The sequence below is a fragment of the Paenibacillus sp. LT-B23 genome (assembly GCF_059417685.1).
The window spans coordinates 57,672-115,342 of record NZ_JBSQBM010000004.1 but is presented as its reverse complement, the minus strand read 5'-3'; the positions used below and the strand labels follow the sequence as shown (position 1 = coordinate 115,342).

The following is a 57,671-nucleotide window of genomic DNA, read 5'->3' as shown; positions in this document are numbered from 1 at the left end:
CAACATTACATAGTATACAGGGAACGCACGCTCGACACAACCCTAAAAATATTGTAAATTAGAAAGCTTCCTTTATTTGTTCAAATAAAACGGGTGTACCCTCTTTTGTAACGTATCATCTGCCACAAAATAAGTAGAACGACCCACGTATAACGGAATATCAAGCTTACTAAAATCAGGTATGCCTTCATCCAGAAACAGTTCATCATCCCGGTAAGTTTGCTGTATCTCACCGACGATCCAATCATGATCTCCATAGGTATGAATATCCACCACTTTACACTCATAAGCAAGATAAGCATCCAGCAATACAGGGACATCCACAGAAGTTCCATCCTCATATGCAATGCCGAAATGCTGAAACTTATCTATATCTTTACCGCTAAAGGTACCTACAGCCTGAATCCATTCCGATCTGTTGGCAGGCAAGAATTGAACGCCGAAGCCTCCACTTTTTTCAATCAGACCATGCGAATATGTTTCCTTCCGCAACGAGATGCCATACATGCCCGGTGATGATCCGATATATGTATGCCAGCCAGAGGACATTATATTCTGTACACCGTCATGGCGGGAAGTAACAACAGCCACCATCCCTGGATAGGCATGGATCGCAGGATCAGCAATTAAAGTTCGCATACAACCTCTCCTCTATGAACTAAAAGTTATAAAACACTTTCATCTTCTCATAGAAGTTAAGCTTTTACAAAAATTGAAAAGGCTCGGTATTCACCTCAGATACATGTACTTCCGTAGAGTATCGGCCTTCTTCCAGCCGTTTGCGCATCCATTCTGCGGTTTTAGGCTTCATAATTTTCTCTGCGTTATGACCAGGGTCAATGATGGCAATGCCAGCCATAAGGGCATCCTGAGCCGTGTGATAGTCGATATCACCCGTTACTAATACGTCAGCCCCTTTAAAAATCGACTTGTTCACATAGCGGCTGCCAGAGCCTCCGAGTACGGCTGCTTTTTTGATTGTACGGTCCAGGTCGCCCACAACACGTACATGCTCAACGTTGAAGCCTTCTTTCACATCATTAACAAACTCGCGTAACGTGCGGGCTTCCTTGAGCTTCCCCACCCGTCCTAAGCCAAATGTGCGGCCCTGCAAATCCATATGGTACAGGTCATAGGCCACCTCTTCATAAGGATGAGCTTTGAGCATCGCCTGGACAACTTTATTGCGCACACCCTGTGGTACAACGGTCTCTATGCGTACCTCTTCGCTGCGTTCCATTTTGCCTGGCTCACCCAAAAACGGCTGTGTGCCTTCACCCGGCACGAAAGTTCCATAGCCATCAATGTTAAAGCTGCAATGGCTGTAATTGCCGATATGTCCAGCTCCCGCACCCAACACAGCGTCCAACACCCATTGATGATGTGTTTTCGGTACGAAAACGACGAGCTTGAACAATTGCTCCGTGTGGACATCCTCCAGCGTACCTTCACTTTGAATGCCCAAGGCTTCCGCCATCCAGTCATTCATACCGTCCTCTGCCGTATCCAGATTCGTGTGGCTGATGTAGACGGCAATATCGTTCTTGATCAGCTTTTCATACAATCTGCCTGCGGGCTGATCCGTATTCAATGCTTTGAGTGGACGGAATATGATAGCATGGTGGGCAATAATCAGGTCGGCCTTTACACGGATCGCCTCTTCCACAACCTCATCATTGACATCAAGAGCTACCAGTATGTTTTTGATCTCTTTTTGCAGACTGCCAAGCTGAAGCCCGATTCTGTCGTCCGGAACTGCCAAATATTTTGGAGCCAACTGTTCTATATAGCTAATTACCGTTTGTCCTTTGGCAAACATGCAAGTACCTCCTTTAGCTGTTCAATTTGCTTACGTAATTGCTCCTGCTTTTGCTGCGCCGATTCTTGCTCTGACCGCGCCAACTGTGCAAGCACGTTCTTGAGCTTATGAATTTCCAGCTTCCATTTACGGAAAAATACTTCATTAGGTTCTCTTACCAGTAACGGTCCAAGCTGTTCCAGCCACTCCTGCGTCAATACTAGCGAGCTGCCGGAAAGAGCTAACGGTCGGTATAGCTCGTCCTGCTTCACAGGGCTATCCGACAGGGGTACAGCCGTCAAAACTTCATATATTTTTCCGTCTTCTTCCATAATATGCTCGCCTGTCAATACCCATTGATACTCGATCAGCCATCGGCGCAAAATATCCTCGCCTACGTTTGGTTGTAAAACAAGCCGCTTCACTGAATCCAATTTGTCTTTCCCCTGCTCCAAAATGGAAGCAATTAAGGCACCGCCCATACCTGCTATCGTAATAACATCAACCTCATCGGCTGTAATTACGGCCAAGCCGTCGCCTTTTCTAACGGTTATGCGATCAGTAAGGCCTGCTTCAGCGACCTGCTTTTGAGCCGCACGCAACGGCCCATCATTGACTTCGCCTGCCACAGCTTGGGTTACCAGACCGCTACGTACCGCGGCCACAGGGAGCAGCCCGTGGTCAGAGCCAATATCCGCTAATCTACTCCCGGCAGGAATTTGTTCCATAATATATTGTAATCGTTGAGAAAGCTTCATGACGTCACCCACGTAATCCATTTTTTTCGAGTCCAAAATAAAATCCCTACAACAATAGCCAACTTCAATAAGCCGTGCAATACAACATCACCCGATGCTTGATGACGCAGCACGATCATGTCTGCTTCAGGCATGAAAACCAATGTCATTCCGATAGCAAAATAGACCGAAGCCAGACGTGAAAAGCGGCGATGTACCCACCAGCTTAACCATACCAGCAATGCTGCATGCAAAACCCAAAATCCCTCCAGCATCACGTGAGAAGCCGCAGGCCAGTAACGCCCTATAAGAACTGCATATACCAAAAGCAGTGCAATAAAGCCACAGTAGTGAAGCAAGGTGATACGCAAGGTTAAGCCCACAAGGCACCATACCAGCCCGCACAGACCGACAAGAACCAAAAACCAAAACTTGGGTTCACCCTGGTGAAGCTGAATAATCCATACCCCTGAACCCAGCATAATCACACTGCCCAAGATACTCAGCATAGCACTCATGCTCTTTTCTGAAGAACGCCAAACTGCAGCTACTCCATAGCAGATCCCGGTTACTGCACATGCCGAGAATATTTGCATTGCCAACGGAAAAGCGGTAAAATAAAAACCGATCAAACAAATGCAGGAAATAATGACAAAACCAAGAAGCCAGGCGATTCCATGCCCGTTTCTAAGATATGTAAGCAGCCCGGTGCTACTGTGGCTTTGGCTCTTTGACGGATTTTCGTCCTCTCGATAGAGATTAGACAAAAAATCGCAATATTGCTCAGGGAGCAGCCGACTTCGCCGCCAATGCTCAATTTCATGTAACAGTATTGCCCGTTTTTTCTCTTGGTCCAAGCTTTTCCCCTCCACCAAGGCTGCCATGGGATAAAAAAAGACCCTCTGCGCGCTCCAAGCCGCAGAAGGTCCGCAATGTTACGCTTCTATTCGAGGAAATCCTTCAGTCGCTTACTGCGGCTTGGATGGCGCAGCTTGCGCAGCGCTTTAGCCTCAATCTGACGAATACGTTCGCGTGTAACACCGAACACTTTACCCACTTCCTCAAGGGTTCTGGTTCTACCGTCGTCCAAACCAAAACGGAGACGCAAGACGTTCTCTTCCCGTTCGGTCAACGTATCCAGTACATCCTCAAGCTGTTCCTTCAGAAGTTCATATGCAGCCGCATCCGCAGGCGCCAGCGCTTCCTGATCCTCAATGAAATCCCCCAAATGTGAATCATCTTCTTCACCAATTGGCGTTTCCAATGAAACCGGTTCTTGGGCAATTTTCATAATTTCCCGAACTTTCTCCACACTCAGCTCCATCTCTGCAGCCACTTCTTCCGGCGTAGGTTCACGCCCCAGCTCTTGCAACAGTTGACGCGATACGCGAATCAACTTGTTGATCGTTTCCACCATATGCACGGGAATACGAATCGTTCTAGCCTGATCGGCTATGGCACGCGTAATGGCCTGACGAATCCACCAGGTCGCATACGTACTGAATTTAAACCCTTTTTCGTAATCAAATTTTTCTACTGCCTTAATCAGACCCATGTTACCTTCCTGAATCAGATCCAGGAAAAGCATTCCACGGCCAACATAACGCTTGGCAATACTTACAACCAGACGCAAATTCGCCTCTGCGAGTCGACGTTTGGCTTCTTCATCACCGTTGTTGATCCGTTTCGCCAGTTCCACCTCATCATCAGCGGAAAGAAGCGGTACACGGCCGATTTCCTTCAGGTACATCCGGACCGGATCATTGATTTTAATACCGGGAGGCAGGCTCAGATCGTCATCGTAGTTAAAGTCATCCCCGTCGTTATTTTCCGGGTCGTCGTTTTGACGCAATCTGGTAACTTCTTCGTCGTTGTCATTTACTACCTCAATCCCCAAGTCACCCAGTTGCTCATAAAACTCATCCATTTGCTCGGGGTCCTGATCAAACGACGATAGTTTTTCCATGATATCTTTGTAGTTCAGAGAGGAACTTTTTTTACCCAACTCAATCAATTGATCTTTAACCTGATCCAGTGTCAGTTCCGTCTCCAGTTCAGTATGCTGATCATTCGCCATCTTTCGACTCCCTCCTCCCTAGAAACATCCGACCTCTGTGTGTTCATTGTCTCTCTAGGGCTATAATCTCACTTGCAATTTGTGCTGCACGCAAAAAGTCACCTAAGCGCTCAGCGGCTCTCATTTCTTCCCTCTTCAAATCCAGTTGCTCCTGCAATGGAAATTTGCGCACTTGATGAATATAATCGTCCAAAATGTGCGGTGCCCATACGCCTGGAGCATCCATCATCATGATCGAGCTAACGTTTTTCTCCAGCCGATCATCTTGCAAAGATGAAATAAAGCGGCTTGTATCCGGTAACTTTCCTTGTGCGTAATAGGCGTATAGATAAGCAGCAATTGCTGCATGATCCTCAATATTAAAGGCGTCCCCCAGATGCTGTTCTACATACTGTGCAGCTTCTAGATCCTGCATCATCCAGTGAAGCAATCTGCGTTCCGCCACATGATAAGCCGGCAGCAGATTTGGTGTAACGACCTGCCCTTTTTTATGCCTACCATTATTCCACCGATTTTCGTTATTATCCCCAAAGTCCTGTTTTTTTTGCAGGGATTGACGGAGTAAATTGCATTCTTGCTTTAAGGTTTCAAAATCCACCTTGACTTCGGCTGATACTTCGCGCAAATACACTTCCCGCTCGGTCGGGGATGACAGAGGTGCAATGACATTTAATGCTTCGCGGGAATATGCGATTCTTCCTTCTTCCTCTTGCAGTATATGGTTTTTTTTCAGATATATAAGCTTAAATTTCACCGTTGAAACGGCACTTTCGATAATTTGGCGCTGAAACCTTTCCCCGCCGTATTGCCGGATAAAATCATCCGGGTCCATACCGTCGCTGACCAGCGCTACCTTAACGTGAAGTCCCGCATTTTCCAGCAACGGAAAATTTTTGAGCGCAGCAGCTTGTCCTGCCCGGTCACCATCATAGCAAATAATGACCTCGTCGCACAGTCCCTTTAACATCGTGGCATGATGCTCCGTCAAAGCTGTGCCCATAGCAGCCACCCCGTTCTGTACACCTGCTTCCCAAGCCGAGATCACATCACCGTATCCTTCAAAAAGAACACTCTGGCGAAGCTTGCGAATCGAATTCTTGGCATGGTGGAGATTGTACAGGGTCCGGCTCTTGTTGAACAGCTTGGTTTCCGGTGAATTCAAATACTTGGGCTGTCCTTCACCCAGAATACGGCCCGCAAAGGCAATTACTTTGCCATTTCGATTCCAAATGGGAAACATAATGCGATCCCTGAACCGATCCACATACCCATCCCCCTCATGTCGGGGAGAAATAAGCCCGCCCTTTTCCATCTCAACAGGATCGAAAGAACGCTTCTCCAGAAACTGGACAATGGTATCCCATCGGTTAGGTGCATAGCCTATTTGAAATTGATCAATGATCTTGTCAGTAAATCCCCGTGACCGTAAATACTCCATAGCCGGTTTGCCATGCTCCGTATTTTTAAGGAGAAAATGGTACATCTTAGATGTTAGCTCGTACGCTTGCAGCAACCTGTCCAACTCAGGATGCTGATGCGTTGACTCACGTCCCTGCCATTCGCCGAGAGGGATATGACTTTCTTCCGCCATTGTTCTGACAGCTTCGGGAAAGGATAGTCCTTCGATTTCCATCATAAATTTGATGGCATTGCCTCCCGCGCCGCAGCCGTAGCAGTAAAAAATCTGACGATCCGGTGTCACGGTGAATGAAGGGGTTTTTTCGGAATGAAAAGGACAGAGACCTTTCATATACTTCCCCTGCTTGGTCAAATGCACGTACTTGCTTACCGTATCTACGATATCATGATGCTGTAAAACCGACTCAATGATATCGTCCGGTATGTTGCCTTGTCCAGCACTCATGTTAACCACCTTCATCTCTTTAGCACGTAAATATAATTCGATACCGTTATTCATTCTCCTGCAAGCAGAGTAAAAGTTTTGTCAGTTTATGTTGAAAAACTTCACGATCCTCTGATGTAAACGGTTTAGGACCTTTTCCATAACGTCCTTTTTTCCTTTCCTTGGCAGAAGTGTGACGGCGGTCGAGCATAAAATCAATCGAATCGTTTCGATACATCGCTCCGCGAAATGACATAACCTCACAGCCTTTAGCCAGAGCAAGTGCTGCAAGACCGTAATCGTTGGTGGTTACAATGTCTCCCCGACGGATATGATTAGCAATATAGAGATCAGCGCTTTGGTCGCTACGGTCCACTTTTACGATGGTCACGCCTCCGCTGCCCTGAATAAGATGATCATACGAAGATACCATAATAACCTGAACTTGAAAACGGGAAGCTGTATCCGCAATTTCGCTTTTGACAGGACAAGCGTCTCCGTCGACAACGATCCGCACATCCGATAAACCCCCGGATATTCCCACAAGCATCCCCCATCTCCATCAGGATTCGAGTAAAATACGGAACGGCTGCAAGATAGCTCTTACACCGTTCCGTATATTTATACCCATTTTTTCAAGTTGTTCATACTATTAAAGCTACGATTAGCCCACGAGTTTGGAAAAATCAGCAAAACGCTTCAGCTCTGTATCAATGGCGGCCAGCAATGCCAGACGATTATTACGAATCGCATCATCCTCAGCCATAACCATTACGGAATCAAAGAACGCCGTGATCGCAGGAGTAATGGACGAGGCAAGTTCTAAAGCTCGCGTGGCATCGCCTTCCTGCAATGCTGTAAGATAAGATTCATAAACGCCGTACCATGCTTCATAAAGCGCTTTTTCACCCTGTTCCGTAAATTCACCCGTATTAACTGACGCATGAACAGCTTTTGCAGCCAAATTGCCTACACGGTTAAACGACTCTACCGTTGCTTTAAAGGCATCTCCCGTTTGTACCGCACTCATCAGAGCAGCTCCGCGATTAACGACAGAAGCAACATCATCAAATCCGGCGGCAAGCACAGCGTCTACGACGTCATAACGAAGCGTCTCGGACAACAGCTTTTTCACCCGCAAACCGAAGAATTCATGTAACTCTTTACGAATTTCATCGGCAGAACGTTTCATATTTCCAAGGTTGTCGTGTACGTCAAGCGCAATATTGAACACATCAGACAAAGTTGCTGAAAGATTACGGTCCAATAAAATTTGCACAATACCTGCGGCCTGGCGACGAAGCGCATAAGGGTCCTGTGAACCTGTCGGAATAATACCGATGGAGAAGCAGCCGGTAATCGTGTCAATTTTATCAGCGATGCTGACTATAGCTCCTGCGTTCGTGAAAGGAACCGTTTCTCCGGCAAAACGCGGTTGATAATGCTCAAACACCGCTCTCGCCACTTCTTCCTTTTCTCCAGCCTTACGGGCATAGTCTTCACCCATAACCCCTTGCAGCTCCGGAAACTCATACACCATTTGCGTTACCAGGTCGAATTTACAAATATCCGCCGCGCGGCTAACCGACTCCTGTGTATCCGGGGAAACCCGCAGCTTCTCAGCTAAAGCATCGGCAATGCGGCGGATCCGCCGTACCTTGTCTCCAACCGTACCCAATTCCTCGTGGAAAACGATACTTTCCAGCTTGGAGAGCGCATCCTTGATTTCCAGTCTTTGATCTTCCTCATAAAAGAATTTGGCATCAGATAGCCGTGCGCGCAATACTTTTTCGTTCCCTTTGGCGATCACATCCAGTGATTGACTTCCTCCGTTACGTACCGTAACAAAGTATGGCAACAGCTCTCCCGCACGATCCAGAACCGGGAAATAGCGTTGATGCTCACGCATGGAAGTAATCAGCACATCCTTGGGAATGTTCAGGAACGAAGGATCAAAACCTCCGAACAGCACCGTCGGCGTTTCAACCAGATACAGCACTTCCTCCAGCAGATCATCCTTAACCGCGATCGTCCAGTCTTTTTCGGCAGCCAACGCTTCAATCTGCTTCACAATGATGGACTGACGTTCCGCAATATCTACGATAACATGCTGTTTGCGAAGTAACTCAACATAGTCAGCCGGGCTTTCTACAACAGTATCCTGTCCGAGAAAACGATGTCCTCTTGTGACATTTCCAGATTGAACCCCGGCAATTTCCAGGTTAACAATATCGTTGCCAAACAAGGCGATCAACCAACGGATTGGACGAACAAACTTAAAGTCATAGCTGGCCCAACGCATGAATTTAGGAAAGGTCATAGCATGTAAAATATGCAACAGGCCTTCGGACAGCACTTCCGCTGTCGGTACGCCTATACTGCTCTTGGTTGCGTAAATATACTCTACGCCTCCAAGCTCCTTGAATGTAAATTGCTCGGGATCAACACCTTGGCTACGGGCAAAGCCGAGAGCAGCCTTGCTCCAGTTGCCGGCTTCGTCAAGTGCGATTTTGCGGGAAGGACCCTTCACTTCTTCGTTAATATCCTCCTGCTTTTCGGCTACTTCCTTAACCAGCACTGCCAGACGACGAGGAGTAGCATAAGCTTCTACATCACCATGAGCAATACGTGAGCTGTCCAGCCATGCCGTCATACGCTCCTTTAACTGCTGAATCGCAGCAGGAATAAAACGGGCGGGCACTTCTTCCAAACCGATTTCAAACAGCAAATCCTTAGACATGTGCCGCACCTCCTTTCTTCAACAACGGGAAGCCCAGCTTCTCGCGTTCCTCCAGATAAGTTGCAGCCACCTGACGGGCCAAATTCCGTACACGCATAATAAATCCGGTTCGTTCCGTTACACTGATTGCACCACGGGCATCCAACAAGTTGAACGCATGAGAGCATTTCAATACATAATCGTAGGCTGGAAATACAAGATGCTGCGCCATGGCTTTATTCGCTTCTTCTTCATACATATTAAACAGGGTGAAAAGCATTTTAACATCAGATACTTCAAACGTATATTTAGAATGCTCAAATTCAGGCTGGTGGAAAACATCACCATACGTGATGCCATTAACCCACTCGAGATCGAATACGTTCTCCTTGTCCTGAATGTAGGACGCAAGACGCTCCATACCATACGTAATTTCAACCGCAACCGGACTGGCATCGATACCGCCCACTTGCTGAAAATACGTGAATTGGGTAATTTCCATACCGTCCAGCCATACTTCCCAACCTAATCCCCATGCTCCCAGCGTTGGCGCTTCCCAGTTGTCTTCAACGAAGCGAATATCATGTTCCAGAGGATTAATACCAAGGCGGCTCAAGCTCTCCAGATACAATTCCTGAATGTTATCAGGCGATGGCTTCAAAACAACCTGAAACTGGTGATGCTGATACAGACGATTCGGATTCTCCCCATAACGACCATCTGCGGGACGACGGGATGGCTCAACATAAGCTACGTTCCACGGCTCAGGTCCAATCGAACGTAAATACGTCATTGGGTTCATTGTGCCTGCCCCTTTTTCCGTGTCATACGGCTGTACAATAATACAGTTGTGCTCGGCCCAAAATTGTTGCAGTGTCAAAATCATCTGCTGAAAATTCATGGTACACCCTTCCCTTCCAAATTACCTTAAATGGTGGTGATCCTTCCTCATAAAGCTTCTATGTACAGGGCTGCCAACTTCCAACAAGCCTCGCCAGAGACAGCAAAAAGCCCCCGCCTCTACGCCTGTACAGACGTAGGGACGAGAGCTGACTCCCGCGGTTCCACCCTACTTGATTGCAGTCCTCCATCACCAGCCAGACCGTAATCCTCTTTTCCGTGTCCAATCAGATGCTCCCGAGTGCCTTATTCACGAAGATTTCCCGCCAGGCTCACACCGTCCCCGACTCGCTTACTCTAGAGAATAAACTCCGCTACTTTCTCGTTCAATGCCTCTGCTCCCGAAGGAGATATATAGTAGGATATTACACGTTTTCAGCAACACAGTCAAGGGAGCAAGTGGTTTCACATATCATACTTGTCGAGCTGATCCAGAAAATTACGGGATTTCAGCTTGACCTCCAGCTGCATGTCCATGAACTGGCGCATGACATGTTTGATTTCCAGCTTGGTTGAGTCCTTCACGTCAATGTTGCCGAGTCGGTTTAGATCCATTCTTGCGAACAAACGTAACAGCTTCAACGTACGCGGTGTGACACTCAATGCAGCAGGATCAAAATGCTTGTAACTTCGACACAAGACCCCGCCCAGCCTCGGACTGATAAACATATCTTCATCAGCACACTGCTGTCCGCTGGAAATACAGGCATCAAGCTGGGGAGCATATCCGGCCGCCTGTAATATTTTAAATTCATAAATGCTCATGACGATCACCGGATCTTTTCCGCTCTCCAGTGCTTCCAGACATGCTTTAAGCTGCTTGAACCAAAAGGTGCCCGTTTCTTCATCATGTAGTACCCGGTCAAGCAACTCACAGGCATATGAGGCGTAAGCAGCCTTGGTAATATCCTCGCGCAGTGTATGGTGGGATTGGATTATTTCACCGGCATTCAACGTGCCTAAGCCGGTATTTCGAAAAAACACAAATTCACCATACGTAAACGGCTGCACTAAAGCGGCATGACGGCTTTTGGGCTTCTTGGCTCCTCTGACCAGCACGCCTGCCTTACCGCCGCTTTCGGTGCAAAGCGTAATAATTTTGTTCCCCTCACCGTAATCCATGCTGCGGATGACGATTCCTTCCATCCTGTAAAGCATGCCTCTTCCCCCAAACATTCGCGAAGAAGCCAGTGGCTTGCACTATTCACGGGCTTCTTCATGCTCGTCCGACTCTCCTTCATCCGTGTCTTGTTCCCATGTCACGGCGCTCTCCCTGTATAACAGATACGCACCGACATCCCCAGTCATCGCAAAATACTTCCACGAAAAATCTCGCAATCGTATTCATCCTTTCTTCGGAAATGACGTTTGCATCTCAAAATTAGGATGATGCGAAGAGAGGTGAAGTATGCGATGAAATAAATGGATTGCGTTAAAAAAGAGTGCTACTGTAGGCGGTGCTGAGACGCTCCGCGAATGATTTGATCTTTCGATCGCTGTTACCCCTGAATTTATTTATATCTGAAACATGAGAAGGTTTAAATTCAGGGGTAAAGGCGAACGCTGACGCTTCTTCAGATTCAAATCCTTCGCTCCGCTGGAGCGTGCATACAGTTACACAACCTTTTTTAAAGCATTCCTTTTTTCAGTGCTGGGAGGTAGGAAGTTGTAGTACCAAGAGTTAAGCGCTGCAAAGACGGCGCTTTGAATTACCAAAGACACTTTACTCCTGCCTGTGGTAGTGAATGGGTAGTCGGGACGGATTTTTTTATGGTGTTTAAAAGACCAAACATATTAGTTTCAACTTATTTTAAACTTCAACTTTAAGATCCCTTAGGGAACTAAAGTGTGAATATAACATGTTTTTTAAGCGTCGCGGTGGAAGCCGAGGTCACGCAGTACACGATCCTGGTTACGCCAGTCTTTTTTGACCTTTACCCACAGCTCCAGGAAAATTTTGGATCCCAGCAGGTTTTGGATATCTATGCGTGCCTGTTTGCCCACTTCCTTGAGCATGGCCCCCTGCTTACCGATAATGATACCCTTCTGAGAATCCCGTTCCACAAAAATGACTGCCATAATATGCACTACACCATTATCCTGCACTTTCATGTCTTCAATCATAACTGCAATAGAATGTGGTACTTCCTCACGCGTCATATGCAAAATCTTTTCCCGTACCAGCTCGGCAATAACGAACTGCTCCGGATGGTCGGTAATTTGGTCATCCGGGTAATATTGTGGACCTTCAGGCAAGTATTTCTGTACCTGCTCCAGCAGACGGTTCACATTGTTGCCCATTTTAGCCGAGATCGGCACGATTTCCGCAAAGTCGTACAGCTTGCGGTATTGCTCAATCAGGGGCAGCAGCGCTTCCGGCTCAATACGGTCAATTTTATTCAAAACCAGAATAACTGGCGTTTTTACCTGTTTTAGCTGTTCGGCAATAAAACGGTCGCCTCCACCTAATCCTTCAGAGGCATCAATAAGAAAAAGTACAGCCTCAACTTCGCCCAACGTATTAAAGGCTGTCTGATTCATGTAGTCGCCCAGTTTAGACTGGCGCTTATGAATGCCCGGTGTGTCCAAAAATACAATTTGCGTGTCCTCTGTAGTGAATACCCCATGTATTTTGTTACGTGTGGTTTGGGGCTTGTCTGACATGATGGCGATTTTCTGGCCGATGACATGGTTCATCAGAGTTGATTTTCCTACATTGGGTCTGCCGACAATCGCAACAAAGCCTGATTTAAAGTGTTTCTTAGCCATTTCGTTTCCTCCAGCACTATTAAGCGCCTATTTTTTTGGTTTTTGGGTTAGGTCTTTTTATATAGTATATGATTACAAAAATGTGTTTTTCCATTAAAAAAGCTGACTAATCAAGGTCAACAACGGCCTGTAAAACACAAATATACCAATAATTACAGCAAAAACCGCTGCCAGGAGCACGGCTCCGGCGGCGGTGTCTTTAGCCGCTTTGGCCAGCGGATGGATATCAGGCGAGATTAAATCTATCGCCGCTTCAACAGCAGTATTGATCAGCTCGGCTACAATCACCATGGCAATAGCCACAGAAACGAATAACCAATCGAGCCGGGAGATGCGCAGGCTTAAGCCTGCTGCGATGACGAGAAACGCCATGACCACATGTATCCGCATATTTATTTGCGTGCGCAGAGCATACATCACGCCTTCTGCGGCATAACGAAAGGTCATTCTCCAAGGCTGACGTCTCATTACCGTGTCAACCCCACTTGAGCCAGTACCGCCTCTTGCTTGCCCATCATTTCAGCTTCACTGGCTTCATCCTGATGATCATAGCCCAGCAAATGCAGAAAGCCGTGAACAAACAAAAATCCGATTTCACGCTCAATGGAATGACCGTACTCCTCACTTTGAGCCTGAGCTGTCTGCACGGAAATAATAATATCCCCCAGCACATCCGGCACATCGTCCAGCGGTCCTTCGTCATCCAGCTCATAGATGATTTCAAGCTCTTCATCCAGTGTTTCCTTCATGGCAAATGACAGCACATCGGTTGGACGATCGATTCCGCGATAATCCCTGTTCAGTTCATGGATTTGCTCGTCATTCACGAAAGTGAGGGCAACCTCACCGTCCGTCACCCCTTCCACCTTGCCTGCTTCCTCCAATAGAGTGTTCAGCAAACCAATCAACGATTCATGGATTACCATATCGTTTTGTTCATTATTCCAAGCTAATTGAAGGCTCATGCCAACCGCTCCTTTTAATTCTAATGCTCCAGCCGCACTTCATGCACAAGCCCATTATGCTTTCCCGTTCTCAGGCTTTGGTCTTTCTTCGGGATATTCAATCCGGGAATGGAAAGTCCCCATCACGGTTTCTTTAAGAGTTTGAGCCACAATATCAAGCTCCCGCATCGTTAGCTCACAATCGTTGAACTGGTGATCATCCAGACGACTTTTGATAATTTTTTCAATCATCGACTCCACCTGATCCACCGTCGGCTTCCGCAGGGAACGAACGGCTGCTTCCACACTATCGGCAATCCCGACTACAGCAGCCTCCTTGGACTGGGCTTTTGGCCCAGGATAGCGAAAATCATCCTCGGTAAAATCCGGCTCTACGCCCTGCTCTTCCGCCTCACGCAGCGCCTTGTGATAAAAATAGTGCAAAAATGTCGTTCCGTGATGCTGCTCGGCAATATCACGAATCGGCTTTGGCAGCTTGTAATCCAATTGCATTTCCACACCGTCACGGGCATGGGCAATAATGATGGACTTACTCAGCTTTGGCTCTATTGTATCATGCGGATTGTCCATGCCATTCTGATTTTCAATGAAGTACGAAGGGCGCTTTGTTTTACCAATGTCATGATAATACGAACCAACCCTGCACAACAAGCCGTTAGCGCCTATAGCTTCCGCCGCGGCCTCCGACAGATTACCTACCATTACGCTATGATGATACGTACCCGGTGTCTCCGTAAGTAGCTTGCGCAGTAGCGGATGATTCGGGTTAGACAGCTCAACCAGTTTCAGCGCTGACAAAATGCCAAAGGTAGACTCAAAAAATGGCATAAGCCCAATCACAAGTATCGCTGTAATTAAACCGCCTGCAAAAGCAAAAGCTACCGCATAGAGCGTCGTTGTTTGAGTCCAGTTGCTCTGGTCGATCAGCGCCAGAGTAAAGACGGACATAGAGCCGAACAGGCATACCATAATCGCTCCCTTGAACAGCGTGGAACGCTGACTGGCTCGATGCGTTGAGAAAATCGCCGCAAGACAAACTACAAGGGCAAAAAAACCAAAGTTAAAATCAAAAATTTGTCCTTGCCGGACATTCAAAATGACACTTGCCAATATACTGAATATAACGGCACAAACGAACGCCAGCGACATATCGAGCAACAGCGTTACGAGCATGGCTCCAAGCGCGATAGGCGCAAGATAGCCGAGATAAGACCGTTCACTGTCCTGCAATATAGCGGTTAACATCATTGCGCCCACCGTGATTACAAAAATCAGCACTAGCATGAGCAATTGTGCATTGTTATACTTGAAACGGCGCGTTCGTGATTGGAACTGGCGAATATACATAAACAGACCCAAGGCCAGCATCGCAGACAGCATCAACAGGCCAAATTGCGGCCAATAGTTGATCTTGTCCTTTAGCAGCTCGTTCTCATCCAGTAAGGTATAAATTTCCTGGGTAATAATCTCGCCTTTCTTGACGAGCACTTCACCCTGTTTGATATAGACTGTTGGTGTATCTTCACGAGCCTGTACCCTGGCATCCTTCGTAGCTGTATCATCATAAAACTTGTTGGCCGTAATCACAAGCCTTGCAAGCTCCTGAACAACTTCACGGGAGGTGCGCTTGGTAAGCGTACTCGTACTGACCCGCTCGGCCACCTTGGCCCGGGCTGTTTGTGCGTCCGTAATCTGATCGTTCATCAATCCGGTCACGATTTCACGCGCTACCGGTCGCATCTCGGCAATATCCTCGGACGTGAGACGCGGAATTTTAATAAAGGTTTCCTCCGGAATCCGATATGTTTGCTCTTTTGTTTTTTGCAGTACTTCATCCAACAGCTTCTCCGGGTAAGCATCCGCGTTACGGCTATTGTTCACAAAATTTTGCACAAATTCCCGCGCACGCTGAGGAATTTCATCCTTGTAAATGGAAATTTTATCGGATCTGGAAACCTGATCGTCCTGATTGAGCCGTTCAATTCGGTCCAGTATACCTGTAATCAGATTATCGTTGCGAATCGGTACAATCGTATACATGGGCTGTACCCGTTCAGCAGACTCTTCCTGAGCTTTTAACGTCGCTTTGCTGTTGGGAAGCTGCATGGGAGCCACAATTTCCTTTTCACTCGGCTGGTTTACCCGAATGTCATAGCGCTCGGGAAGCAGCTTGGACGCAAAACCTACGTAAAAAAGAACCACTAAAAATAAAAACAGAAGATAGCGTGTCGCCACGCTATACTTCCATCCACTCATTCTATGCTGGAACGTTTTGCCCTTAGACAATTCCTTCGAGGTCATCTAAAACAATCCCTCTCCATCATCTTTTTCAAGACAGCTACGCTGCTTATTTTCATACTTCTGATAGCTCCACATTCGTGATATGAAGGCTTATCCCTGATTTTCGGCAACCTGGTCGTAAGCCACGATGATTTTCTGAACCAGAGAATGACGGACAACATCCTCTTGTGCAAAATGTACGAAGCCTATTTCCTCAATTCCCTGTAAAATCGTATTCGCTTCAATCAGACCGGATTTTTTGCCACGAGGCAAATCAATTTGCGTAACATCACCGGTGATGACCATTTTGGAGCCAAAGCCCAGTCGGGTCAAAAACATTTTCATTTGCTCCGGCGTGGTGTTTTGCGCTTCATCCAAAATAATGAACGAATCGTCCAGCGTCCGTCCCCGCATGTAGGCCAGCGGCGCAATTTCAATCAACCCGCGCTCCAGTGCCTTTGCTGTCTGCTCCGGTCCCATAACATCGTACAACGCGTCATACAACGGGCGCAGATACGGATCAACCTTTTCCTGCAAATCCCCTGGCAAAAAGCCCAGATTCTCGCCTGCTTCCACCGCAGGGCGAGTCAATACAATTCGCTTGACCGAGCCTTCCTTCAGGGCAGCTACCGCCAGCACCACAGCCAAATACGTTTTACCTGTACCCGCCGGGCCAATTCCAAATACGATATCACGTTTTTTTATCGTGGTTACATAGTGCTTTTGTCCAATCGTTTTGACACGAATCGGCTTGCCACGGAAGGTAGTCGTGATTTCTCCCTTGAACAGATCGAGCAATTGATCAGCACGTAAATCTTTTGCCAGTTCAATCGCATAATGGACGTCTCTTTCGGTCAGGATATACCCATTACGAATTAACTGGAGCAGTACATCGAACAATTGTTCGAGCACTTCCACCTCATGGGCGTTACCAAAAATATTGATTTCCGCCTCACGGGAATCCATTTTTGCGGGAACAGCCGCTTCAATCAATTTTAAAAAGGAATCCTGCGGGCCAAACAGCGCCTGTCCTTCTCCCGCATTGTTCAATGCAATTTGTATGCTGCGTTGTTGTTCTGCCAAATAGCCTCATTCTCCTTGGTTATGAACTAGCGGAAGTTCTTCCGCAATATTCTGTTCCACTTCAAAAAGCACTTTCATATAAACTTTACCATTCTCTTTCTTCTCATGCAAAATTTTTTGGCTCATTATTTTCGTTCCTTTGCCGTATTTGGCTAAAATATCGGCTCGTGCCCCTTCTATTCCCCTATTTTGGGCTTCTGCTTCCGTAAGCTTATCCTCATGTATCTTTGTCTCCCTTACGCTTTCGGTCATCCAACCGACGGGAAGACGGAAGGAGCGCCACGTCAACGGGTCATGCTCAACTGTGGTTTTATGCGCAGAATAAGGGATTTTTCCATATCCCCATAACTGCACCGCTTGGTTGCCCAACACCAGATACAAGCGGTCGTGGCTGTTTCCAGTATATGTGCTGCTGCGTCGCACCGTGGGACTGCTAATTTCGTACTCATGCCATACGAGGCCCTTAATCTCCCCCTTGGCTACGACCAGCTGCTGATTTTCCTCATCCCCGAGCGTTCCCGAGATAAGTATGGCTCCTTTTTTGACACGTGTATTTTTATGCACGACAGGACGACCCTGCTCGGCAAAAATTTCAGTGACTACCGCATCTGCATTGCTGATGAGATGGCGTGGGCTGTAGAGCGGCGCAGGGGCAGGGTGTGAGGCTTCAACGACCTGAATCGTCACTGAAGTACCCTGCTTATCTACGCCGATCCAGGATGCCTCAGGGAGCTTCTGCATGAGTGCACGCGAAAGCTTGTCCTGACTGGAAACACGGAAGCTCCATTGAAACGGATACAGCCCCTCCTGACGGGCAGCTTTGAGTACAGCTTCCGTTGCGAGCTTGTCATTCCCCTTTACTTCAACGTCCCAGATGAGTGAGGACATCAGGAACAGACCTACCCAGAATACAGCCAGTCCAACCAGAAAAAGTTTACGTTTGGCCAGCCGCGGAGTGATAAAGGGAATCCCTTGGCGCTTTAAAATATGCATTTTGCAGCCTGTCCTTCTCAGAAGCGGACGCAGCAGGAAGACGTGCGGCAGCAGAAGGTTCATTTCTGCATGTCTTGTACCCATCGGCCGCACGTTCCAAACAGGTATGTGATGCTCCGTGAGCAGATTAATGAACGCTTCCACGCTCTCTCCCTTGACGGCAAGGGTAACTGTGCCACGCAGCTTTGTTAAAGCAGGATGTTTCATGAGCCTTCCTCCGTTCCTTCCAATTGGATATCCGTAATGTGTCCTTCCACACTGACCTGATCAGGCATAATAGATGTGATTACAAGCCCATGCCCCGTCACCCGCAACCTGCCTTGCGCCAGCGCAAGTACTAGCCGATCCGGCGTGAAGTCCACGACGCCCCGGTGATTCTCCACATAAAGCTGGCGGCTGCCAATGAGAGTTAACCGCGGCAGGTCAAATAGAATGTCCTGCGGAAGTTCCAGCGTCTCGCTGGCCCACTTTCGCAGTTTGCGGCTCATCCGGCTCATACGAGGGAATCTCCTTTCCTGTCATGAAAACAATTGTTATCAAACGGCTAATTGTTTTTATGGCAGCTACGCTGCTGATTTTCGTCTCCTGTTATTGCCATCCGGTGGATCACAGTCATTTTCATGGCAGCTACGATGCTTTTTTAACCAATGCCGATGCCGCTTAGATATGGGCGTCATTACACCAGCGCCACAGATATCTGTACTGTACACTTTATGATCCAGCCGCCATATTTATGAAACGAAACTAACAATTCATCGTAGCCCTAATTTTGCATAGCAAGAGTCTGGATACTTGCACAATGCAAAATGAAAAGACAACCCCGATTCAAGCATCGAAACGAGATTGTCTTTTCCTGATTTTATAGAGCCATTCTGTTATTTTTCGGAATCATGATTCAAAAGAGAGTTTTTTCTGGAATATAGAAAATAAACGGCCAGACCTATAACGAGCCAAATCAGAAAACGGATAAACGTTTGGCTATGTAAATTCAGGATGAGCGCCCCACATGAAATAATAGCCAAAATCGGAATATAAGGAACACCCGGACATCGGAAGGCTCTGGGCAGATCCGGCTGTGTTCTTCGCATCACAATCACAGCGACAGAAATCAGTATAAAGGCTGAAAGAGTACCGATGTTCACCAAACTCGCCAATTCATCCAGTGGAATCAACCCGCCCATTAATGCAGATAATGTACCAAAAAACAATGTGTTTATATACGGAGTTTTGTATTTAGGATGAACCTTGGACAAGACTTTTGGTACCAGACCATCACGTGACATCGCAAACATAATACGGGTTTGGCCATAAAGCATGACCAGCATAACTGTGGTCATCCCCAAAATGGCCCCCACATCCACAATACCCGCAACCCAGTTCTGACCTGCAACCTGCAAGACGAGTGACACCGGATGGGAAATGCCTTCAAACTCCATAAACGGGACAATCCCTGTCATAATCCCGCTGACAATGACGTATAGAAGCGTACATATAATAAGTGAAAAAATAATGCCGCGCGGTAAATCACGAGCCGGAATTTTGGTTTCTTCTGCGGCAGACGAAACAGCATCAAAGCCGATAAAAGCAAAGAATACCAGCGCTGCGGCTCCAAGCACTCCACTGAACCCAAATGGCATAAAAGGCATCCAGTTATCCGGTTTTACATATTTAAAAGCAACGAAAATAAATAATAAAATCACAACAATTTTTACAATAACCATAATGTTGTTCATACGTTTCGATTCTTTGATTCCAAAGTAGAGCAAGGAGGTAATCCCCATCAAAATCAAAAATGCAGGAAGATTAAAATAGGTGGTTTGATCTTTTAAAGCGCCTGGTGCCGCAGTGAATTCAAGGGGGATATGGATACCAAGTCCATTCAAAAATGATACAAAATAACCCGACCAGCCTGCAGAAACTGCACTGGCAGCAAGCATATATTCCAAAATCAAATCCCATCCGATAATAAAAGCCAGAAGTTCCCCCATCGTTGCATATGTAAAAGTATAAACAGAACCGGATACCGGAACGGTGGATGCAAACTCTGCATAAGCCAGTGCTGCAAATAGACAGGCAAGCCCCGCAACCACAAAAGAAATAATCAAACCCGGACCAGCCGTAACCGCTCCCGTACCAGTCAACACAAAAATCCCCGTTCCGATAATAGCTCCAATGCCAAGCATCGTTAAATCAAAGGCACCAAGCTCTTTTTTAAGTGCTTTTTCACCCCGCGTTGCAGCAAGTAGCTGATCAATGCTCTTTTTTCTAAATAAGCTATTATTCATCCATCCCATCCCCCTAGACATGTAATATATACTTTTATACCTGAGTCACCTCACCTCGAAATTACGTTTATTTTCTCTAAATTTGGAGTGAATTTTCAGAAACACTATCTTTGAGAACATTATATATAAAAACGAAAAAATGAAAACCGTTTTCGGAAAGCTCCATTCATTTTCTTACATTCGATCATTTTGCCTCTGTATTTTTTTCGAAAGTTCAGTATTAAACTAGACACAATGACAGATTTTTTGCTTACAAATGACGTAATAAAACCTTGCTACTACTGGGTTTATGACATCTTATGTAAGTTCATAGGAGTATTTTCTGCTAAACTAATTTCTATTCTGGACTAGCCTATGTATTAGCAAAAAAATAGTCCGCCACCAGCTAAAGCCGGGGCGGACTAAACCATTCATGCAAACTGCTCAAATAGAACGATAACAGCTCTTGTCTTTTTAACGTCTTCCTCCACCCATATAACGCTTGGAACGCGGAGGACCCAGTATTTCTGCCCAGATCACGCCTCTCCGCAGGTCAGCCGCAGTTACTTTACTACGCTCCTGCGAAGCTCCCTCTGAGGCATCTGTAATCTCTCCCGACTCCCTTGCATTGGATATGCGGTCGAGACGTGCCAAAACCGATCTACGCTCTTCTTCCATGGCCCGGATTCGATCCTCCAGAGTAGAACCGTTATCCAGGGAATCCCGATTCGTCTGTTGTTCTGTTTCCGTCCAATCATTCATTTGTTCTTCCATACGCCGAGCTTCCATAACTACACGTCGTTCATCAGGAAACTGACGCTGCAATTCTCCGGCAGTATCCTGCCTTTGCGGCTGACGTTGCTCCTGTCTGTGTTCCGTAGAGAAAGGTCCGGAGGGTGATGAAGGACCGCGAGAGCCGTGGTCGCCACCAAACGTAGGCATGCCCTTTCCCGACGGTGCTTTTCTCTCTGCGCTTTTCATGCTTTTGCCCAAAAAAGACACCAACGCAAAGCCGATCACAATCAGGATATACAAATGCTCAAAAATCCAGCTCATAAAGTTCATAACTCACCGCCTTGCTGCCGTAATTCATCGGCTATATCCCGTTGTTAATCCCGGTTTTTGTTGTCATTTCCCGAGTTTTCATTCGGTTTGCCCAAGGAGCCGCGCATTTGCGTATCTGCCTCAATGTTTTTCAAATTCATATAGTCCATAACGCCGAGTTTTCCACCACGCAGCGCCTCAGCCATCGCCAGCGGCACTTCGGACTCGGATTCAACCACACGCGCTCTCATCTCTACGACACGCGCCTTCATTTCCTGCTCCTGCGCCACGGCCATTGCACGGCGCTCTTCCGCTTTTGCCTGCGCAATCCGTTTATCAGCTTCCGCCTGCTCGGTTTGCAGGAAGGCACCAATGTTTTTGCCTACATCAACGTCCGCAATATCAATGGACAAGATTTCAAACGCCGTTCCAGCATCCAGACCTTTGGACAGCACCGTTCTGGAAATGGAATCCGGGTTCTCCAGCACGTCCTTATGCGAATTACTGGAGCCGACAGTCGTAACGATACCTTCACCGACCCGTGCAATAATCGTTTCTTCTCCGGCACCCCCGACGAGTCGATCAATGTTGGCACGCACTGTAACACGAGCCTTAACCTTTACTTCGATACCATCCTTGGCTACCGCAGCGACAGTAGGTGTCTCGATGACACGCGGATTAACGCTCATTTGGACCGCTTGCAGAACATCCCGACCCGCAAGATCAATCGCAGCAGCGCGTTCAAATTCAAGCGGAATGTTGGCACGCTGCGCAGCAATCAGCGCATTGATCACTCGGTCTACATTACCACCCGCCAGAAAATGACTTTCCAGTTGGTTGATGTTTAAACCCAGACCAGCCTTGGTTGCCTTAATCAGCGGATTCACAATCCGGCTTGGCGTTACACGACGTAACCGCATAGCTACCAGTGTAATGATGCCAATCCGCACCCCTGACGCCAATGCTGAAATCCACAGCATCACCGGGAAAAAACTGAAAAATACGCTTAACACAATAATCACTACAACGGCAATCAGCAAAACGCTGACAATACCCGATTCGAACACTCGCATCATCCTCCATTAATCTAATTCTTCGTTTGTTTCCACGGTTCAGACGCTAGTGTCCGCCTTGACCACAATGCGTCCACCTTCTACTTTGGATACGATAATGGGCATATCCGTAGCGATAAACTCGCCGTTCGTCACGACGTCCACACGTTCGTCAGCGATAAGCACGGTTCCTGCTGGACGAAGCGGTGTCAGACTCACACCTCTTTGTCCCAATAGCAATTCCCGATTCACCACCGAAGAAAAGCCCTGGTCAGCCGTCAAGCTTTCTTTAAGTATAAAACGGTTCCATATTCCCCGATCCTTGAAAGCAATCCCTATGATCGCCACCACAGCAACGGCAGCAGCAAAGGCTATACCCAATGATATAAAAGCATGCTGCATGTTGTAGGCCGCGCGAACAACTCCGGCGACAAGACTGATGGAACCCAAAATACCCAAAATACCAAAGCTTGGAATGAACATTTCAAGTATAAGCAAAGCCAGACCGATGATAAACAACAGCCACGTCTCGGAGCCTGCAAAGCCAGCAATATAATTGCCGAAAAAGTACAATCCAAATCCGAGCACGCCTAAAATTCCCGGCACTCCAAAGCCCGGTACAATTAGTTCAATGACAACCCCCGCAATACCGATAAATAAAAGCAATGTCTGCACAATCGGGTTGGTCAATATCTCGGCTGCTTTTTCAGCCCATGTCCGCTCCACATGAAATACATCATCCGTGCTATAGCCCATCCATTGAATAACTTCTTGTTCTGAAGAGGCAATGTGATCCGCATAACCCAGCTTAAGCGCTTCCTCACTGGTTAAAGAAATGATCTGACCTTTTTCTTTATTAAAGTTCAGCTCCGGTATAGCTACAGAAATTTTGGAGTCTACCATACCTCTCGCAATATCCGGGTTACGTCCGCCGGATTCTGCAGCAGATGCCATGCTGCTCTTCCACCAAGCCACTGTTTTCGGGTCAGTGATAGCCTGCCCACTGCCGTCTACCAGCGCTGCTGCTCCAATAATGCTGCCCGGCTTCATGACAATTTTGTCTGCACTTAACGCAATATAGCTTCCAGCAGAGGCCGCTTCGCCTCTTACATAGGCAACCGTCGGAATCGTGCTGTCTTTAATCAGCTTGCCCAGCTTTTCCGCTGTGTCTACCCGTCCGCCTGGCGTATTAATATCCAGCACAATGAGGCCCGCTTTGGACTCCGCCGCTTCTGCAAAGCCGCGTTCCATAAAGCTGCTCAGTCCCTGTTCAATTTCCTGATCCACCGGTATAACGAACACAGCACCGCCTTTCACAGCGGCCGCCGCTGATCCCGAATGGAATAATGGCAACAGCAAAACGGATATCATGATCCACATGGTCCAAAAGATCATTTTGCGGCTGGAGTGGTGATGTTCTCTATGCATTACTCTCCCCCCTTTCGATCTTTCTATGTTACAGCATATCAAATTTTGTCAGGTAAACCATACAATTTTCAGGATTTATTGTGAAATTCTTGAGTATGCTGCTATCCTGATGGCTGTCATGTACTTTACGCACCCGATGGACATCACGTTTCAAATGATTATGGATAGCGCTTACAAAAAAAGTTCTCCCTATACTATCAGCCTATGACAAACGAGGCAGATACAGAAATAACACCCTCTGTAAACAGAGGGTGTTGCGCTTTCCTGTTTGTCGCAGGTTTATTGCAGAAATTGCTGAACCGCTTGGTTCACGAGCTTACCGTCAGCGCGGCCTTTTACCTTAGGCATCAAGGCCGTCATTACTTTCCCCATCTCGGCTTTCGAAGAAGCACCGGTTTCCTGGATGGTCTGCTGTACAATAACTTTAATTTCTTCTTCAGAAAGTTGTTCGGGAAGGTACTGAGCGATGATCTCTATTTCTGCTTTAGTGCTTGTCGCAAGTTCATCACGACCGGCTTTTTCAAATTCATGGAGGGCATCTTTTCGCTGTTTGATCTCACGACTCAGAATATCAAGCACTTCGTTGTCGTCCAAATCCCGTTTCAAATCTATTTCAAGATTTTTAATCGTAGAACGAACCATTCGAATGGTGGAGAGTTTGAACTTGTCCTTACTCTTCATTGCTTGCTTCATATCTTCGTTCAATCGTTCGCTCAAATTCATGATTGCTTAGATCCTCCTAGAACTTTCTCTTACGAGCAGCCTCGGACTTTTTCTTGCGCTTTACGCTTGGCTTTTCATAATGCTTGCGTTTCTTCACCTCAGCCAATACGCCATCCTTAGCAATGGAACGTTTAAAGCGACGAAGTGCAGCATCAATTGTCTCGTTTTTGCGAACTTTAGTTTCAGACACCAGTTTTCCCTCCCTCCGACCAGACCGTCCAAGAGCAATAACACGGTTCATCAAATTTTATTATAGGTGAAACGGAAACCGGGTGTCAACCTATAAGAAAAAATGAATAAATAATGGATACATATTTCTCCATTCACGCCGTATTACTGAAAGACAAGCACTGTCATTTTTAAGAATGTGAGTCCGAAATACCCGTCAAGGCACCCAATGGGGCACCGCCCAACAGATGATAATGCAGATGTCCAACCGCTTGCCCGCTATCCGGACCGCAGTTGTTAATCAACCGGTAACCCGATTCAGCAACACCCAGTTTTTTCGCCACCTCAACCGCAACACGATGAATCTCCGCAATCAAAGGCAGATCCTCCTCTGTCACAGCATTCATTGAAGGAATATATTTCTTTGGAATAATGAGCACGTGTACTGGCGCCGCAGGCTGGATGTCATGAAATGCGAGCACATTGTCGGTTTCCAGCACTTTTTTGCTGGGGATGGTTCCATCCACAATTTTCAAAAACAGATCGTCCATTCAAAACCCTCCTTTGGCAGTGAGCCGATCATCAGGTTTGAAAGTGCAGAACCCATGCTCTCGGCATTCAAAGTTATGTATTTCCCCACAACCGAATTGAACATATACAGTTATGGTTTGTTATACCTATGTTTCTATATGTATCATAACGGAAAAAGGGGCTTAATACCAGTTCCCTCTCCCCGCTTCCTCTATAATAGCTTTTACCCCTTCATTAATTTGATCCGGTTGAGCCCGCGAAATACTGATGCGTAAAAATTTTTCGTGTTCCTTATAATCGGATAAGTAAAATCCTTTACCAGCTACGACCTGCACCTTTCTCGTCGCAAGACGCTGCACCAAACGCTCCATGTTCACCGTCCGGGGTAGCTTCAACTGCATATACACTCCCGAGCTTACAGCCGACACTTCAATCACCCCGTCCTGATTATATCGCTCTACTGCCTGGTTTAAAATGCGAATGCGTTCCGCATACAGGCTGCATATCGTGTGCTTGTGGCGTTCATACATCCCATTTTTAATATAAATATCAAGTGCAGCCTGAGATAAAATGGAGGTGTCGACGTATCTTTTGTGTGTGCTGAACGTCTTTAACAGAGTCTCCGGCAAAACCGCAACACCTAAGCGCAAGCCCGGAAAAATAATTTTCGAAAAGCTTTTTAAATAAATAACACGGTCTGTCTGATCGTACGCATATATAGGATCAAAAAGGTGATCGATTCCCAAATCAGCCATGTAATCATCCTCCACGATGTACACATCGTATTTGGCAGCTAATGCGGCTATAGCCTTGCGTTCCCCTGTGTTGTATGAGGTTCCCAGGGGATTATGATATCTTGACATCGTGTAAAAAAACTTGATGCTCCCGTTCTTAAATTGGTTCTCCAATTCCTGCAAATCCATACCTGCCGCTGTTCTGGCGATGGTGCTGACGGGTATACTCTCTCCCTCCAGAAAACGCAAATAAATATCGTAGCTCGGCTGCTCCACCAAAACCGTCTTTTTGCCGTTTGGAAACGGCATTTTCGCAAGGATTTCCAGTGCCTGCTGAACACCAGAAGTGACGATAATCCGCTCCATTTTTGCAAATACCTGATTATCGGCCAAGTGAGAAACGAGCGTATGACGCAATGTCTCCAGTCCTTGAGAATCTCCGTAGGTGAACAGATGATATTTGTACGTATCAATGGCCTGATTCAGACAGTGCTGAAAGTCCAGATACGGAAATACGTTTAAATCCGGGGAGGCCGAAGCAAAATCAATCGAGGCCTGAATATGGCTACGGCTATGATGCAAATCTCCGGAGTTCTCCACCACATAATATCCGCTTTGCGGAATGGAATAGATGGCGTGCTTCTTTTCAAGCTCGGCATATGCCCGCAAAATCGTGCTTTTGCTGCACTGGTACAATTCTGAAGCATCCCGGATAGAAGGCAGCTTTTGACCCGAGCTGTATTGCCCCTCACGAATTTTAAGCTCTATATCCAATAGAATCGAAATATATTTTTTCACAATGATCCTCCTGCCTGCTTATTTCACTTTCTATTTCTGCTACTTCTTTATACGGTTGATGTTAACATGCTTTATATGTAAGTAGAATGCCCCAATTTATAAAATTGTACCGATACAGTTACGATAATTTGATATCCCGCAGGCTCGTCCATTGTTGTACCTTTAGTTCATCGGAGAGGACGTTCGCAAACATGGTCCCGAAGCATGAAAGAGAGGTAGGCAACTTATGGACACCAAAACAAAAGGATTAAAACTGGCTTATTTCTTTGCGGTGCTGAATGCTGCAATTATTGGATTTTCGTTTTTATTTGCTAAAATGGCGTTAGTGCATGCTCATCCCATCGATACGCTGACCTATCGGTTTGCAGCTTCTTTTATAGTCCTGTCCATTCCGGTGGCCTTGGGGTGGATCAAGCTGTCTTATCGGGGCAAACCCTTATTTAAAGCACTGCTGCTGGCTCTAATGTACCCGTTGGGTTTTTTCACCCTACAAGCATTTGGATTACAGCACGCAACTTCCGCCGAGGGAGGTATTATGTATGCCTTCACACCCGTTGTAACGATGATCATTGCTTCCCTATTTTTAAAAGAAACAACGAACCTTTTACAGAAGCTGTCGATCTTTTTATCTGTTTTCGGCGTTGTGTTCATCTTTATCATGAAAGGAAGCAGCTTCAACTTGTCCAATTTGGGCGGGCTCTCCATGCTCTTCCTGACGTGTGTAGCGTTTGCCGGATACAGCGTTTTGGCACGCTCTCTTTCGAAGCATTTTAGCCCGTCGGAAATCAGTTATTTTATGATGGGTATCGGATTTATTACATTTCTGGCCATATCGCTCACTAACCATATTCAAAGTGGGACACTGGGCACATTTGTAGCCTTGTCCAGCAATGGTACCTTCGTACTGTCCATTATATATCTTGGCGTGGTGGCCTCGCTTATCACTTCACTGACTGCAAATTATGCTTTGTCGAAAATAGAGGCGTCAAAAATGAGCGTATTTACCAATCTGTCGACCATCGTGTCTATCGCAGCCGGGGCTTTGTTTATTGGCGAAGAAATAACAGTGTATCATCTGATTGGCTCGTTACTGATTATAGCCGGGGTGATCGGAACCAATTATTGGGGCCGGAAAAAGACAGTACCGCTTCGTACAGACATGTTTAAGATGTAATCGCTCATAGAGAAGTGAGCTGGAAAAGAATGATTGTCGAGATAGCAGAGAGCATGTTATGAGGTAGGTCGCATGTTGAGATTATATTTGGAATGACATAGGTAAAAAAAGAGGCTGTTTCTTCTCACCGGAAGAAGCAGCCTTAAGTATGTCATGATGTATGAATGCTTCAGTAAGCCGCTTGTGCTATAGCTGTACATCTAAGAAAGTGACTATGGATGGTTAGAAGAGGACTGAGAGGACACACACTAGGGCGATTAAAGAAATGGAGTTTAATAATAAGGCAGTAGGCTGATCGCGGTCAGCGCAGCAAGCGGCAGGATCAGACGGTTAAAGCGCCGACGTCCATATGGGAAACCATATCCAAAGCCTCTACCGGGTACCGGGGCTGGGTACGGATATGGCGGGTAGGATGCAAAGCCACCATAAGCACGGGAACCGCAGCCGCAGTTGTTAGGCGGATAAGGGAGATTTACGTTCTCCGCTTCACCCATGGGAACTGCCAAATATAATTTTTCATCATCCACATGCTCCACAATTCCGTCATACATCGTTCCATCCTTCACCCATACGCATACGTAGCGGTGCATATGCTGTTGACATAGCGTTTTGGCATCCATTTTTTCCATTGCTGTCCCTTTTACGTTCGTCATGCTTTTTTCCATGGTTGTTTCCTCCTAGGCTCTTGCATGTATACCGTATGTTATTCAAAAACGGGCTATGTGCTACATCAAATTGGGCGAATTCCGGCTTGCAAACAAAAAAAGAAGCACCCCGGAGGCTCTTGGTAGAGCCCCTCTGAACGGACGTATGACGGGAAGTTTCCTTCCGCAGCATACGTCCGCCGGGGTGCTGTATGATTAACTTGTCGGCTTAACTGTATTATAACAATACTTTGAAACTGTATCTGTGATCTGTATCACGTCGCTTCAAAATGTTTCCATAACCACGCGGGAGCCGCCTCCGGCCTGCTCTGCGGGAAGAACGACCAGCTTGCGCGGCAGACGAGCCCGGAGCTCGGGCACATGGCTGATCACGCCGACTGACAGTTGATCGTGATGCAGTTTTTCCAGCGAGGTAATGACGGTGTCCAGCAGTTCAGGGTCCAATGTTCCAAAGCCTTCATCCAGAAAGAAAAATTGCAGCGGGTACTGGCCGCGCAATTGAATCTGGGCTGACAGCGCGAGCGCAAGCGACAAGGAGGTCAGGAACGTTTCCCCGCCGGACAAGGTCGATACCGGACGCTTGACTCCGCCGTTGGCATCGTCACTAATGACAAAGCCACCGCTGGAGTCTACCTCTAGCGCATAACGCTGCTTGGTCAGAAAACGTAAACGGCGTGAAGCCGACTGACTGACCTGCATTAGCTGCTCCTCGGCAATGTATTCGACGAAGGCGTTGCCCCGGAAAACGGACTGGAGCTTGGCCATCTTTTCTGCCTCGCTGCGCAAATGAGCGCGATTGGACTCCAGCTCCATCCAGCGGACATGCCGATGCTGCAAATCCTCCAAATCACGCTCAGCCTTGGCACGATTCTGGAGTGCCTCTTCGTCGCGTGTACGGCAATCACGCAATTGCGTGGAGGCCGTTGCCCACTGCTCCTCGGTCACTGTTGCTCCATCTAGCTGTTCTTCCACATGTTTTAAACGGGAGGACAGCTCTTTTTCACGTTCCCGGTGCAGACTCACTTCACGTTCATAACGTGCAGCTTCCTCCGGCCCGAGACAGCATTCCACGACCTCTGCTTCCGTAGCAAAAGGGGAGGCTTCCAGACGACTGCTCCAGCGGGACTCCGATACCTGCCGTCTTTCTTCTGCCGAATCGGATGCCTGCCGGGCAATCAGCGAAGCATGAACGGCTTGCTGCTTGCGTTCCTCCGCTTCAGCGCGGCGGCGTGCGGCGGTCTCGGCTCCGTTTTTCAGCCCCCGAAGGCGTGAGTTCGCTTTTTCCAGCAAGGAATCCGCATGGTCTTCTCCAACCCACTTGCGGAGTTGAACCATTTTTTCACGCAGCGAATCATCTTTGTTTTGGAGTCCGGTACGACGGGCAATAATGATTTTGTCTTCCTCAATGATGCTCTGCTGGATCTGCTGAACACGCGCCGCCTTCTCCTCCAGGAAAGTCACGCTCGTCTCCAGCCGGGACCGCAGCTCTTCTGCGCGCGCGTCGCGCTCCTGCATGGCGCGGTAGCGCTCCGCGGCTTCGCCCGGAGCAACGTCCGGCAGCTGCGCCGCCCATTCGGCGCGCAATGCCCCGCTGCGCGTGGTGCATGCCTCGCGCTTGCTCCGCGCCTGCGTTAGCGCTGCAACAGCCGCCTCTTGCTCGGCGGCTGCGCGAATACGCCGCTGCTGTCCGGCGGCGTCCGCCTCGCGTAACGCGTGCGCCTCTGCAGGCAGCGCACGCGCACGGGCGGCAAGCTCAGCTGTCGCCTGCTCCAGCGCCGCGCAGCGCTCCGCCCAGGCGGCGACACCGCGCGGCGCGGCGGGCGCTGCGGTGGGCGCGGCCGGCTCGCCCGTGGCGGCCGCGCCGATGGCGTCTGGGGCGGTGGACTGCGCCAGCAGGCTGCGCTGCTCGTGCAGCTGCTGGCGCAGCGTAAGGCGCAGCTCCTGCAAGCCTAGCCGCAGGTGGTGCAGCTCGTCCGGCGCGGCGGCATCCGCGCCGTGGGTCGTGGTGGCGGCGGGCGCAGGGTGGTGCAGCGAGCCGCACACCGCGCACGGCTCGCCCTCGCGCAGCTCGGCGGCGAGGTGCTGCGCGAGGCGGCCCAGCTCCTCGGCGCGCAGCTCATGGCGAAGCCGCTCTTCCTCGCCAGCCAGCGCGGACACATCGGCGGTGATCTCTGCCTCTAGCGTAAGCAGCGCCTCGATACCCTCAGCCGCCTGCACGGCAAGGGCGGAACGTCGTACCTCCGCCTCAAGTGTCTCCTGCTCCGTCAGCTTCAGTCGTTCGTCAGCCTGGGCAAGCCGTTGCTCCTGCGTGACACACTCCTGTTCTGCTTCGCGCAGCTGCTCATCCGCCGTCTCCAGTTGTTGAAGCCGCTGCACGGCCTCTTGAAGCATTCGCCGTTCATCTGCACGCACTTCATTTTGCTTCAATTCCTGTTGAAGCTCCTGCTGCCGCTTCGATCCTCGCGCTTGCAGCTCTTGCTCCTTGGCGAGTCCTTCGGCATATGTAGCAAGGGTTTGCTCACTCTGTGCAAGCTCTGCCGCCAGACGGTCACGTTCTGTCCGCAACGCTTCCGTATCACGCTCCAGTTGCAGCGCCTGCTCCAATTGGTCGATTCGAAGCAACAGCTTTGGTTCCTCTGCACCCAGAGCTTGCCGGGCCTGCTCATCGGCTTGCACAGACACAACCGCCGCCTCCTGCGCCAATGTCGCCTGCACCGCCGCTTCTTCGGCTGCCTTCCGTCGCTTATCCGCTTCGGCAACAGCTTCCTTCCAATCTGTCAGCGCAGGCAGCAATGCCTCAGCTGCGGAGGCCTGACGGAGCTTGCGCTCCAGCGAAGCAATGTCCGGCTCCAGTGCTGTCAGCTGCTCTAGTTCGTTCGCCCGGAGGCTGCGCTCCATGACCAGCTCACGGATTTTGTTCAGCGCTTCCGTCTCGCGCGACACCCGTTCCAGCTCGCGGCGTGAGACCTCCGCATGGGCAAAAGCCTCTTTGAGCCGCTGTTCTGCTTGTTCAAGCGCTTCGGCACCCGCATCTCCCAGACCCTGCTGCTCCGCTTCCAGTGCTTTCAGTGCAGCGTCATTGTCCTTCACACGGCGGCTCAGCTTCTGTGCGAGCTGGTCTCCGTACTTTTCCAAATGAAACAAACGCTGCAGCATCTGTCTGCGTTCACTGCCCTTTAAAGATAAAAATTCGGCAAACTTCCCCTGTGGCAATACAACAGCACGTGTAAAGTCGTCCATTTTCAGGCCGATATACTCCTCCACACAACGGGTCACATCCTGCACCTTGTCAGCAAGCACTTCCTCGCCGTCCTCCGTGAACGCGATAAATCGGCTAAGCGTATTATTCACCGATACGCCCCCAGCCCGTTTGAATCGGCGCTCCACACGATAACGACGAGGACCTTGGGCTGACATCAATTCGAACGTAAACGCGACGGACAGCGTATCCTCGGCATGGTTCATGATACCCTGTGTTCCATTTACCGCCCGCTCTACTTTGCCATACATAGCCAACGTAATCGCGTCCAGCAACGTCGATTTCCCGCTGCCTGTCGGGCCAAAGATTCCAAATAGCCCAGTTTCGGTTAATTCGTCAAAATGGATTTCCTGCGACTCCCGGTAGCTTTGCAACCCCGCCAATTTCAGAAGAATCGGTTTCATACATCCTCCTCCTCGGGCTGGTCCCTTGCATCATCCTGCTCCACCAACTCCAAAAATAGCTGCACCAGTCCGTCATCCGGCTGTGCGCCGCCCGTTTGCCGTTGATAAAAAGCCCGAAACAGCTCGTGAACCGGCAGCTCTGAGCGCTGATGTTCCAACTGTGCCGCCGCCATTTCAGGATACATCGGGCGGATATGAATGATGCCTTCACGGCTTTTACGCAGCCGCTGAATATCTCCCAGAGACATCGCTTCCTCCAGCGTAATTTCCAGGTCAATAAAGGCGTCCGCATCCAGCCCTTCGTCCAGCCAGCGATACACCTCCTCCAGACCTCCCCGTGCCCGCCATTTCACTAAAGGCCGTCCACTCGTAATATACAGCTCCTCGACCTGTGCGGGCTTGCCTGCAACCACGTCAATGAGCGTGACCGATTTGGCCTGCCCTGCTTCAGAAAAGCTATAAGCCAGCGGAGATCCGCTATAGCGCATCAGCCCATCGCCCTTCACATATTGAGGACGATGCAAATGCCCCAAAGCCGTATATTGCGCCCCGATACTTAGTGCAGACGGATCTACTGTATACGCGCCCCCGACCTGAATCGGACGCTCCGAATCCGACTCCAGCCCACCAAGCACATAAATATGGCTCATGGACAGATTAACGGTGTCAGGCCGAAACGCCGTACCGAGCTGTGCCATCAGCATCCCCACACGACGGCTGTAAGCCTCTCGCAACACCGTTTCGTCTCCGTCCTCGGACAACAGCTCATTCAAGCGGGACTCCGAAGGATAAGGCAAGGCTGCGATACACGCCATTTCTCCTGTACGCGGTGTGCGAATCCGCACCGCTTCCCCGCTGGGCAGCCCCAGCAACGTAATTCCGCGCTGGCTCACCAGCGGCGTAACTGAGGATACCCGTTCCGGCTGATCATGATTACCCGCAATAACGACCAACGGTCTTCCTCCAGCCGTTAAACGGGCAGACGTTTCATAAAATAGCTGCTCAGCGGCGGCTGGAGGATTGACCGAGTCATACACATCTCCAGCCATCATAATCAGATCTGCCTGCTGATCGTCAGCCATTTTCGCCAATTCTTCCAGGAACGCCTCCTGCTCCTTCAAACGGCTTCGCCCTTCCAGCGTTCTCCCCAAATGCCAATCTCCCGTATGCAAAATCCGCATGCTGTTCCTCCTCTCTCCCTATCTATTTCGTCCATTAAATAGCTACAATCGCACACTTTCCCCAGCCTCCAGAAAATACAACCACTTTTCAGCAACCCTTTGACCTGTAATATCTTCGATCACATGGGCGTACAGCTCCAGTTGAAAACGATATTGCTCCGTTAAATTCGGCACCGTCCTATATTCAGAAACCCGGTCTGTTTTGTAATCAAGCAAAACCAGCCCTTCTGGCCCTTCAAACAGGCAGTCAATAATCCCATTCATCAGCACTCTGTCATCGTGACCAGGCTCTGACGTCATGTTTTCCTCCTGTCGCTCGGTTCCTGGCTCTATTTCCTGTGCAGACAGCATCGACGGCAAGCTGCGGCTCCAAAAATCAGCGGCTCCTATCGTATAGGTGAACGGAAGCTCACGCTGAACGTGGGAGGCCTCCAGCAATCTACGACCCAGCTCGCCGGTGAAAAAGCGCAATATTTTATCCGTATCTAAGGCCTCCGCCTGAACATCCAGCAATAAGCGCTGATTCAACAGACGAGCCTTCGTCTCCTCAATCACCTCGGCGCTCATCACACCATCCAGCGGCAAATGGAGAAACAGCGTATGGTACACCGTTCCACGTTCCGTCGGCGTCAATCGCCGATTGCCCATAAATTTGGGTCTGCGCAAGTGTAGTCGATTTCCCCCAGTCTGAGATTCTCCCATCTCCTCTGGTAACTCCGCTACCTGGAAAGAAGACAGATTCAGCCAATCCTCCGATCCAGCTTCTTGCATCGCCAGCCATCTTTTCATTTCGGTGACCGTTGTATTCGCCGCCGTCTTGCTTGCCCGTTCATACGGATAGGACCAGGAAAGCGCAGCGGCAATATCTGAATCAACCCTTGTTGTAATATCCGTTGGACTAACCGATGCGGAGTTGGATGAGAGCCACCTTTTATCGATCGACTCGGCATTTTTCAATGCTTCCGTCTTCTCCTGACGCTCTACATTAACGATCTCCTCGTCAGAGTCCAAATTCAAACGAGAGCCGAAAAGAGTCTCCGAAGCTATGATTCTGAATAACCAATCCCCGCCCGGCATATATTCCAGCCTGTGATAGTACCCCTCCTGATCCCCTGCCACTTCTCTAAGTACAGCAGCAGAAGGATGTCGGATCAACGCAGGACCTACCCAGTCCAGATAACTGCGGCCTGCCGCCAGCATATAATCGGGTAAAACTGTCTCTGTATGCTCTTTGGCACGTGCCCAACCCGCTGCGCGTGCTGCAAGATCCTTTACCGTTCCGGTCATAATAAGCTTTTCACGCGGACGCGTAAGCGCCACATACAGCACCCGCATTTCTTCAGCCAACAGCTCCAGCTGGGAGCGTCGACGGATCGCCAAATTAGGCAACGTCGGGTAGCTGACCCGATTTTGTTCCTCCACATATTTGGGACCAAACCCCAGCTCCTTATGCAGCAGAAACGGCGCATTCAGATCCTGCTGATTGAACATTTTAGCCGTTCCGGCGATGAACACAACAGGAAATTCTAGTCCTTTACTCTTGTGAATCGTCATAATGCGCACAGCCTGATCGGGTTCAGTACCGCCACTGGATGAACCCAAATCACCGCCTCGCTCTCGCAAACGGGAAATAAAGGTCAAAAATCGGAACAGGCCCCGGTTAGAGGTTGAAGTCTCATACTGTCTCGCCCGGTCATACAGCGCCCGCAAATTACTCTGACGTTGAGAGCCGCCGGGCAATCCACCTACCCAATCCAGATACCCCGTCTCCTCCAGCAAACGCCAAATCAGTGCACTCAAGCTGCCTTGTCTTGCTTCCTGCCGCCACACTCCCAAATCGCGCAAAAACGAACGCAGTCGGGCAGGCAACGTATTTCCGCTATTCCTGTCATCCATATCAGAGGCATTTGTCGAATCTCCTGCGAAAAGCTCCAATTCCAGCATGTCGCTGGACGTTCCATTTTCGCTATCCTGTGTATGGTCAGCCTCAGCCGCCGCCAGCAGAGCGCCATAAAATAGTCCGTCCGGCTTTTGCAGCCGGATTTGTGCCAGCTCATCCTCGGTCAAGCCTACAATCGGTGAACGAAGCACAGATGCCAGCGGGATGTCCTGCTGCGGATTATCAATAATGTGCAGCAGAGACAGCATCACCTCAACTTCCGTTGCTTTGAAAAAGCCTGTCGTCTGCTCCCCGGATGCCGGAATGCCCTCAAGACGCAGCTCTTCCACAATCAGCGGTGCCCATATGCTTGCCGAACGGAGCAAAATGACAATATCACCGAAGACTGCCGGACGCATTGCTTTTAACCCTCTGTCATAAATCAACAGCGGTTGTCCTGTATCTCCCGTCAGCTCCTTAATCCGTTGCGCGATTGCGCGAGCTTCCAATTGTGCTGTTTCCAGCTCCGCAAGCTCGGCCAATTCACCTTCCTGTAAAGCAGACTCATCCCCCGTTTCGGACAGTTCCGAAGCCTCCGAAAGACCGCGCCCGCCTTTATCAATTAACAGTAGTTCAGGTGCATACTGGGATGTAGCATCCTTTTCCGTCTGCTCGGGATAAGAAGCACCATGCGCCAGCCATGCCCGTTCATCGTATTCAATTTCCGCCACATCCACGCTCATGATTTGCCGAAACACCAAATTGACCGCATCGACAACTTCCACCCGACTGCGGAAATTACGCGCCAGATCAATTAAAAAGCCATCTTCCTGTTCCTGCATACCGTATCGCTGGTATTTGTTCAAAAACAGACCCGGCTCCGCCAGCCGAAACCGATAAATACTCTGCTTCACGTCCCCTACCATAAAACGGTTACCCGGTTCTTCACGGGATACCAGTCTGACGATATCCTCCTGTACCGTATTCGTATCCTGATACTCATCCAATAGCACCTCGTCGAATTGCTCCTTGTATTCGAGCGCAGCATCCGAAGGCAGCAGTCTGTGCGGAGTGGAGTCGGGATGACGTAATATTTTTAGACAATAGTGCTCCAAATCTCCGAAATCCACCAGCCCTTTGGACTGCTTGTGCTGTTGAAATCGTTCGCTAAATAAAATAACGGTCTCCACTAGTTCGTCCATCAGAGGAGCTGCCCCATGCAGTTCCTCCAAATAGGCTTCTGCCCTCCTGCCGAACAGGGAAGCCTTCATATCCGTAATCATTTTCTTGGCTGCCTCACGAAGTGCCTTGACCCGTTCCTGCAATGCAGGCTCGGTCTGATCCTTTTTGACCGGCTTGAGCTTGCCAAAGGCCACTATCTGAAAGTGATCATACAGCGATGCCCACGGCTGTGTCTCCAGTTCCTGCAATAGTCCCTTCACCATCGCCGCATCCTCTTGCAGCGTCACTGCATAAGGCGCAGGGCCGCCGGGCTGCATAGCCGTCTCATACGCCTGCTCCAGCAGGCTTGCTGCTCCGCGCAGCGAAAGTGCCGCATCCGCCAAAATGCTGCGGACCCAAGGAGTTTCTCCCAAAGCCGCCACATCTTCTACACGGAACGCTGCTGCCATCTCCCTCAGCCAATGCTCCGGCCAGGGATGACTTTGCGAAAAATCGTACAAGCGCTGAACAAGCACATACATCGCATCATCTGTACGCTCACCGCTAAACCAGTCCACCAGTCTGCGAAACGTGCTGCCTTCATCGTTAGCCTCATACTTTTCCTCAAACAGTTCTTCCAGCAGTTCCTGACGCAGCAATTCCGTCTCATGCTCATTCATAATCCGAAAACCGGGATCAAGGGGAATGGCCTGATAATGCCTGCGAATGACCTCCATACAAAAAGAGTGGAGCGTCGTTATCGAGGCTCGATTTAGTAGCGATAGCTGGCGACGTACATGCTCACTATCCGGCTCCTGTTCCAGCGCACGTTCCAAGGCTTCGCGGATACGTTGGCGCATTTCGGCGGCGGCAGCCTTCGTAAAGGTCGCTACCAGCAGCCGATCCACGCTGAAACCGAGCCGGGGATCGGCGATTTTACGAATAATGCGCTCTACGAGCACCGCCGTTTTACCAGACCCCGCCGCTGCCGCTACCAGCATGTTGTTGCCGGATTCGGAAATTGCACGCCACTGGTCATCACTCCATATACTACCTTCCGGCTTGGGTATGCCATTGGTGCTTGATGTACTTATCATGGGTCCATTCCTCCTTTCCCTTCCTGTGTATGACCGAGCAGACTCCAGATCTGATCCTTGCCGGGTTTCCCCCATTGGTTGTAGCCGCTGCCTTCCAGACTGTCGTCAAATTGACAAACAGGTTTGAAAGAACAGAAGGTGCATGCCGTCTCTTGCTGGATACGATAAGGCTCAATCGCCACATCGCCCTCTGTCATGCGTGTCCCAATCGTTCGGATATTATCGCGTACCGAAGCCAGCAGGCTATCCCACTGTTCCGGCGAAGCGACAGACGCACTGCTGTAAAAGCTGCCGTCCGCCTTTACCGCAACTGGCAAAATGGAGGAATACCCCTTGTCCAGTGCCGTGTCCATTTGACCAACCACATTCCGATCGGCAAGCAATAGTCCTTTCATCTTGAAGCGTTTCAAAAGCTCCTGACGGGCCTGTTCCGCGCTCAGACCATTCGGCGACTGCAACATCGGATTGTGGACGTGAAAATACAGCGTACCCGCCGGATAAGCCGTCTCGCCAAGCCATTCCTCCGCCGCATTCAGCAGAACGTCCAGGTACGTGAGCATTTGCAAGGACAAGCCATAGTACACCTCATGCAGCTTGAGATCCTTTTGGCTGGATTTGTAATCAATGACGCGTAAAAGCAAGCCTTGTTCTCCCTCTGCCACATCCACGCGGTCAATTCGTCCGACGATTTCCATCACCACACCATTGTCCAATCGAAAGGTCAGAGGAGGAAGCTTTTCTCCCGGCCCAAAACCCAGTTCCAGCTCCAGTGGCTCAAAGCTTCCTCTACGGGCATGTTCTCCCAAAATCAGCGAAGCCCGACTCACAATGTCTTTCAGCTTGCGCAAAATGTACCCGTACCGCTTGGAGCTCATTAAAATCTCGCCTTGCAGGCGGGGAGCCAAACGCTCCACCGTCGATTCCGCCTCTTGTCGGCATTCCTCTGTACTGAGACTACCCCAGCTCACGTTCCGTTTACGTAAATTAATCGCCATCTCTCCGAGCGCCGCATGGAACAGTTGCCCGATATCCGGTGCCTTTAGCCGATACATTTGGCGCTCCTTCAAGCGAAGACCATGAGAAGCAAAATGCGAAAACGGACAAGCGACAAAACGTTCCATACGGGATACGCTGGTACGCAGCATGCTGCCGTACAGACGACGACTCGTTTCTTTCCGCATTTCAGCATGATTTTCGTAAAAAAGTGAGGTCAGCAACTGACGCAGCTTGTCCTTTTCACGCCCCTGCTGGCGCGTATACCAGTTGTATACCTCCCACCAGGGAGATAAAATCTCTCCACCATGCCGCCATTGCCGGAATTGCGCGATCAGCTGCGGCAATGCCTCGGACGGATGGGAAGCATACTCCCATTGCGTCATCCACGGGTCCCCAGGCAAAGGATAGGCAGCCAACGGGTGCTCTTCCAGAGCAGGGAACAGTTGACGGACATGTCGTACCAACTCTGACGGCAACAACGACTTGCCCTCTTCGTCGGTCACGGCGTAGCTCATCCACAGACTGCTTCCTGCTGACGTGAGCGCGGTATACGCGAGAAAACGTTCATCCAGCAAACGTCTTGTCATATCCGGCGCCAGCTCTACGCCCCGTTCATTCAAGGCGGTCCTTTCCTGCTCGTTCAGCACGCCGTCCTCATGAAATACAGCCGGCATCACACCTTCGTTCATACCCAGCACAAAGGTATGCTGAATTCCCGCTACACGTGTACGGTCTGTGTTTCCTACCAGCACCTGATCCAGAGCTGGAGGAACAAGACCCATGCGGTATTCTATCAGCCCCGTTTCCAGCACACCTGCAAACAAAGAAGTGTCCAACTTCTCGTCACCCATCATTTCGACGATCTGATCCAACAACTCAAGCACCGCATCCCATACCTGACGATGCTCCTTGGCCTGCTCGGGATTTCCCGCTTCCTCGGCCTGATGGATCAAGTCATCCAGCTTATGGCCAATTTCCGCATCCTCCAGTAAGAAGTACACGGCTTCACACTTCTCAAGCGCAGTGCGGGCCTTACCCAGACGTTTCTCAAACGCCCGCAAAGGCGTCACGATCACATCGCGGCACAGCTCCATTAGATCCAGCGTTTCGTCCCGTTGACGATTTCGCTCCTGTTCCTCCAGCTCCAGCGAAAGGCTGGGTACCGCCTGCCAAGGCCTTCCGTCTGTCCAGCGGCTGCCCTGTATCCCGCAGGCCAATGCGTAGTTTTCCAGACGGTCCATATCCTCGCGGCTGACCCGCCCATCCTGCGGCAACAGAAGATCCGTTTTGACCGCACGAAATACATCCTCGTACCGCCAACGCCGCTGGACAATATCCAGCGAAGCCCGGATCATTTCCACCAACGGATGATGTAATACGTTTCTGCGCTGATCCAGAAATACCGGAACCTCATATTGCTTGAATATCGGCTCCACCCACGGCTCATAATCCTCAATCTGGCGTACAAACAGAGCCATTTCCCGATAACGTGCTCCCTCATCTCGGGCCAGGCGGCGCATTTCGCGCACTGCACCCTCCAGTTCCACACGTCGGTTCGCTGCCGCATACAGTTTGATTTCTTCTGGCTGTTTGTTTTTCCATCGCTCTCGCATCTGCTGCTGCGGCATAGATCGTTCCTGATTCCGATACCCCGCGCGCCGTTCAAAATCTGCCTCCAGATACGCCAGCGCCGGACGGTCCTTAAATCTCGGAAGCGGATCAGGTCGCAGCAATTGTGTCTGCGTCTCGATCATCAGCTCGTCTGCCATCCCTTTAAGCTTTACATAGGTACCCGCCGCAGGATGAAATAAATCCAGTTCATGCGGAAGCTGTCCACTCTCGTAGCTGCGATTGCAAGTCAGCGCGACCGTCAACGAAGAAGCGTGCAGCATAAGCTGCTCCACCACCTTATATTCATGCGGCGTAAACCTACGGTAGCCATCCATCCAAATATCCGCTCTTCGTACAATGGAAGATTCGGCAATCTGCTCCGCCAGCATACGCAGTGTATCCTCGCCGTCAATATATTTAAGCGCAAGCTCTCTTTCAAAATCCTCATAGATCAGACTGATATCCTTGAGCTTGCCGCGCAAAATCGGAGTCGATTCCCCCGCCGCATTCATTCGCTCCAGTTGCTCCGGTACAGACCGGGTATCATTCCCGTACTGCTTCAGCTCCGTAAACAACGTATTTAACCGATCCACAAATCCCAACTGGTCTCCCGAATCCTTAAATAAACTCAGTTCATCCTTGCGACGACGAATAATTTTATATAAAAGCATCTTCTTGCCTTCCTCCGTCACAGGTACCAGTGCCGAACCCCCGGTTTCCTGCATGACCAAATAGGCAAGACGATGGAATCCCATCACCTGGGCGCGCACCGTCCCCTGAATATCGTTTCCGGCTTCAGTAAGCAGCGCGTGCTCGGAAGCAAATGACGATTGCTCCGGCACAAGTAACAACATTGGCTTACCTAGCGGTTCCTCGCGTAGCATAGCCGTCATTTCACGGCGGATTAACGTGCTTTTTCCGCTGCCTGAGCGGCCAATTAACAAACGGACCGACATGATGCGGCCTCCTTTCCAACGAACAACATTCTATTCAACAGTATAGCATATGAGGCAAGGGAGAAAAGAACGTACGTTTGCCATCTTGTAGCATTTTATCCTCCCTCAAAAAACAAACAGTCCCGCAATCAGGCTTGTTGTTTGCCTTCTCTACAGGACTGATTTATGGATAAAACAAGCCTAATCTACTTGATCCGCTACCTTATAATGCGGTTAACAGTCTATAAATTCTACAGTTGTGTTCGGCTGCGCACCTCAAAAATGGCGAATTTCAAATAATGGCCTTCTTCCACACCTAAAATTTGGGGATGATCCTTGCCAGCCGCTCTCCAATCCACCAGACGGAGGATTTTTCCGGCATCTGCCGCCGCTTCCTTAATCGTGTCCAGAAACAGCTCCGGTCGCATATGAAATGAGCAGCTCGCAGTCACTAAATAGCCGCCCTCATTGACCAGCTTCATCCCGTGCAGATTTATATCCTTATATCCCCGCGTAGCTCCTTTGACCGCATTCTTTGTTTTCGCAAAGGCTGGTGGATCAAGAATAACTACATCAAAGGTATGTCCGCCCCCTGCTGTTAGCGGCTTGGATGTATCTCCTTTACCTCCGGCCCGCGCGGTGCGTTCCTCTACGCCTTTAACCTGATTGCGCAAATATTGGAAAGCATCGTCCACGACAAACTCCACACGTTCCTCAAATCCGTTCAGCTTGACATTATCCCGTGCGCTTTCAATCGCGTGCTCGGAAATATCAAGACAAGTTACTTTTTTAGCACCGTATTTGCAGGCATTAAGCGTAAAGCTTCCCGTATGTGAAAAGCACTCCAGCACGGTTGCGCCATCCCAGAATGGAAACTCCACAACCTTACCGCTTTTGTTCACAGGCTTCATGACCGCTGTGCCAGCGTCACCCTGCTCTGTTGCAACTTCCTGTAGCGTAATTCCGCTGCGCCCTCCCCAACCCGTCATGAGCGGTGCAATCGCCGCACGATTCTCACGCTGGTCGAAGAAGTAGCCTGTCTTCTGGCCCTCTACAATATCAACCTTGATACGCAAGCCATTTTCCGTTACCACAACATGACGCGGGCAGTCGCCATATAAAGGCCCTTTGGTCTGTTCCAGTCCTTCCAGCTCACGGATGGATACATCACTGCGCTCATATATACCGACAGGGCCAATCACTTCAACGAGTGCATCCCTGATTTCTTCCCTGCGGCGATCCATGCCGAGCGTTAATAATTGTACAACCAACACGTCGCCAAAACGGTCTACAATCAGCCCGGGTAAAAAATCAGCCTCGCCGTATACCAGCCGATACGCGTCTCCCCCGGTTACAAAACGTTCACGGTGCTCCAGACAATCTCGGAAGCGATTGGCAAAAAAGCTTTGATCCATCGCTTCAAGCGGCTCGTAGGACATCACACGCACCGTAATTTGTGAGGCTGGATTATAGTAACCCGTCGCTAAATAACGGCCCTGATGGTTTACGATATTGACCAGTTCACCTGCCTCCGGTTCACCCTCCACCTTGGCTATTTCATTTTTAAACACCCAGGGGTGCGCGTGCTCCAGCCTTTTTTTGCGGCTGCGTTCCAATATTACTGAAGGCAAAGTCCTTCACTCCCATTCTTAGGTTACTCAAAGTCCTTAAAAATGTGGTGTTCGATAGGGGGGCGGCTCCGCGGTTCATTTGATCTTACGATCGCTGTTGCAATGGGATTCTTGGGATTAGGTAGAACATTTAAAGGTAAGAATCCCACCGCAAAGGCGAACGCTGGCGCTTCTTCAGATTCAAATGAACCGCTCCGCTACTGCCCGCCTTTATATCGATGTCACACTTTTAAAGCTTGTGAAGCTCTATAAAAATTTTCGTTTTCCTAAAAAACAGCTCGGTCAAGCTTGTCATGGCTGTCCTCGACAGGTCATAGGCTGTTACATAAGCGCAATTCAATTCATAACCTTAGAAGAGGGGTTCATGGCCGTGTTTATTCATGTTATTTTGCCGCTGTGCGGCGGGCTGCTTATTTTTTTGGGCGGAATGAAGCTGATGGAAGCGGCCCTCCGGCATTTGGCTGGCCCCTTCCTCACGCACTGGCTGAATCGGGCCACCGTTTCCCCTTGGCGGGGCATGCTGTTCAGCTCAGGTATTACCGCCCTGTTGCAAAGCAGCACCGCTGTCACGGTGCTGACCATCGGACTGGTCAACGCCGGGCTGTTGACCTACGGCCGCACGCTCGGCATCATCCTCGGCACCAATATTGGTACCTGTCTGACCACCGAGCTGATGGGGCTCCAGCTAGGCAAACTGGCTGTTCCGCTGCTCTGCGGCTCGCTGCTTTGCTGGAGTGCCGCCGTCATGTGGGGCGAGGCTGTCTCCAGCCGCCAGTATGCGCCTGCCGGGCCACCATCCAGCCCCAATCAACTCAGCCGACCACAGGCTGTACAATATATCAGCCTCGCCTTTGCCGGATTTTCGCTGATCCTTGCGGGTATCCGAGTGATGCAAACAGTCGGCCCTTGGATTGAGCAGGCCGGGCTGTTCCGCTGGTTTCTTGACCACGCCGGAGCCAACATGTGGTGGGCCTTCGCCGCCGGAGCATGCCTTACCGCACTGGTTCACAGCAGCGCCGCCGTTATTGGCATGGCGATCAGCCTTGCGGCTGCGGGAGCTTTGCCAGCCGATGTGGGAATCGCCATCGTCATCGGCTCCAATGTCGGCACCTGTGTAACCGCGCTGATTGCCGCTGTTGGCGGCAGCGTATCCGGCAAATTTGTGGCCTGGTCCCATGTACTGCTGAACGTAGGCGGGGCGTTGATGTTTATGCCGCTGATCCCCGGGCTGGAAATGGCAGCCTCCTGGATATCCGCCGAGCCGGGAGCCAAGGTCGCTCATGCTCAAACCCTGTTTAACGTAATCAGCTCTCTGCTTGTCTTGCCAGTCTGCTATTTACCTGTATGGACACGTTTGGAGAATCGTATGTCTCCCAACATCATCAAACGTTAATTCCAAGCATGGACAGCGCCTTGCTCAAAATGACATCATTGTTGTCATATCCGCCTTGGCGCTGGAGACGCCATGCTTCCTCAGGCGTATGCCACGCAACACCTTTAATTTCTTCAATCTGTGCCTGTAAATCCCCATCCAGTGCCTCTACGAGATAATAATGAACTTCCTTGTCCACTTCCCCAAATTCAGGATGCTGATACGTATAAGCAATCATATCTACATGCTGGATAATCCGTCCGTTCAGCCCTGTTTCCTCACGAATTTCACGCAAAGCCGTCTGTTCGATCGTTTCTCCCGGCTCCATCTTGCCTTTAGCCAAGGAGACCTTGCCGTATCGGTCGGTAATCAGCTGAATTTCAAGCTGCTCCCCCTGTTTACGGTACACAACACCGCCTGCGGAAATTTCCTTTTTTGCTGCCATCCTGTAATCCCCTTTCCTTGCGCAACAAGGATTCCGTCCTCCCTGTAAGGAAAGACGAAATCCTTGTTTGCCATCTCTATGGCCTGTTCAGGCTTTTTTTAGTTATTATAGGGCTGTTTGCAGTCCATTTTCCAGCACACGGACCAATTGGCCTTCACTTTCATTAACGCCCGCCTTCGTCAGCTTCACGCGGCACACCTTGCCAACCAGATCCTCAGAACCTTCAAACACCAGTTGAATGTAGTTGTCACTGTAACCGTGAAGCATGCCGCTATCTTCGGTCCCTTTCGGCGCAACTTCCGGAATGACCTCCAGCACTTGACCTACAAACTTCTCAGCATACGCCAGTTGCATTTGCTCTGACAGTTCAATCAGCTCATGCACACGTGCATTTTTCACGTCCTCGGCGACCTGATCCTCCATACGCGCCGCAGGTGTGCCATTGCGCTTGGAATAAGGGAACACATGCATTTCCGAGAAGCCGATTTTTTTCATCAGCTCATAGCCGTTGCGGTACATTTCGTCCGTCTCCCCAGGAAAGCCAACAATAACATCTGTCGTAATCGCCACATCCGGCATCGCCTTGCGAATCATAAGCATTTTATTGTAAAACTCTTCGGTTGTGTATTTACGGCGCATCCGTTTCAGCACGGTGTCGTCTCCCGCCTGAAGCGGTATGTGAAAGTGACGCACCAGCTTGGTGGAACGATTCAGCACATCGAGCATTTTTTCATCTATCTGGCTGGCTTCAATCGAGCTGATACGGATACGCTCCAGCCCTTCCACCTTCTCCAGATCCCACAGCAGATCGGACAGGTCATAATTGTCCATGTCGTCACCATAACCGCCTGTATGAATGCCTGTGAGCACAATTTCCTTGTAGCCCGCATGCACCAGTTGACGCGCCTGAGCCATAATGCTCGCGGCATCGCGGCTGCGGGACAAACCACGCGACCACGGAATGATGCAGAAGGTGCAGAAATTGTTGCAGCCGTCCTGAATTTTCAAAAACGCACGTGTGTGGTTAGCAAAATCAGGTACGTCCATTTCCTCGAACACACGCGTTTTCATAATATTGCGTACAGCATTCACAGGTTGACGCGACTCTTGAATCTCCTGTACAAACGGAATAATTTTGTCCCGGTCCTGTGTACCAATAACGAGATCGACACCGGGGATATCCATGATTTCAGCAGGAGAAGTTTGGGCGTAACAGCCCGTCACTGCCACAATGGCATCTGGGTTCCGACGAATCGCACGGCGAATGATCTGACGACTCTTTTTATCGCCGGTATTCGTAACGGTGCACGTATTAATAAGGTAGACGTCAGCTGTCTGCTCATCAAAATCTACCTGCTCATAGCCTTCATTTTTGAACAGCTGCCAAATCGCTTCTGTATCATAAAAATTTACCTTACAACCCAATGTGTAAAATGCCACTGACGGCATATTAAACCCCTCCCATTTCTCCTGACTCATATAAAATGCAAGCCAATGCAGCCATACCTGCGGTTTCCGCACGCAAAATACGTCTTCCCAGCCCCGTAGACTGCGCCCCGGCCTGCTCGGCCTCCAGGCTCTCCGCTTCGCTGAAGCCGCCTTCCGGACCCACTACCAGCAGAACACGCGGCTTGTCCATCGATGTCCATTGTCCTGCCAAAGGCTGAATCACGTCCCGTAGCTGCCGCCCCTGCTCTTTTTCATAACAATAGCATATCAAATCATACTGCGAAAAAGAAGCCAGCAGCTCCTTCCACGTCATCGGCGCGCTAATTTCCGGAATCCGGTTACGGTGGCTTTGCTCAGCCGCTTCCTTCACAATCTTGCGCCAGCGCTCCAGTCGCTTGCCTTCCTTTTTGGCATCATACTGCACGACCGTACGCTCGGACAAAAACGGTACAAACCCCGCTGCTCCGATTTCTGTACATTTTTGCATAACGGTCTCCATCTTGTCTCCCTTGGGGAGACTTTGGGCAATGGTGACCTGCACATGCGGTTCGGAGGTCATCTCCAGCGGCTCGACGATCGTCGCCGTCACACGATCTTGTTCTATCGTATCCAGCGCAGCCAGCGCTTCCCTTGATACCCCGTCACTGACTATAATTTTGTCACCACTACGACCGCGCATGACCTTGGCAATATGTCGCGCATCCTCACCCGCCACGATCACATGGTCTTCCAGAAACTGCTCTGCCGGAATAAAATAACGCTGCATTGTCTCTCACACCTATTCTGAAAATAACTGTTATCCATTGGCTTTCTGTACAATATCCGAATAAATCACCAAGCACCATCATATCATCTTTTGCGCCCGCATGACCAGTGTGTTGCTGCTTCAATTGTTATACTACTGTCCATACCCGCAAAAAAGGAGCCGTTAGGCTCCAAATAATCCGGTGATGTAAAAAGAGAACTGCAAAAACTGTATATAGATCAATTGGGCCAAGGTGTAAAGAGGTTCAATCGTTACAGCCCGAACCTGCGGAATGACCAGTATAAGCAGAAAAATAAAGATGGACCACTGTTCAAACTGCTGAAGCTTACGGCGCACAGGAGTTGGAGCTACATCTTCCACAATGCGGTATCCATCCAGCGGAGGCAGTGGAATCAAGTTAAAGATAAACAAAAACAGATTCAAATTGATCAGTGCATTGATGAACAAATAGATCGCCTGAGCCACCCGCTGATTCTCCATACCTGGGAGCACTTGAAAATGAAGGAGCATGGCATAGATCAATGTAGTGACAAATGCAAGCAGCAGATTACTCAGCGGACCGGCAGCCGAAACAATAATGCCCATGAGGCGCGGACGGCTAAAATTGTCACGGTTAACCGGAACAGGCTTGGCCCAGCCAAAGCCCCCGATCAGCAGCAACAGCGTACCCAGCAGATCAATATGCACGGCCGGATTTAAAGTCACGCGCCCAAGCAGCTTGGCTGTGGGGTCGCCAAATTTATTGGCATAATACGCATGTGCAAACTCATGCACCGTAAAAGATATGATCACAGCCAGCAAGTAAAATGGAAGAACATTTAAATTCACACGAAAAATACTTTGTAAAAAATCCATGGTTACCTCTTTCTCGCCACAAACGCCAGCCAATCCTCATCCCGGCACGTTTCGGCAATGTCGAAGCCAGCCGCCTTCAATGCGTTTTCGACAACCTCTTCTTTGTTCTTCCAAATCCCTGAAGCGATATAAATACCACCTGGCTCCAGAGCCTTGTACACATCATCAATAAACAGCAGAATAATTTCGGCCAAAATATTAGCGACCACCAGCTTGACTGGCAACTGGATACCTAGTGTCGGATCGCTCGCATTCAGTACAGACAGCAGATCGCTCTCTTTAATCGTAATGCGTTCCTCCAGTCCGTTCAGATGGGTATTTTCCCGCGCACTGGATACCGCTACGGGATCAAGGTCCAGTGCCAGTACATGCTTCGCTCCCAGTTGCACGGCTCCAATTGCCAAAATGCCGGAGCCTGTGCCCACATCAATAACTTCTTCTCCACCCTTAATCACTGATTCCAACGCTCTCAGGCAAAGTGATGTTGTGGGATGCGTTCCGGTGCCAAAGGCCATGCCGGGGTCCAGCTCAATAATTTTTTCATCTTCACTGGCAGGCTCATAGGCTTCCCAAGTAGGTTTGATCGTTAGACGATCCGACACACGCAAAGGCTTGAAATATTGCTTCCAGGCATTCGCCCAATCATCCTCGTTGACCGTTTTCAGCTCATACCGAACCTCGCCAGGGTCAATATCGAATGTTCTCAATTCTTCGACGCGTGGCTCAATTTGCGAACGGATCACGTCCATCTCAACTTCTTCGGCAAAATACCCCTTGATGGTCGCTTGTCCTTCAGGAATGTCATTCAAGGGCCGATCATACCACTGTCCGTAGGACGTATCGCGTGGTTTGTTCAACGAACCGGATTCTTCAATGGAAACCCCTCCCGCACCTGCTTCGTGCAGAAAATTCGAAATCATTTCGACGGCTTCTTCGGTTGTATGTATTGTAATTTCATGCCACAACATGGTTTTCATTTCCTCCTCATTTCACATGCATACTCTATATTGTACTATATACATGCATATGAGTTCAAAAAGAGGCTATTCCTAATCATCTTGGATGATTAGGAATAGCCTCCCTGGAATCTAATCCAGAATGTTACTCGCTGTCGTTTATGATGCGCTGCTGACGACGATCAGCTACTTCACTGCGCCGGATCGCTTCCAAATCCTGAGCATCTGCCTGATCTGCCGAGAACTCAACATCCTCATTTTTGGCAGATTGCGCACGCTTGATTTTCTCGGTTTTGGTCAGCACTTTATCGAACCGTTTGTTTGTAGGCATCTGTCACAGCTCCTTCCAAAGTTTTCACAGCATACCACCCGCCTGCTCCACGATGGACATCGCCTGGTGATGAATAGATTCATCCACCACAGCGGTCAACAAAATATCGCGGCCTGTCGGTCCACCCTGTCCTCCATCGCTCATTCCGCTGGCAGACGGATCGGCCGCAGCCAGTATTGCCGGGGTTGCATCCGTAAAGTCCACTCCCTGTGTTAGTGAGGACAAGCTGCTAATCTGTCCCGAAAATACAGGTAATCCAGCGTTGCCCGTGGACTGTTGCGGATATCGGCTAAATCGGTCTATCGACACATCCGATGCCCGGAGAGCTTCCAGTTTTCTAGCCGCTCCTTGCGCTTCCTCGGGGCTTTTGAAATACGCCAAAATATTTTTTTCACCCATCCCCAAAAACTCCCTGTATGGTATTGAGCACAACTCCTGTTCAAGAACATAGACAGTTGCGCTTTGCTATATCCTGCTCATTAGTACGGATTTATATTCCCCACGAAAGCGGAACGGAACAGGCAACACCGAGCTTAGTAGGCTGAAACGGTTGGAAGTAGTTTGTGAAGACTATAACTTTTTCGGGTTCAAAGCAGCGATAGGAGCTTTACCTGCCTGAGCTACTCCTGTCTCCCATGCAGCGCGAACAACAGCATCCCGAACCTTAGAGACTACCTGCGGATTAAACACATTGGGTATGATATAAGTTTCACTTAGCTCTTCAGGACTGATCGCATCAGCAATGGCAAGTCCGGCAGCCAGCTTCATTTCTTCATTAATTGTCGAAGCATGGCAGTCCAGTGCCCCCCGAAAAATTCCCGGGAAGCACAGCACATTATTAATCTGATTTGGAAAATCAGAGCGGCCTGTAGCCAGAACGCGTACATAAGGCGCTGCTAAAGCTGGATCGATCTCCGGTTTCGGGTTCGCCATGGCGAAGACAATAGGATCAACGGCCATACTCTGAATATCCTCCACACTCAGTATATCCGGGCCTGACACACCGATGAACACATCTGCTCCCACAATCACCTCGGATATACTACCACTCAGATTATGGGGATTGGTCATGTTCGCGTACTCGGTCCAATACGGGTTGCTGTATTCCACGCCACGATGAATGGCTCCCTGACGATCAACGCCAATCAGATTACGCACACCCGCCTTGAGCAGCATACGGGAGCAGGCCATACCGGCCGCTCCGATGCCTGCAAATACCACTTTGACATCCTCCATTTTTTTGCCACATACCTTCAGTGCATTGACCAACCCCGCTAACACGACGACTGCCGTACCATGCTGATCATCATGAAATACCGGAATGTCCAGCTCCTCTTTCAGTCGTCTCTCGATCTCAAAGCAGCGTGGTGAAGAAATGTCCTCCAGATTAATACCGCCAAAAGCCGGAGCGATCATTTTGACAATTTGAACAATCTCATCAGGATCCTTCGTATTGAGACAGATTGGAAATGCGTCTACATCTGCAAATTGTTTGAACAGTACCGCCTTACCCTCCATCACAGGCATGGCCGCCTCTGGTCCGATATCTCCCAATCCTAGCACCGCTGTTCCGTCCGATACGACCGCCACTGTATTTTTCTTGATCGTTAATTGAAACGCTTTGGCTGGATCATTCGCAATTTCCATACAGATTTCAGCCACACCGGGTGTATATATCTTGGATAGCTCCTCCATGCTTGCAATCAGCTGCTTCGGTTGGGTCTCCATTTTACCGCCCTCATGTAATTGTCTGATCTCTTCTGTTAAGCTACTCATGCTTCTCTCCATCCTTTCATGTCTGTATATTTTTTCTGTACATTTGTTATAGATATCAGGCTTTTCTATAGACTCATCAGCTCCATAAATTGAGTAACAAGGTTGCTAAAATGACTGTGGCTGCCCCGCCAATGCGTGTTGCTATTTGCGCAAAAGGCATTAGCTCCATACGATTCGATGCAGACAGGATCGCTACATCCCCCGTACCGCCCAATCCGCCACGACAACTGGTCACCAACGCAGCTTCCACCGGGTACATGTGAATCCATTTTCCTGTGAAGTATCCAGCAACAATCAATGCAACCACAACGGATGCGCAGGTTATGGCATAAGGAATTGTCAGAATTCCGACCACACTATCCAAAGGCACATACAAAATACCCAATCCCACCATCAATGGCCATGTCAGACTTGCCGCAATACATTTGTACAAATGAAAAGCTCCCTGCTCTATCTGGGCCGGCATCGCTTGAATACACTTCATTAAGGCCGCAGCCAGAATCATCAGAATCGGGCCAGGAATATGAAGATACGGCTCTAGCAGTTTACCGACAATAAAGAAAGTACAGGCTAGCAGCAGCCCCCCACCCATCAATGGAAACGAAACAGGTTGTTCCAGGTTCGCCGGAGATAATTTTCCCCCTTCTTTATCAAGTTTCAACAACTTTCCGTTACCAGAAGTATGAGGATTTTTCTCCGCCATTTTTTTCAAAATACCCGCACCTATGATGGCAACAATATTGCCAATGATTGCGGCCGGGATAAACTGGGATACGAATACCGCTGAATCCTTGCCCAGCACCAATCCATATGAAATGGACAATGGTAGAATCCCTTCTCCAATCCCGCCGGAGATAATCGGAATAATGATGTAAAAAAACGTATGATAGGCGCTGTAGCCAAAAGCCATACCCACCACCATACCTACTGCTACCGCTGCAATAGAGCCTATTATAATAGGGGCAAAAATTTTGACAATTCCGTTCATCAGCATCTTCCGATCCATACCCAGAATACTTCCGGTGACCAGACAAGCGATATAAAAATAAAGGAAATTCGAGGTTTTCATCAGCGTGTGTACAGCACCCATCGCAGATGGAGGAAACATGTTCCAAAATACCATCAACGATGGAACCATGAGTGACAGAATGGCCGGACCGCCAATATGCTTGAGCAGCGGAAGTTTCGCCCCCAGATCACTGAGCAATATGCCTAAAATCATAATGACAGCAAATCCGCCCAGCAGATCGTTCGGAAGTCTCTGTGTAATCGCAGCTGCGTATACAATCAACGCAATCACGACGTAAAGCGGAAGCGGAATAACCCCCACTTTTATCCTGCCCAGCATCCAGATGCCGTCTACAGGATTTTTACGCCATTTTTGCCACTTTTGAATGACCGGCTGGTTTGTAGCATTTTCCATAAAGCTCCCTCCTTGTAGTGAAGAATGATGACCATGCTTCCATTCTACACTTTAGAAAACGCTTTATTTGGTTTTTAAACTAATCATTCACTTTTGTAATTAAAGTAATCAAAAAGAGGGCTTAAATATAACCGCTCATAATTTCCTCCGCCTGCGGTAAAATTCGATACTGATAAACAGGTCGTCCAATGGTGCCGTATATGGTTTCCATGGCAAGTGCCTCAATTTCCGTCAAAAAAGCAAGATACTTGCGCATAGATACTCTGGATATCCCTGCACTCTCCGCAATATCCTCGGTGGAAAATAACATCGCTTCATGCTGCCGGATACAGTCCCATATCATGGCCAGCGTGGATTTGGTTACTCCTTTGGGTAGCCGAGCCAGCTCTTTGGTCGAGCTTTTATGATAAAGCAGCCGATCCAACTCCTCCTGCGAAAGCAAGCTGCGCTCACGCACGATACTGACGTGCTCTCGATAACCCGTGAGCGCCTCCAGAAAACGGTTAAAATGAAACGGCTTAATCAAATAATCCACCGCGCCGAAATTCATCGCTTTTTTGATACTGTTCATATCGCTTGCAGCCGAAATCACGATGACATCTACATTCACACCTGTCTCACGAATAAAAGCCAGCAAATCAAGTCCATTGCTTTCCTGCATATACACATCCAGCAAAATCAGATCAATCGCTTGTTCTTCCAGAAATTCCTTGGCATCTTCCACGGAAGCAGCCCAGCCTCCACATCGAAAGCCCTCTATCTGCTCCGTATATTTGCGGTTAAACTCAGCAACCATCGGATCATCTTCTACAATTAAGACATTAATCATGCTCATCATTCCCCATTATGGTGTATGGAATCTTAATCTGAAAACAGCACCCTTGCTCAGCCGGAATCAGCTTTATGGTTCCTTTTAATCTTTTCACACTTTGCGTTACCAGATAAAGCCCCATTCCCCGTGACTCTCCCTTGGTCGAAAATCCCTTTTCAAATATCGCCTCTACAAGAGGTTCCGGTACACCAGGTCCGTTATCACTTATTACACATGTCAGACAACCATTCTTCTGATTTTCCTCATAATAAAGCGTCAAGGTAATCCGCTTGTGCTCCAGAGATTCCATCGCTTCCACGGCATTATCAAACAGATTCCCCAGTATGGATATCAGTTCATGAATCGTTTGAGTTCGACCGGTTTCAGGCAAATAGCTGCCCGGAGTCAATTCGAAGCTCACACCAACCTCTCTAGCCCGGCTTAATTTCCCCAAAACAAAGCCCGCCATCACTGGGTCCCTAATCTGCCGGGTAATCGAGCCAATCTCCACTTGATGATGCTCAACGGCATCCAAGATGTAATGCTCCAGTTTATCGTACATTCGTAAATGTACCATCCCCATAATGACATGCAGCTTGTTCATAAATTCGTGAGCCTGTGCACGCAGCGCCTCCGTATACAGGGACACTCCTGTCAAACGTTCGGCAAGCTGGTTTACCTCCGTTTTATCCCGAAAGGTTACAATTGCTCCCACAATTCCCCCTTTGACCCGTATCGGAACACTGGTGGTAAGCAAGGTTATTCCCCCCAGCTCCATGTCCTCATCCATTCGTGGAGTGCCTGCCGCCAAAACCTCTTGTAATCGAAAAGCGGACAAATAAGTGTTAATCTCCTGCCCTGAGGACGAGATACCCTCAATTCCCGCTTGCCTGAGCAGACGAATCGCTTCCGCATTCATTAACATAACACGTCCGGATTCATCCACCGCAATGACGCCTTCCTTAATGGACTGCAGCATAGCGTTGCGTTCCTCCAGCAAGCGTGCGATTTCCGGTGGCTCCAGACCAAACAGCATATTTTTGATTTTACGGGCCAGCACAACAGCCCCTCCGGCACCAATTAACATTCCGAGGCCAATGGCGATAGCAATAAGGCGGTAATTGCCTCCCTGAGCCCTCAGTACATCTTGCATGGATATACCGACGACAATCGCTCCCAACTGCTTCCCCGTCGAGCTGAATACGGGAGAAAAAGCGCGCATGGACAGGCCCAATGTTCCCTTCGCAACAGATACACTCTCATGACCATGAAGTGCAGTGTATTCATCTCCACCAGCAAAGGCTTTGCCGATCATCCTGGGATCCGGGTGTGTTTTGCGAATGCCCTTCATGTCCATAACTACGATAAACTGAACATGATTAGCAGATGAAACCTTCTGCACATACTTCTGCATGGAGGAAGACGAATCAGACTGCTGCAAATGCTCAATAATAAGCGGCGTATGGGAAAGTGTACGTGCGATGGACATCGCTTTTTCCTCCAGTCCCATTTCGGTTTCATGCTCAACTCTCTCGGCAAATAACAAAGTTACAGGCAGGAGCACCAGTGCCATAACCAGACAAACCAGCAGCGTAATCAGCCCTCTGAGCTTGAATAGCGGTTTCCCCCGACGCTGCTTAGGCTGTGACTTTTCGATAGAACTCACCCTTTCACGCTTCATGCTAAATCTAAATAGTCCAATATGCTTATACAAAAATGGTTATGTATGTGTTTACGGGAATTTGCATAGTTATAATCTTATACAGCTTCCTTCCACTCTTTCGTATAATAAAAAAGGGAACTACTCCGCAATTGCGGAACAGTTCCCTCCGATTCATGATTGATGCTCCGCGAGTCTACCCTGGCTTAGTCGCCTCGGAAGGCGCGCTTCACACGGTCAAAAAAGGATTGCTCATTCTCATGTGTCTGCTCACCGCTAAGCGAAGAGAACTGACGCAGCAATTCCTTCTGTTCCTCACTCAGCTTGCTAGGCGTTACCACAACCACCTTAATGTGCTGGTCACCCTGACCTACGCCACGAAGCTTTGGTACACCCTTGCCTTTCAGACGGAAGTATGTTCCTGTTTGTGTACCAGCTGGAACTTTCAGCTTCACTTTCTCGGTCAGCGTCGGAATTTCGACTTCATCTCCCAACGCTGCCTGCGAAAACGTCAGCGGAATTTCACAGTAAATATCGTCTCCCTCACGCTCAAAGAAGTCATGCGACTTCACACGGAAAACGACATACAGATCACCTGCCGGTCCTCCGTTGACACCGCCTTCGCCTTCACCATTGATACGCATTTGCGCGCCGTCATCCACACCCGCCGGAATGCGGATATGAATTTTACGCTGCTTGCGCACACGACCAGAACCGCTACAAGTAGTGCATTTTTCTTTGATGATTTTACCGGAGCCGCCGCAGTTGGAGCAGGCCCGACGATTAACCATCCGGCCAAATGGTGTATTCTGCACCACTTCTTCTTGTCCGCTACCGTGGCAGACGGAACAGGTTTGTGGTTGAGTACCCTTTTTGGCTCCCGTACCATGACACGTATCACACGTTTCCGTGCGCTCAATGTTAATGTCGGTTTCCTTGCCAAATACGGCTTCCTTGAATTCGATCGTCATCGTATATTGAAGATCATTACCACGCTGCGGTGCATTCGGGTCACGTCGACCATTGCCGCCACCGCCAAAAAACATATCAAAAATATCGCCAAATCCGCCACCAAAGTCGGCTCCACCGCCGAAGCCGCCTCCCATGCCCTGATTTGGGTCTACATGACCATATTGATCATATCTTGCCCGCTTCTGACCATCGCTGAGAACGTCATAAGCCTCTTTTACTTCTTTAAATTTAGTTTCCGCGTCCGCAGCCTTGTTCACGTCCGGATGATACTGACGCGCCAGCTTACGGTAAGCCTTTTTAACATCTTCATCCGAAGCGCCCTTCGCGACGCCCAGCACCTCATAATAATCGCGCTTATCAGCCAATGTTCCACCCCCATGCCTACAACGTGTCTGCACTACATATAAAAGGAAAGCCAAAGGCACGGGATGACCCGGCTTTGACCTTCCCATCATTTCAAGGCAGTACAACCCGTAATATGCTTATTTATTCTGAAAATAACTGTTACCCTTCGGCTAATCGTTATTTATCAAGGCAGCTACGCTGCTTCTTTTCATTCAGTATATTATAACGCACCGGTGTACCGTAATGCTACTACCACTACCCGATCCGTAGCTTAGTCTTTCTTCTTGTCTTCGTCAACAACTTCATAGTCCGCGTCAACCACATTATCACGGCCTTTGCTGTCTGCTGCGCCGTCTTGAGCTTGTTGAGCCTGTGCTTCTTGAGCAGCTTGCTCATACAGCTTCACGGACAACTGCTGAACGATCTCAGTCAGCTCTTCAGTAGCCTTTTTGATGTCTTCCAGGTTGTCAGTTTCCAGCGTTTTTTGCAGATTTTCTTTAGCTGCATTCGCTTTTTCGACTTCGCCTGCATCCGCTTTTTCGCCCAGATCCTTGATCGTTTTGTCTACGGAGTAAATCAATTGGTCCGCAGAGTTTTTCGCTTCTACCAGATCTTTGCGTTTTTTATCTTCTTCCGCATGCAACTCAGCGTCTTTCATCATACGTTCTACTTCCTCGTCGCTCAAGCCGCTGGAGGATGTAATCGTAATTTTTTGACTCTTGCCTGTACCTTTATCTGTAGCGGATACGTTCACGATACCGTTGGCATCCAGATCAAAAGTAACTTCGATTTGCGGTACACCGCGTGGTGCTGGAGGAATATCTCCCAGTTGGAAACGGCCCAGCGTTTTGTTGCCTGCTGCCATTTCACGTTCACCTTGCAATACGTGGATTTCCACGCTAGGCTGGTTGTCGGCATACGTCGAGAACACCTGCGATTTGCTCGTAGGGATCGTCGTGTTACGCTCGATCATTTTAGTGAATACGCCACCTGCGGTTTCAATACCGAGGGACAGTGGAGTTACGTCGAGGAGAACGACGTCTTTCACATCACCTGTCAGTACGCCTGCTTGAACTGCGGCACCCAAAGCTACCACTTCATCAGGGTTTACACCTTTATGAGGCTCTTTGCCTGTCAGTTTCTTAATGGCTTCCTGTACAGCCGGAATACGTGTGGAACCGCCGACCAGAACAATTTTGTCGATGTCGCTGGCACTCATGCCTGAATCTTTCATCGCTTGACGAGTAGGTCCCAAAGTACGTTCTACCAGACCTTCAGACAATTCCTCAAATTTCGCACGAGTCAGGTTCAACTCCAAATGCTGTGGAACGCCGTCAGCTACCGTAATGAACGGCAGGGAAATCGTCGTTGTCAGTACGCCGGACAGCTCTTTTTTCGCTTTTTCCGCTGCATCTTTCAAACGTTGTACAGCTGCTTTATCTTTGCTTAGGTCGATGCCTTGATCTTTTTTGAACTCAGTTACGAGGTAATCAATAATCACTTGGTCGAAGTCATCGCCGCCCAGCTTGTTGTCGCCGCTTGTCGCTTTAACTTCGAAGAAACCGTCGCCCAGTTCCAGAATGGATACGTCAAATGTACCGCCACCCAGGT

The 57,671-nt window shown here is 49.2% G+C and carries 48 protein-coding genes (1 of these 48 only partly in view); 3 read left to right on the top strand and 45 right to left on the bottom strand.

Annotated features, from left to right (window positions below):
- Nucleotides 1-72: 72 nt before the first annotated feature.
- The 18 genes from ACWXW9_RS07350 to yqfC all read right to left on the bottom strand — a co-directional run bounded on the left by ACWXW9_RS07350 (nucleotide 73) and on the right by yqfC (nucleotide 18,661).
- Nucleotides 73-639 (bottom strand): flavin reductase family protein, encoded by a 567-nt coding sequence (locus tag ACWXW9_RS07350; RefSeq protein WP_494928873.1) that lies wholly within the window; start codon nucleotides 637-639, stop codon nucleotides 73-75.
- Nucleotides 640-703: 64 nt separating this feature from the next.
- Nucleotides 704-1,819 carry a Nif3-like dinuclear metal center hexameric protein gene (locus ACWXW9_RS07345; RefSeq protein WP_494928872.1) on the bottom strand — a complete coding sequence of 372 codons (1,116 nt, stop codon included), beginning with the start codon at nucleotides 1,817-1,819 and terminating at the stop codon, nucleotides 704-706.
- Complete coding sequence (locus ACWXW9_RS07340) at nucleotides 1,795-2,556, bottom strand: tRNA (adenine(22)-N(1))-methyltransferase (protein WP_494928985.1); 762 nt, start codon at nucleotides 2,554-2,556, stop codon at nucleotides 1,795-1,797. Before ACWXW9_RS07340 ends, ACWXW9_RS07345 begins: the two co-directional genes overlap by 25 nt.
- A complete protein-coding gene (locus tag ACWXW9_RS07335; protein ID WP_494928871.1) occupies nucleotides 2,553-3,392 on the bottom strand; it encodes a hypothetical protein in 840 nt (279 codons plus the stop codon). The genes ACWXW9_RS07340 and ACWXW9_RS07335 overlap by 4 nt, the downstream gene beginning before the upstream one ends.
- Nucleotides 3,393-3,478: 86 nt before the next feature.
- The gene (rpoD, locus tag ACWXW9_RS07330; RefSeq protein ID WP_014282481.1) at nucleotides 3,479-4,612 is read right to left on the bottom strand and encodes an RNA polymerase sigma factor RpoD; all 1,134 of its coding nucleotides are present in this window, start codon (nucleotides 4,610-4,612) and stop codon (nucleotides 3,479-3,481) included.
- Nucleotides 4,613-4,655: 43 nt separating this feature from the next.
- Nucleotides 4,656-6,530: a DNA primase gene (dnaG, locus tag ACWXW9_RS07325; protein ID WP_494928870.1), complete on the bottom strand. Its 1,875-nt coding sequence runs from the start codon at nucleotides 6,528-6,530 to the stop codon at nucleotides 4,656-4,658.
- Nucleotides 6,523-7,005 carry a YaiI/YqxD family protein gene (locus ACWXW9_RS07320; protein ID WP_149093292.1) on the bottom strand — a complete coding sequence of 161 codons (483 nt, stop codon included), beginning with the start codon at nucleotides 7,003-7,005 and terminating at the stop codon, nucleotides 6,523-6,525. Before ACWXW9_RS07320 ends, dnaG begins: the two co-directional genes overlap by 8 nt.
- Before the next feature lie 114 nt (nucleotides 7,006-7,119).
- Nucleotides 7,120-9,195: a glycine--tRNA ligase subunit beta gene (gene glyS, locus ACWXW9_RS07315; protein ID WP_494928869.1), complete on the bottom strand. Its 2,076-nt coding sequence runs from the start codon at nucleotides 9,193-9,195 to the stop codon at nucleotides 7,120-7,122.
- Nucleotides 9,188-10,075: a glycine--tRNA ligase subunit alpha gene (glyQ, locus tag ACWXW9_RS07310; RefSeq protein WP_014282485.1), complete on the bottom strand. Its 888-nt coding sequence runs from the start codon at nucleotides 10,073-10,075 to the stop codon at nucleotides 9,188-9,190. Before glyQ ends, glyS begins: the two co-directional genes overlap by 8 nt.
- A 404-nt stretch (nucleotides 10,076-10,479) precedes the next feature.
- Entirely contained in the window at nucleotides 10,480-11,232 is a 753-nt protein-coding gene (gene recO, locus ACWXW9_RS07305) for a DNA repair protein RecO (RefSeq protein WP_494928868.1), read from the bottom strand.
- Between the two features lie 42 nt (nucleotides 11,233-11,274).
- Nucleotides 11,275-11,412: a YqzL family protein gene (locus ACWXW9_RS07300; RefSeq protein ID WP_430041249.1), complete on the bottom strand. Its 138-nt coding sequence runs from the start codon at nucleotides 11,410-11,412 to the stop codon at nucleotides 11,275-11,277.
- A 528-nt stretch (nucleotides 11,413-11,940) separates the two neighbouring features.
- Nucleotides 11,941-12,843, bottom strand: coding sequence for a GTPase Era (era, locus tag ACWXW9_RS07295; protein WP_192511896.1), 903 nt, complete (start codon nucleotides 12,841-12,843; stop codon nucleotides 11,941-11,943).
- A 93-nt stretch (nucleotides 12,844-12,936) separates the two neighbouring features.
- Nucleotides 12,937-13,311 (bottom strand): diacylglycerol kinase family protein, encoded by a 375-nt coding sequence (locus ACWXW9_RS07290; protein ID WP_134913446.1) that lies wholly within the window; start codon nucleotides 13,309-13,311, stop codon nucleotides 12,937-12,939.
- Complete coding sequence (ybeY, locus tag ACWXW9_RS07285) at nucleotides 13,311-13,808, bottom strand: rRNA maturation RNase YbeY (protein ID WP_354452286.1); 498 nt, start codon at nucleotides 13,806-13,808, stop codon at nucleotides 13,311-13,313. Before ybeY ends, ACWXW9_RS07290 begins: the two co-directional genes overlap by 1 nt.
- A 54-nt stretch (nucleotides 13,809-13,862) precedes the next feature.
- Complete coding sequence (locus tag ACWXW9_RS07280; protein ID WP_494928867.1) at nucleotides 13,863-16,109, bottom strand: HD family phosphohydrolase; 2,247 nt, start codon at nucleotides 16,107-16,109, stop codon at nucleotides 13,863-13,865.
- Nucleotides 16,110-16,199: 90 nt separating this feature from the next.
- The gene (locus ACWXW9_RS07275) at nucleotides 16,200-17,171 is read right to left on the bottom strand and encodes a PhoH family protein (RefSeq protein WP_134913443.1); all 972 of its coding nucleotides are present in this window, start codon (nucleotides 17,169-17,171) and stop codon (nucleotides 16,200-16,202) included.
- A 6-nt stretch (nucleotides 17,172-17,177) separates the two neighbouring features.
- Complete coding sequence (yqfD, locus tag ACWXW9_RS07270) at nucleotides 17,178-18,371, bottom strand: sporulation protein YqfD (RefSeq protein WP_494928866.1); 1,194 nt, start codon at nucleotides 18,369-18,371, stop codon at nucleotides 17,178-17,180.
- Nucleotides 18,368-18,661, bottom strand: coding sequence for a sporulation protein YqfC (gene yqfC, locus ACWXW9_RS07265; protein WP_431087801.1), 294 nt, complete (start codon nucleotides 18,659-18,661; stop codon nucleotides 18,368-18,370). Before yqfC ends, yqfD begins: the two co-directional genes overlap by 4 nt.
- 23 nt (nucleotides 18,662-18,684) lie before the next feature.
- On the opposite strand from yqfC, the gene ACWXW9_RS07260 reads away from it, so the two are divergent.
- On the top strand, nucleotides 18,685-18,828 hold the full coding sequence (locus ACWXW9_RS07260; RefSeq protein WP_431087800.1) for a hypothetical protein: 144 nt from the start codon (nucleotides 18,685-18,687) through the stop codon (nucleotides 18,826-18,828).
- Between the two features lie 211 nt (nucleotides 18,829-19,039).
- On the opposite strand, the gene bcaP is transcribed toward ACWXW9_RS07260, so the two are convergent.
- From bcaP to ACWXW9_RS07220, 8 genes are all read right to left on the bottom strand, one after another.
- Entirely contained in the window at nucleotides 19,040-20,449 is a 1,410-nt protein-coding gene (bcaP, locus tag ACWXW9_RS07255; RefSeq protein WP_494928865.1) for a branched-chain amino acid transporter BcaP, read from the bottom strand.
- Nucleotides 20,450-20,902: 453 nt separating this feature from the next.
- Nucleotides 20,903-21,493, bottom strand: coding sequence for a YqfB family membrane protein (locus tag ACWXW9_RS07250; RefSeq protein WP_494928864.1), 591 nt, complete (start codon nucleotides 21,491-21,493; stop codon nucleotides 20,903-20,905).
- A gap of 44 nt (nucleotides 21,494-21,537) precedes the next feature.
- Nucleotides 21,538-22,545, bottom strand: coding sequence for a flotillin-like protein FloA (floA, locus tag ACWXW9_RS07245; RefSeq protein WP_043922497.1), 1,008 nt, complete (start codon nucleotides 22,543-22,545; stop codon nucleotides 21,538-21,540).
- 39 nt (nucleotides 22,546-22,584) lie between these two features.
- Nucleotides 22,585-23,952 (bottom strand): NfeD family protein, encoded by a 1,368-nt coding sequence (locus tag ACWXW9_RS07240; RefSeq protein ID WP_494928863.1) that lies wholly within the window; start codon nucleotides 23,950-23,952, stop codon nucleotides 22,585-22,587.
- Between the two features lie 279 nt (nucleotides 23,953-24,231).
- Nucleotides 24,232-24,675, bottom strand: coding sequence for a GatB/YqeY domain-containing protein (locus tag ACWXW9_RS07235; RefSeq protein WP_013311146.1), 444 nt, complete (start codon nucleotides 24,673-24,675; stop codon nucleotides 24,232-24,234).
- 16 nt (nucleotides 24,676-24,691) lie between these two features.
- Nucleotides 24,692-24,865, bottom strand: coding sequence for a 30S ribosomal protein S21 (gene rpsU, locus ACWXW9_RS07230; protein ID WP_005547957.1), 174 nt, complete (start codon nucleotides 24,863-24,865; stop codon nucleotides 24,692-24,694).
- 169 nt (nucleotides 24,866-25,034) lie between these two features.
- A complete protein-coding gene (locus tag ACWXW9_RS07225; RefSeq protein ID WP_134913438.1) occupies nucleotides 25,035-25,394 on the bottom strand; it encodes a histidine triad nucleotide-binding protein in 360 nt (119 codons plus the stop codon).
- A gap of 162 nt (nucleotides 25,395-25,556) precedes the next feature.
- Nucleotides 25,557-26,906, bottom strand: a complete 1,350-nt coding sequence (locus tag ACWXW9_RS07220; RefSeq protein WP_494928862.1) for an aminotransferase-like domain-containing protein — start codon at nucleotides 26,904-26,906, stop codon at nucleotides 25,557-25,559.
- Between the two features lie 226 nt (nucleotides 26,907-27,132).
- Here ACWXW9_RS07220 and ACWXW9_RS07215 point away from each other — a divergent pair, with 226 nt between their 5' ends.
- Complete coding sequence (locus ACWXW9_RS07215) at nucleotides 27,133-28,080, top strand: DMT family transporter (protein ID WP_494928861.1); 948 nt, start codon at nucleotides 27,133-27,135, stop codon at nucleotides 28,078-28,080.
- A gap of 272 nt (nucleotides 28,081-28,352) precedes the next feature.
- Here the strand turns inward: ACWXW9_RS07215 and ACWXW9_RS07210 are convergent, their stop codons facing one another.
- The 6 genes from ACWXW9_RS07210 to ACWXW9_RS07185 form a co-directional block, all read right to left on the bottom strand.
- Nucleotides 28,353-28,745, bottom strand: coding sequence for a hypothetical protein (locus tag ACWXW9_RS07210; protein WP_494928860.1), 393 nt, complete (start codon nucleotides 28,743-28,745; stop codon nucleotides 28,353-28,355).
- A gap of 264 nt (nucleotides 28,746-29,009) precedes the next feature.
- Nucleotides 29,010-32,408, bottom strand: a complete 3,399-nt coding sequence (locus tag ACWXW9_RS07205) for an AAA family ATPase (protein WP_494928859.1) — start codon at nucleotides 32,406-32,408, stop codon at nucleotides 29,010-29,012.
- A complete protein-coding gene (locus ACWXW9_RS07200; RefSeq protein ID WP_494928858.1) occupies nucleotides 32,405-33,589 on the bottom strand; it encodes an exonuclease SbcCD subunit D in 1,185 nt (394 codons plus the stop codon). The genes ACWXW9_RS07205 and ACWXW9_RS07200 overlap by 4 nt, the downstream gene beginning before the upstream one ends.
- A 42-nt stretch (nucleotides 33,590-33,631) precedes the next feature.
- A complete protein-coding gene (addA, locus tag ACWXW9_RS07195) occupies nucleotides 33,632-37,726 on the bottom strand; it encodes a helicase-exonuclease AddAB subunit AddA (RefSeq protein WP_494928857.1) in 4,095 nt (1,364 codons plus the stop codon).
- The gene (gene addB / locus ACWXW9_RS07190; RefSeq protein ID WP_494928856.1) at nucleotides 37,723-41,289 is read right to left on the bottom strand and encodes a helicase-exonuclease AddAB subunit AddB; all 3,567 of its coding nucleotides are present in this window, start codon (nucleotides 41,287-41,289) and stop codon (nucleotides 37,723-37,725) included. Before addB ends, addA begins: the two co-directional genes overlap by 4 nt.
- Nucleotides 41,290-41,519: 230 nt before the next feature.
- Nucleotides 41,520-42,899, bottom strand: coding sequence for a class I SAM-dependent rRNA methyltransferase (locus ACWXW9_RS07185; RefSeq protein ID WP_494928855.1), 1,380 nt, complete (start codon nucleotides 42,897-42,899; stop codon nucleotides 41,520-41,522).
- A gap of 370 nt (nucleotides 42,900-43,269) precedes the next feature.
- Between ACWXW9_RS07185 and ACWXW9_RS07180 the strand changes: the two genes are divergently transcribed.
- Complete coding sequence (locus tag ACWXW9_RS07180) at nucleotides 43,270-44,292, top strand: Na/Pi cotransporter family protein (RefSeq protein WP_494928984.1); 1,023 nt, start codon at nucleotides 43,270-43,272, stop codon at nucleotides 44,290-44,292.
- On the opposite strand, the gene ACWXW9_RS07175 is transcribed toward ACWXW9_RS07180, so the two are convergent.
- The 13 genes from ACWXW9_RS07175 to dnaK form a co-directional block, all read right to left on the bottom strand.
- Nucleotides 44,282-44,716: an NUDIX hydrolase gene (locus ACWXW9_RS07175; RefSeq protein WP_134913429.1), complete on the bottom strand. Its 435-nt coding sequence runs from the start codon at nucleotides 44,714-44,716 to the stop codon at nucleotides 44,282-44,284. The two genes, ACWXW9_RS07180 and ACWXW9_RS07175, sit on opposite strands and share 11 nt — an antisense overlap.
- Nucleotides 44,717-44,821: 105 nt before the next feature.
- Nucleotides 44,822-46,165 (bottom strand): tRNA (N(6)-L-threonylcarbamoyladenosine(37)-C(2))-methylthiotransferase MtaB, encoded by a 1,344-nt coding sequence (mtaB, locus tag ACWXW9_RS07170; protein ID WP_494928854.1) that lies wholly within the window; start codon nucleotides 46,163-46,165, stop codon nucleotides 44,822-44,824.
- 1 nt (nucleotide 46,166) lies between these two features.
- Nucleotides 46,167-46,931 (bottom strand): 16S rRNA (uracil(1498)-N(3))-methyltransferase, encoded by a 765-nt coding sequence (locus tag ACWXW9_RS07165; protein WP_494928853.1) that lies wholly within the window; start codon nucleotides 46,929-46,931, stop codon nucleotides 46,167-46,169.
- 162 nt (nucleotides 46,932-47,093) lie between these two features.
- Nucleotides 47,094-47,786: a site-2 protease family protein gene (locus ACWXW9_RS07160; RefSeq protein ID WP_149093936.1), complete on the bottom strand. Its 693-nt coding sequence runs from the start codon at nucleotides 47,784-47,786 to the stop codon at nucleotides 47,094-47,096.
- A 2-nt stretch (nucleotides 47,787-47,788) separates the two neighbouring features.
- Nucleotides 47,789-48,754: a 50S ribosomal protein L11 methyltransferase gene (prmA, locus tag ACWXW9_RS07155; protein WP_494928852.1), complete on the bottom strand. Its 966-nt coding sequence runs from the start codon at nucleotides 48,752-48,754 to the stop codon at nucleotides 47,789-47,791.
- A gap of 133 nt (nucleotides 48,755-48,887) precedes the next feature.
- On the bottom strand, nucleotides 48,888-49,073 hold the full coding sequence (locus tag ACWXW9_RS07150; protein WP_494928851.1) for a YfhD family protein: 186 nt from the start codon (nucleotides 49,071-49,073) through the stop codon (nucleotides 48,888-48,890).
- A gap of 24 nt (nucleotides 49,074-49,097) precedes the next feature.
- Entirely contained in the window at nucleotides 49,098-49,472 is a 375-nt protein-coding gene (locus tag ACWXW9_RS07145; RefSeq protein WP_431087779.1) for a hypothetical protein, read from the bottom strand.
- Nucleotides 49,473-49,643: 171 nt separating this feature from the next.
- On the bottom strand, nucleotides 49,644-50,849 hold the full coding sequence (locus tag ACWXW9_RS07140) for an NAD(P)-dependent malic enzyme (protein WP_494928850.1): 1,206 nt from the start codon (nucleotides 50,847-50,849) through the stop codon (nucleotides 49,644-49,646).
- Nucleotides 50,850-50,925: 76 nt separating this feature from the next.
- A complete protein-coding gene (locus ACWXW9_RS07135) occupies nucleotides 50,926-52,272 on the bottom strand; it encodes a 2-hydroxycarboxylate transporter family protein (RefSeq protein ID WP_494928849.1) in 1,347 nt (448 codons plus the stop codon).
- 121 nt (nucleotides 52,273-52,393) lie between these two features.
- Nucleotides 52,394-53,101 (bottom strand): two-component system response regulator DcuR, encoded by a 708-nt coding sequence (dcuR, locus tag ACWXW9_RS07130; protein WP_494928848.1) that lies wholly within the window; start codon nucleotides 53,099-53,101, stop codon nucleotides 52,394-52,396.
- Nucleotides 53,094-54,749, bottom strand: coding sequence for a DcuS/MalK family sensor histidine kinase (dcuS, locus tag ACWXW9_RS07125; protein WP_494928847.1), 1,656 nt, complete (start codon nucleotides 54,747-54,749; stop codon nucleotides 53,094-53,096). Before dcuS ends, dcuR begins: the two co-directional genes overlap by 8 nt.
- Nucleotides 54,750-54,949: 200 nt before the next feature.
- Nucleotides 54,950-56,080 (bottom strand): molecular chaperone DnaJ, encoded by a 1,131-nt coding sequence (gene dnaJ, locus ACWXW9_RS07120; RefSeq protein WP_014282519.1) that lies wholly within the window; start codon nucleotides 56,078-56,080, stop codon nucleotides 54,950-54,952.
- Between the two features lie 251 nt (nucleotides 56,081-56,331).
- Nucleotides 56,332-57,671, bottom strand: partial view of a molecular chaperone DnaK gene (gene dnaK, locus ACWXW9_RS07115; protein WP_044645109.1) — the 3' portion only. The gene runs 505 nt beyond the window's last position; the window shows 1,340 of its 1,845 coding nt (coding positions 506-1,845); its start codon lies beyond the right edge, outside the window — the gene reads right to left on this strand; its stop codon occupies nucleotides 56,332-56,334.

Bases quoted from the DNA above. Each gene is read 5' to 3' on its own strand.
- ACWXW9_RS07350 (WP_494928873.1), bottom strand. From the start codon at position 639: ATGCGAACTTTAATTGCTGATCCTGCGATCCATGCCTATCCAGGGATG.
- ACWXW9_RS07345 (WP_494928872.1), bottom strand. From the start codon at position 1,819: ATGTTTGCCAAAGGACAAACGGTAATTAGCTATATAGAACAGTTGGCT.
- ACWXW9_RS07340 (WP_494928985.1), bottom strand. From the start codon at position 2,556: ATGAAGCTTTCTCAACGATTACAATATATTATGGAACAAATTCCTGCC.
- rpoD (WP_014282481.1), bottom strand. From the start codon at position 4,612: ATGGCGAATGATCAGCATACTGAACTGGAGACGGAACTGACACTGGAT.
- dnaG (WP_494928870.1), bottom strand. From the start codon at position 6,530: ATGAATAACGGTATCGAATTATATTTACGTGCTAAAGAGATGAAGGTG.
- ACWXW9_RS07320 (WP_149093292.1), bottom strand. From the start codon at position 7,005: ATGCTTGTGGGAATATCCGGGGGTTTATCGGATGTGCGGATCGTTGTC.
- glyS (WP_494928869.1), bottom strand. From the start codon at position 9,195: ATGTCTAAGGATTTGCTGTTTGAAATCGGTTTGGAAGAAGTGCCCGCC.
- glyQ (WP_014282485.1), bottom strand. From the start codon at position 10,075: ATGAATTTTCAGCAGATGATTTTGACACTGCAACAATTTTGGGCCGAG.
- recO (WP_494928868.1), bottom strand. From the start codon at position 11,232: ATGCTTTACAGGATGGAAGGAATCGTCATCCGCAGCATGGATTACGGT.
- era (WP_192511896.1), bottom strand. From the start codon at position 12,843: ATGGCTAAGAAACACTTTAAATCAGGCTTTGTTGCGATTGTCGGCAGA.
- ACWXW9_RS07290 (WP_134913446.1), bottom strand. From the start codon at position 13,311: ATGAGACGTCAGCCTTGGAGAATGACCTTTCGTTATGCCGCAGAAGGC.
- ybeY (WP_354452286.1), bottom strand. From the start codon at position 13,808: ATGAGCCTTCAATTAGCTTGGAATAATGAACAAAACGATATGGTAATC.
- ACWXW9_RS07280 (WP_494928867.1), bottom strand. From the start codon at position 16,109: ATGACCTCGAAGGAATTGTCTAAGGGCAAAACGTTCCAGCATAGAATG.
- yqfD (WP_494928866.1), bottom strand. From the start codon at position 18,371: ATGAAACATCCTGCTTTAACAAAGCTGCGTGGCACAGTTACCCTTGCC.
- yqfC (WP_431087801.1), bottom strand. From the start codon at position 18,661: ATGAGCCGGATGAGCCGCAAACTGCGAAAGTGGGCCAGCGAGACGCTG.
- ACWXW9_RS07260 (WP_431087800.1), top strand. From the start codon at position 18,685: ATGAAAACAATTGTTATCAAACGGCTAATTGTTTTTATGGCAGCTACG.
- bcaP (WP_494928865.1), bottom strand. From the start codon at position 20,449: ATGAATAATAGCTTATTTAGAAAAAAGAGCATTGATCAGCTACTTGCT.
- ACWXW9_RS07250 (WP_494928864.1), bottom strand. From the start codon at position 21,493: ATGAACTTTATGAGCTGGATTTTTGAGCATTTGTATATCCTGATTGTG.
- floA (WP_043922497.1), bottom strand. From the start codon at position 22,545: ATGCGAGTGTTCGAATCGGGTATTGTCAGCGTTTTGCTGATTGCCGTT.
- ACWXW9_RS07240 (WP_494928863.1), bottom strand. From the start codon at position 23,952: ATGCATAGAGAACATCACCACTCCAGCCGCAAAATGATCTTTTGGACC.
- ACWXW9_RS07235 (WP_013311146.1), bottom strand. From the start codon at position 24,675: ATGAATTTGAGCGAACGATTGAACGAAGATATGAAGCAAGCAATGAAG.
- ACWXW9_RS07225 (WP_134913438.1), bottom strand. From the start codon at position 25,394: ATGGACGATCTGTTTTTGAAAATTGTGGATGGAACCATCCCCAGCAAA.
- ACWXW9_RS07215 (WP_494928861.1), top strand. From the start codon at position 27,133: ATGGACACCAAAACAAAAGGATTAAAACTGGCTTATTTCTTTGCGGTG.
- ACWXW9_RS07210 (WP_494928860.1), bottom strand. From the start codon at position 28,745: ATGGAAAAAAGCATGACGAACGTAAAAGGGACAGCAATGGAAAAAATG.
- ACWXW9_RS07205 (WP_494928859.1), bottom strand. From the start codon at position 32,408: ATGAAACCGATTCTTCTGAAATTGGCGGGGTTGCAAAGCTACCGGGAG.
- ACWXW9_RS07200 (WP_494928858.1), bottom strand. From the start codon at position 33,589: ATGCGGATTTTGCATACGGGAGATTGGCATTTGGGGAGAACGCTGGAA.
- addA (WP_494928857.1), bottom strand. From the start codon at position 37,726: ATGATAAGTACATCAAGCACCAATGGCATACCCAAGCCGGAAGGTAGT.
- addB (WP_494928856.1), bottom strand. From the start codon at position 41,289: ATGTCGGTCCGTTTGTTAATTGGCCGCTCAGGCAGCGGAAAAAGCACG.
- ACWXW9_RS07175 (WP_134913429.1), bottom strand. From the start codon at position 44,716: ATGGCAGCAAAAAAGGAAATTTCCGCAGGCGGTGTTGTGTACCGTAAA.
- mtaB (WP_494928854.1), bottom strand. From the start codon at position 46,165: ATGCCGTCAGTGGCATTTTACACATTGGGTTGTAAGGTAAATTTTTAT.
- ACWXW9_RS07165 (WP_494928853.1), bottom strand. From the start codon at position 46,931: ATGCAGCGTTATTTTATTCCGGCAGAGCAGTTTCTGGAAGACCATGTG.
- ACWXW9_RS07160 (WP_149093936.1), bottom strand. From the start codon at position 47,786: ATGGATTTTTTACAAAGTATTTTTCGTGTGAATTTAAATGTTCTTCCA.
- prmA (WP_494928852.1), bottom strand. From the start codon at position 48,754: ATGTTGTGGCATGAAATTACAATACATACAACCGAAGAAGCCGTCGAA.
- ACWXW9_RS07150 (WP_494928851.1), bottom strand. From the start codon at position 49,073: ATGCCTACAAACAAACGGTTCGATAAAGTGCTGACCAAAACCGAGAAA.
- ACWXW9_RS07145 (WP_431087779.1), bottom strand. From the start codon at position 49,472: ATGGGTGAAAAAAATATTTTGGCGTATTTCAAAAGCCCCGAGGAAGCG.
- ACWXW9_RS07140 (WP_494928850.1), bottom strand. From the start codon at position 50,849: ATGAGTAGCTTAACAGAAGAGATCAGACAATTACATGAGGGCGGTAAA.
- ACWXW9_RS07135 (WP_494928849.1), bottom strand. From the start codon at position 52,272: ATGGAAAATGCTACAAACCAGCCGGTCATTCAAAAGTGGCAAAAATGG.
- dcuR (WP_494928848.1), bottom strand. From the start codon at position 53,101: ATGATTAATGTCTTAATTGTAGAAGATGATCCGATGGTTGCTGAGTTT.